Consider the following 57671-nt stretch of genomic DNA (forward strand, 5'->3'; position numbering starts at 1 on the left):
ATAATTTCAGAAGCTATAAAAGGGGTTTTTGATCCCTTAGCTTCCTATCTATATTAAAATCAGTATTTTAAATACTGTGTATCACGGTTCGGGATTGTAAATCCCGAACAGCTTGGTTGTCCAAAGTGGGTTTTCGGAAGGGGGATGTCGGAATTTCTTGCTTCTCGGAATTTGTAATTTCGTAAAGCGATACCGCAGATTTTTAATCCGCAAGGAAAGTGGAGAACAGGGGATTAAAAATTCCAAACAGCTACGTTTGATTTTTTACCACATAGATACATAGTTCACATAGTCTGCTTCGCGGAATTTAAGAGGCAAGGTGGATAATATTTGAACTTTTTCTATCGAAAGTTTGTGCCTATGTCACAATTTATCCTTGGTCAATCCCAAGGGGATAACCCTTCGGTAGAAAAATAAGCGTTTCAGATCAATCCAACAATACCATAGAGATTGCCAATTTGTCTTCCCTGTTCCATGAAAATTATAATTTCAGAAGCTATAAAGGGGTTTTTAATCCCTTAGCTTCCTATCTATATTAAAATCAGTATTTTAAATACTGTGTATCACGGTTCGGGATTATAAATTCCCAACGGCATGGAATCTATAGCCATTGCAAAATTTTACTCCATTTCACATACCTGCCTTTTGGAAACTGACAGTCAGCAAGCAGGTATTTGCTTCCTCTTCGTGTACCCGATTTCATGGAACCCCAAGCTGTTCCAGTATCAAAATAGTAGGCTGAACCATCCTTACCGTCCTGTCCTAACTCCATGGTCTTAGTAAGTAAATCCAAAATAAATACTTCACTGCCTTTTTGGGTATCTATCAGTTTTATTTCTACTGTAGAACTTGAGGTTACCGGCACCCGAGGCACAGGGTATAGGCCTTGATTCTCGTCGGGTGTCAACAGGTCTATTCCTTCAGAATTGTTAAACCCCTTTAATCCAACCTGAAGAATATAGTCTATGCCAAGGATCTCTTTTAATTTTACAGTTTCGTGGAGCCTTATTTGATTGGCTGTAATTTCATAATCCCAATCCTCCAGAAGTCCAAATGAGATATCATCCCTTTTTGCAAATTGTTTTCTAATGATTTGATAAAGCCTTTGTTCTTCATTATAGGTTAATCCCGGAATCCTAAAGTCCAAAAGTACCTGGTCAGCATCTTGAAGACAGACACTGCAGCGCTGCTTCGGGTAAAATTTCGTGTTTTTACAAGAAAACAGTAACGGAATAAAAATTAGGATCAAATATTTTTTCATTAAAAAAAAACAGGCGGTGGATCAATCCCACCTCCATTATTTAATTGAGGTTAATTCCAAGGTTTAGTTCTAGGTTTAATGGAAAAATATTTCCATTACCCTTAGTATCAAAGTAATATATCGGGCCTGCGCTAAACAGCAGGTTAAATCGGTTTCCATAGGTTCGCTGTAAACCCCAAGTAGGACCGACGGCAAAAGAGTTGTTGTCAAACCGGTCAAATGAAGATATCTGAGAAATACCAGGTCCGGTGTAAAGCATTCGTGCCGCTATAAAGTTCCCATTATTGCGGTCGGTGCGTTTTCCATTTCCTTCTCTTTTGGACAAATTGTAATAATATCTACCTTGAACATCAACAAACATAGCGAAAAGGTATTGTACTCCGCTTATTGAAGCAGATGTCAGGTCAGGATAGGAATAATTGTATCCAAACCCCAAACACGTATCAAGTGTTGTGTTTTTCCCTGTGGCCATTTCGTAAGAAACAGCGGGATTAAGGAAGTTTACCCGAAGTACATTTTGGGTTTGAGCATCACTCAGATGGGCACTGCAAAATACTAATGCAATGATTAATAATATTCTTTTCAAAAGTAAAATGGTTATGGAATAAACTAAAATATTACTGTTTTAAACTATATTATTACGCAAAGAAGAAAATAAAACTAACTGATCAAAGTTTTAAACTAAAAAACTAATTAAGATAATTGTATCAATTTGATTATCAGTCATAAATGTTTTAGTACTTAAAAAATCGTGGGTCAATTGATACCACAACTATTGGCTAACTAAAGTATCCAAATAGTTCCTATTGGAAAAAATATTAAATATCCATCTGGCCAACCTCATTTTGGATAGTATGATTTTATTTGGTACGATATTCTGCCCGGTTTGAAGGGAGTAGTTGGTAAAAATCTTTTTTCTTGTGAGATTGTATTCTTTATAACACATCCTTGGGCCTGTATAATTCGTTGATTTTATTCTATTTGTAGCTTAAGGAGTACTTGGCAGCGGTTATTTTTGCTGTCCGATGGGATCCAGACCTGGTTTGAACGTTTGGGGAAATGATTTAAAAATTCAAAAAAAAATGTTCATGGCTTTGTATACTTTAACCAAGAAAATTAAATAAAGCAATTCCAGAAAATAAATGACACTAAATCAAAATTATAATTTTGTTGCGTGCATGATACCGAAGGGTTAGCTAATAATTTTGTAGGAAAAAATCCCCTCCAAGAATCCTAATCTCTTGGAGGGAATTAAAATCAATCTGCTGTGCCGGATTTGATAATCTGTCCAAAGAATACCGCATTAAGGAACAATTTGTTGGTTCCGTGCCAGGCTGCCCTGAAATTTGGATTGTCCACCAAAGCAACTACCCTACCGCTGCCCAATCTTTTGACCTGAACCACTGCTGTGTTTTTGATCTTTTCCAGGTTTTCGGGATGGACATAGCCACTTGCTAGGGGCTTGTCTGTGTACACCATGGGATTGGCGTACGGATTTTTGGCCGGCAGTAGGAATTGATTGGAATTCCTAAAAGTGTAAATGGCCCCTTTGTCATATCCATATCCCAAAGGATGGGTAATGTCCAGGTTGGCATGAAAAATAGTACCACTGGTCATTCTTGCTCCAGTGTTTTTGGTAAAGTCCGCATAAGGCTGCGCTGGCTTTTTCTCTTCTGCTTCCTTATCTTCTTTGAACTCGAGTTTGACCAATTCCTGTTTGTTGAGCCAAGTAAGGGCATTGCCTCTTGCGATCAAGGTGCCTCCAGAAGCTGTCCAGGATTTGATTTTTTCCGCTTCTTCTTTCCCAAAGGTGTTATATGTGCCATTGGGCATGACTATGACATTGTATCGGCTAAGATCTGTCTGGGCCAGGCGTTCTGTTGGTAAGAGGGTAATGGGTACATCCATACGCTGATCCATCAGGTGCCAGATTTCTCCAGCTTCCAAACTTACCACGCCTGTGCCTACTAAAAGAGCCATTTCCGGCTTTTTCAGTACATCAATCTCCGGGGAGCCCAGGTTAATCCCTCCAGTATATCCTGATTGGATGGAATGGAAGGTCAGCCCTGTTGCCTTAGCGATTTTTTCCAGTTCATTATCAAGGTCTTTTGGGTTTTTTTCTTTTGGATCTCTTGGCATGCTGACCAAAATGCTGCCACGCTGAAGTACAGTTTTATCTGCCAGGTTAATGGGTTCATGACTTACCCTTACCAAATAACCTTTTTGCATCAGTTCATAAGCCGCTTTTGGGGTATAGTACCCCTCCCATCCAAAACCATAAGCATAGGCTTCTTTTTCTCCTTTTACAATACCGGCCGGCAAGGAGAAGTTTTTATCCAATGGACTCACATTGGCCAGGTTCAAGATTCGACTGCTGAGTGCCATGTAATCCAGGTTGAATGCCATCGGCATGGTCCAGGCAGACACATCATAGAAAAGACTGTCCCGGAACGAATTCCGGGTTTCAAAAATTGCCTTTATCAACCTGTATTGGGGCTGATTAAGAGGAACAATGTAGGAATGCCCCTTGGCAAAAGGGACACCATTGACAATAATGTCTTCATTAAGTGAAAAAATATCAATTGCATGATGCTTGATCATTTCAGCCAAATGGTAACTTCTGGCCACGTCTGTTGTGGACCCAAAAATGTATGCCTGATCCGTATCTGACCTTGCTTCCTGAATTGCGGATTTGAAGAAATTATGCATAGACTGGTTAATTTCCTTACGCATTTCTTTTGCAGCTTCAAATGAGCTGATACTCACCCTAAACTGGTTCCTGATAGTAAATGCAAAGGTCAAAGGTCCATAGTTGCTTTCCTGTAAATGTCCGCGGGAGGAAGCTTGTTCAAAGAGAATCCCAATGGAACCCTGAATGTCTGGGTAGGTAGATCCATAACCAAAATAATATTCATCAAAACTTTCTTTAGCATAATAGAGTGAGCCGATTTCCTCCATGGCTTTAACATGGTACTGTGCTATTTTTTCAGTCAGCTCTACTGTCTTCTTTGGAATCAATGGATGGTCTCTGCTAGGAATACCTGGTTGGAAAAAGAAGGTAGCATTACTGCCCATTTCATGATAGTCCAAATAAATATTGGGCAACCATTCCTGAAATTTCTTTACCCTATTTTGTGATTCGGGATGCTGGACCAATAACCAATCCCGATTAAGATCAAACCAATAATGATTTCCTCTTCCCCCTGGCCAGGCCTCTGAAAGTTCACGGGTATTTGGGTCCCCGTTTAGGTTATAAGAACGATGGGAATTGACCCAAGTAGAATAGCGGCTATAACCGTCAGGATTAAGTGATGGATCAATAAGAATGATAATGTTTTTCAGGTCTTCGGCAATTTCATTAGCAGCTGCGAAATGGTAAGCAGCCAAAAGAGAAGAATTGATGCCGCTTGCTTCATTCCCATGAACCGAATACCCCGCCTGTAATACCAAAGGCATATTATCGAAATTCAAACTTGCATTGGGGTCTTTTAATTTTTGTCTTTCTGCTTTGATTTCATCGATCTTTTGAAGGTTGTCAGGATGGGTAATGGTCAACAATACCTGAGGTCTTTTTTCATAAGAATAACCAAAAACTTCAAAACTTATCCTTGGAGAATTTGCCGCCAGTTTTTCAAAATACCGGATCAATTGCTCATAATCCACATTCCATTCTCCTACTTCAAAACCCAAGACCTGTTTTGGCGTGGGGATTTTTTCATCATAGGTGAAATTGGAAGGAAGGTAATAATCCAGGGAAATATCAGCTGTTTCTTTCGGACTTTTTTGTGCAAAGCTGATAAAAGCCGCCAAAAAAAACAGCAGCAACAATACAGAATGTTTTTTCATGGTCATGTTGAGATTATAAATTTTTGCATTTACAGAAAAGATTATGACATCGAGTGTGCCGTCATACTGAGACGGAGCCTGCGGAGTCGAAAGCCTGCCCCGATCCTTTAGGGTATCTTCCATTTAAGAGGGGACTCTTCGCTTCACTCAGAGCGACGTAAACATCTGTCAATGGTAATTAGATGGATTGAACTTACCAAATTTCTTCCAAATTGGCCAATAGGAAACACCTTAACAATACCCTTTGTGTAAAAAAACGAACAGGGATCAAAAAGAAAGGCCATACAATTCTGCATGGCCTTCATGATGTTGTCTTAAAATACTTTGTTTTATTCCACTGTCACAGATTTGGCCAGGTTTCTTGGCTGATCCACATTACAGCCTCTCATGACAGCAATGTGATAAGAAAGCTGTTGCAATGGAACCACTGAAATCAAGGGAACAAATGCTTCCTCTGTTTCAGGAATCTCAATCACATAATCTGCCATATGCTTAACTGAAGTGTCGCCCTCAGTCACCACTGCAATGATTTTTCCCTTTCTGGCTTTTACCTCTTGGATATTGCTCACCACTTTTTCATAGGAACTGTCTTTGGTGGCAATGAATACCACTGGCATTTCTTCATCGATTAAAGCAATTGGGCCATGCTTCATCTCTGCTGCTGGATACCCTTCTGCATGGATGTAGGAAATCTCTTTCAATTTTAAAGCACCTTCCAATGCTACCGGAAAATTGTATCCCCTTCCCAGATACAGGAAGTTCCTGGAGTCTTTGAATTCAGCGGCAATTTCCTTGATCTTATCATTCAGTTGAAGGGCTCTTTCTACCTTGGAAGGAATGGTTTCCAGTTCGCTCAACAATTGCATGTACCTGTTTTCAGAAAGGGTTCCCCTTTGATATCCAAGTTTAAGTGCCATCATGGTAAGCACTGAAATCTGAGCTGTGAATGCCTTCGTAGATGCAACACCTATCTCAGGTCCCGCGTGGGTATATGAACCTGCATGTGTTGCTCTTGCAATGGAAGAACCTACCACATTGCATACTCCAAAAATAGTTGCTCCTTTGGATTTGGCCAGTTCTATAGCGGCCAAAGTATCTGCAGTCTCTCCGGATTGAGAAATGGCAATCACAAAATCCTTTTCATTGATGACAGGGTTTCTGTACCTGAATTCTGAGGCATATTCCACCTCCACAGGAATTCTGGCAAATTCTTCGAAAAGGTATTCTGCTACCAATCCAGCATGCCAAGATGTACCACAGGCGGTAATGATGATCCTGTCTGCATTCTGGAATTTATTCATGTAATCCCTTAAGCCTCCAAGAACCAATCTGCCATTATTGGCGTCCAGTCTTCCACGCATACAGTCTGCTATGGATCTTGGCTGTTCATTGATTTCTTTTAGCATGAAATGCTCATAACCACCCTTTTCAATGGCTTCCAATTCCATTTCAAGTTGGTTGATATATGGATTGGTTTCTACATTTTCGATGGTTTTGATCTGAAGTTTGTTCTCCCGGATTACGGCAATTTCATAATCATCTAAATACACCACTTGCTTGGTGTATTCTATGATTGGTGTAGCGTCTGATGCAAGAAAATATTCATTGTCACCCACCCCAATCACCAAGGGAGAACCTTTTCTGGCTGCAATCAGGGTATCAGGTTCTTCCATGTTAATGATCACGATGGCATAAGCACCTACCACTTTATGAAGTGCCAATCTTACAGCTTCTTCCAAAGTGCAGTGGTTATTGACATAAATGTCTTCAATAAACTTGATGAAAACCTCAGAATCCGTTTCAGACTGGAATTTATATCCTTTGTTGATCAGGTCCTTTTTCAGAACGTCATAGTTTTCAATGATGCCATTATGGATCATGGCAAACTTTTCACTGGAAGAGTAATGTGGGTGAGCATTCACATCATTGGGTTCTCCATGTGTAGCCCAGCGTGTATGACCTATGCCTATTTTAGAAGTGAGGTTGCTGAAACCATTGAGATGATTTTCCAATTCAGAGACTTTCCCTTTCTTTTTGTAAATGCTGAGTCCATCTGAATTTAACAAAGCTACTCCTGCACTGTCGTAGCCTCGGTATTCCAATCTTTTAAGTCCTTTGATGATGATGGGCAATGCTTCCTGCTGCCCTACATAAGCGACAATTCCACACATTTGTAAAAATTTTTAAAAATTGATTATTTATAGAAAAGCAAACTTAACAAAAAGTCAGCCAAATAGCCAACTTTGTTAAAATACGAATATATTAAAATTGACTTATTTAAAAAAACGAGGACTTTCTAGCTAGAAAGCCCTCGTTTTAGAGTAATATATTTTAAGGACTGGACTTCTAGAGTCCAGGACAAATTCTCTTAGGGATTGTCTGTATTCATCAGATCTTCCTACCAATGGGTACAAAATAAAATCTCTCCTTTCTATAGAGCCTCTGTAGATAGCATTTACATGAGATGTAAGAAACTGTCTGTAGATATTTTTTTCCCTATCATGTGCCAATAAGGCAGGGGAGTCTGTATAAAGAGGTTCTTTGGTTACTGGGTCTACCTGCGGTCTTCCATCTGGTTGAACAGCCATTACCCTTCCATCTTCCCTTAATAAGACTCGGTTGGTCTCGTTAGTGAAAAACATCTGAAGGAATTGTGGAGGGCGATTGGTAGCTATATTTCTTTTAAGAGGGCCTAATTCTAAAATGACCTGGTTGAAGGTAACATTCCTCAAAGTATCCAAAAAAGCATCCAAAGGGCTTGTGTCCAATTTAACCAAAAATCCTGTATTATTTTTTGACCCTGCACGGCTTCCCAAATCATAGGTGACAAATTTTTCTGTTATTGCCTCAACCGGTGTCCCAGTTGGATCATTGATGATTTGATTGAAATGTCTGGCAGAATTGGAATTTACACCTGTTGCAATTGGATAGGCTCGGGAAACGGTGTCCCCTTCATTTCTGAAAAAGAACACAAAACCAGAATTGTTTCCCGGTAAAAGGGAAAATGAAACTTTCTCATCTTTTGCACCTTTGAAAACAATGCCGGGAAGGAATTCTCTGAAGGTAAAGACATCTGTGAATGCAGAACCATTTTTTAAAGCTTCAAATAAATCCAAAGCAAACGGATTTTCATTCAGTTTGGCGAAAACTAAAGTATCTTGCTTTTCAGAGAAATTAAATGAAGCAGTAAAAATCGGATCTTCCTCAAAGTCCAAGCTGCTGAAACTGTAGTAGCTAATATCTCTGATTTGCTCGTTCAGCCGGTGTACTTGTAAGGTTTTGGGGCTGGTCAAGTCATCAGCATTGACAAATGCCAAATTGAAATTGAACCTGACTGAATCCAATACCGCATTCGGTTGCGGCCTGGAAAGATCCCTGTTGAATAATAATCTGGAATAAGCAATGGCATCGGTTTTTCCAAAGAAATCTCCTTCGTCACTACCAAAAACCAGGATGTCGGTATTGGTGGTGATGAGGGAGTCTTGTTGGATAACAAAAGCAGATAAAGGTATTTCCTGATAAAATACCCCTATCTGATTGTTATTGGGATCCAGCTCCAAGCCAATGTTGGAAGGGTCCTCACATGAACTTAATATCGGAAAGATAATCAACAGACCAAAAGCCAGTTTAGCCGGCAAGGTCAGTATATATGTTGTAATAACTTTCAAAAAGTTGGTCTTCTTCTTCGCTGTTGATCTCACACTTCTTGTCTTTTGAGCACTCTTCAATGAGTTGGCTTAGGTTTTCAGATATTTCTTCACTTTTAATGACCACGTCCGCATATTCCATTCCAATTTTAAGGAAGCCTTCGTAGTCTTTCGATTTGAGAGGTGCCAAAATAGAATCATCAATATCTACCATTTTGACTTTCTCCAACAAATCGTCGCCAAATTTATGGTTAAATCCGGTATTGTAAATAGTGAATACGGATTTTGTGTCCTTAAATAATGGCTCGTTTTTATAAGTCGTTTTAAGATACATAGGTATCAGACTGGTCATCCAATCATTACAGTGAACTACATCTGGCGCCCAGCCCAATTTTTTGACAGTTTCGATTACTCCTTTGCAGAAGAAAATCGCCCTTTCATCATTGTCTTCGTAGAACCTTTCCTGCTTGTCGAAGAATACACTCTTTCTTTGGAAGTAATCTTCGTTGTCAATAAAATATACCTGAAGCTTTGCATTTGGAATAGAAGCTACCTTGATAATCAAGGGTTTTTCTTCATCTCCTACGGCAATATTGATTCCAGAAAGCCTAACCACCTCATGCAACCTGTTCTTTCTTTCATTGATTAATCCAAATCTGGGAACAAGAATACGGATTTCCATTCCTTTTTCCTGCATGGCCTGTGGAAGGGCCCTCACGAAATTGGCTACCTCAGAGGTTTGAAGAAATGGGTTGATTTCACTTGCAACGTAGAGGATACGAAGTTTTGACATACCTTGTTGTTTTTGTTGAGGGATAATTAACGCACAAAGTTACAAAAAAAATACGGTAAAGCCATTGTTTTTCTGGATTATAACATAGTTTTGCCTCTATTTTACATTTATAAAATACAATTCTGTGAAGATCCTACCTACCAAGGATGCAGTCAAAAAATTTCTACTCAGTCTGCCAAATAGCCAAACAACAGTTGGTTTGGTACCTACAATGGGAGCGCTTCATGAAGGGCATTTGGATTTGGTAAGAAAAGCCAAAGAAAATTCTGATATTGTCATCGTCTCTATATTTGTCAATCCTACGCAATTCAATAATCCTGATGATTTTGCCAAATACCCCAAAACATTGGACAAAGACTTGGATTTATTGAAAAATATCGGGGTAGATGCTGTGTTTGTTCCTGATAATCAAGAGGTTTATCCTGAGTCTCCTTTAATTAAAATTGATTTTGGAGATTTGGAAAGGGTCCTTGAAGGATCTTTTAGACCAGGTCATTTTAATGGGGTTGGGATTGTGGTTTCTAAGCTGTTAAATATTGTTAAACCTCATAAAGCCTACTTCGGGCAGAAGGATTTGCAGCAAGTGGCCGTTATCAAAAGACTCGTAAAGGACCTTTCTTTTGATGTGGAAATTATCGTTGTCCCTACAGTAAGGGAGGCCTCTGGGCTTGCCCTTTCCTCCAGGAATCTGAGGTTAAGTCCTGTTCAAAGAGAGAATGCTTTGGTGCTTTACAAATCCCTTTCCTTTGCTAAAACTGAACTTTTGAAGGGGGAGAGCTGGTTTACAATCAAATCCGAAGTTGAAAATCAGTTTCAACAGACCCCAGAAGTAGAGCTCGAGTATTTTGAATTGGTAGATTCTGATAAAATGACAGTTCTTGAAAGCTTACAGGAAGGCATTTCCCTGTCTATATGTACAGCTGCATATGTGGGTGATGTGAGATTAATAGATAATATTTCGGTAAATCATTAGTTTTGCGCAAAATTTCAAGCAATGCAAATCCAACTATTAAAATCTAAAATCCACAGGGTTAAAATTACGCAGGCAGAGTTACATTACGTGGGAAGCATCACGGTAGATGAAGACCTAATGGACGCCGCCAATATCATTGAAAATGAAAAGGTTCAGGTCGTCAATGTCAATAATGGGGAACGACTGGAGACTTATGTCATCAAAGGTGAAAGAGGTAGTGGCATGATCTGCCTCAATGGCCCTGCCGCCAGAAAAGCACAAGTAGGAGATGTTGTAATCATTATCTCTTATTGTTCCATGGAGTTTGAGGAAGCTAAAAAGTACAAGCCAATCGTCATATTTCCAGATGATCATAATAAACTGATTTAAAGTGAGACTCAATTTCAAACAATGGATCCAGGTAGTACTCTCATTGGTGGTGGCTGTCTGGATCTTTTGGTTTTTATATAAAGATTTAAGCCTGAATAGCCTGAAAGCAGCGCTACGGGAAACTTCATTTTTGTGGATTGGTCTTTCAGTAATCGTCTCCTTACTTGGTTATTGGATCCGTGCCTGGAGATGGGGGCTTTTGATTGAAGCAGGAGAGAGGGTTAAAATCTCCGCTTGGAGGGCATTTGTGGCGCTTATGATTGGTTATTTGGCCAATCTTTTGGTGCCTCGGGCAGGTGAAGTGGCACGTTGTGGTATTTTGGCCAAAACGGAAGGGCAGCAAATGGGTAAATTACTGGGTACGGTCATCCTTGAAAGAACTATAGACCTGCTGTTTATGATGATTACTGTATTAATGGCATTTGGGCTGGAAAATAAAATGTTTCTAACTTTGATAGGCGATTTGGTTTCATTGGAAGATTTGTTGACAAGAATTGGCCAGTCCCTTCCTTTGGTTTTTGGGGGCGGTATTGTTGCAGTTCTCTTTTTTTACTATGTCTTCCAAAAATACAGAGACAGCAGCCTCTTGAGAAAGGTCAGACATTTTTTAAGGGATTTGGTTCAGGGATTCATTAGCTTGAGAAAAGTTAAAAACCAAATGGGCTTTTGGACAAGTTCAATTGTAATATGGTTGATTTATTACCTGATGATGCTTTTTGTAGTCTGGGCTATACCTACGACTGCCAGTCTGTCATTGAGTGCGGTGTTAATTGTGATGGTAATGGGAAGTATTGGCATGGTTGCCCCTGTTCAGGGCGGTATTGGTACCTTCCATGCATTAGTGGCCTTTATTTTGATGGCATATGGATTAAGCGATGAACAAGGAAAAATTTTCGCGGTAATCATCCATAGCAGTCAAGTATTGACAATTATAATAGTGGGACTGGTTACATTGGGATTTTTCTTTAAAATTACTGCGCAAAAGGCATCCAAAACTTATTAAATTCGTAATTACAAAAGCAAAAATTTAAATAGCTATGATTATACTCATTGTCGTTGTATTTGCCATTCTTGGATTTGTAGTCAGCAACAGGCTAAAAAGTAAATTCAGAAAGTATTCACAGACTTCTCTTCATGCCAATCTTTCGGGAAAAGAGATTGCTGAGCTGATGCTTGCCGATCATAATGTAAGGGATGTGCAGGTGATTTCTGTAGAAGGACAGTTGACCGACCATTATAACCCCATGAACAAAACGGTCAATCTCAGCCCGGATGTGTATTATGGTAGAAATGCTGCCGCTGCTGCTGTTGCTGCTCACGAATGTGGACATGCTATTCAGCATGCTACAGCTTATTCTTGGCTGAAAATGAGATCCGCCATGGTTCCTATGCAGAATATCAGTGGAAAAATTCTCAATGTGGTTTTGATTGCCTCACTTTTTGGTGGTTTTGCCCTTGGGTTCCCGGTTGAGCTGATCGGTGCCATCGTAGTGGGAGCTTATGGCGTCATGACTTTATTTACCCTTGTGACCTTGCCTGTGGAATTTGATGCTTCTGCAAGGGCTTTGGCTTGGGTGAGGGACAGGAATATTGTTACAAGAGAAGAATATGGCATGTCCAAAGACGCTTTAAAGTGGGCTGCCATGACCTATGTAGTTGCAGCACTTGCTTCTTTGGCGACATTGGCCTATTACATTTGGGTATTTTTTGGAAACAGAGAATAAGAAGAAACTATTTTAACCCATTTGAGTTTACATTTAAGGGACAAGTAATTGTCCCTTATTTTTTTTGTAACTAACTTCCAAGCGGAAAAAAGTAAAACCCAAATATCGATACATTATGCATTTTGAACTTACAGAAGAGCACATTGCTGTCAGGGATGCTGCCAGGGATTTTGCCCAGGCAGAATTGCTGCCAGGGGTAATTGAAAGAGATACAGAAGCCAAGTTTCCATTTGAACAGATCAAAAAAATGGGAGAATTGGGCTTTATGGGAATGATGGTGGATCCCAAATACAACGGTGGAGGAATGGATACCATTTCTTATGTACTGGCCATGGAAGAGATCTCCAAAATAGATGCCTCGGCCTCTGTTTCCATGTCGGTTAACAATTCCTTGGTCTGCTGGGGATTGGAAAAATATGGTACCGAAAGCCAAAAAGAAAAATACCTAAAAAGATTAGCTGCTGGAGAAATCATTGGAGCATTTTGTTTATCGGAGCCAGAAGCAGGTTCGGATGCTACTTCCCAAAAAACAACAGCCGAGCTCAGGGGAGATCATTATATACTTAATGGTACCAAAAACTGGATCACCAATGGGTCTTCGGCTTCTGTTTATTTGGTTATTGCCCAGACAGACATTTCAAAAGGGCACAAAGGCATTTCTGCATTTATCGTTGAAAAGGGCTGGGATGGATTCCTCATCGGTAAGAAAGAAGATAAATTAGGAATCCGAGGATCTGATACACACTCATTGATGTTTACAGATGTAAAGGTACCTGTGGAAAACCGCATCGGGGAGGAGGGGTTTGGATTTACATTTGCCATGGAGACACTTAATGGTGGGAGGATAGGTATTGCTGCTCAGGCTCTGGGTATTGCTTCTGGGGCATACGAATTGGCCGTTGCTTATTCAAAAGAAAGAAAAGCTTTTGGAAAACCTATTTCCCAGCATCAGGCCATACAATTTAAGTTGGCTGATATGGCAACTCAGATTGAAGCAGCAAGACTCTTGGTGCTTAAATCTGCCTGGCTAAAAGACCAGGGTCAGGATTATGCTTATGCCAGTGCAATGGCCAAATTATATGCGTCTGAAGTTGCAATGAATGTTACCATTGAGGCGGTTCAGGTTCATGGAGGTTATGGGTATGTAAAGGAGTACCATGTGGAAAGGTTAATGAGAGATGCAAAAATTACCCAGATTTATGAAGGTACCAGCGAAATTCAAAAAATAGTTATATCGAGGAGCCTTTTAAGATAATCCCCGTATAATTTCAAAAAAAGGCATAAAATATAATTTTTATGCCTTTTTTCTTTCATATTCAAATTTTTTATCTAATTTTTCCCTACGATTGTTGAAATTTATCCTACTTTTACACTCAAACTTAAACCTAGAGGCAACATGGAATATTACAATAAAGTCATAGAATCGGTTGGAGTCCGCTTCTTAAAAGGCAATAATTACAAAATTGAAAAATCAGTGTCTGTTTTGGACTACCAAGACACAGATAATACTTTGATTTTGTTACATCAAGGGGTTTTGAAGTTTGGTGATGAACAGGAGCTTATCAATGAAGGTGAAATGCTTTTTATCCCATCTGGAAGAAAGACCTCAATATCTTTCGGGTCTGTAGGAAAGAAGGGTGAAATTACCAATGAGAGTTTTGTTGATAATAAAAGAAAATACCTTCAAACTATCAGTTTCAAAGAAATAAAAAGCCTTGATGAAGATTGTGTTTCAGTGGTAAACATTGAAGCAAAGGTATTTGATGTGGTAAATTTTTTCAACTCCCTTGGGATACCTCCATTTGCGATAAGGTTCAATGATAGGCTTGCCACCATTGTGGAGGATCTTGTCAAAGAAAGTGAGCAGAATATACCGGGAAAAGAAAGGGTGTTGAAAATCCATGCAGAATTATTGGTGATAGAGATAGTCCGACACATTCTGAAGAACAGATTATTCATGGAGGAGCTGTCCACTAACAGTACATATTTTAAAGACCCTAGGTTGATTGACCTGTTCAATTATATCAAGAAAAATATAGGAGGTGACCTTTCCAATAAGGTTTTGGCAAAAGTTGCCAACGTTTCAGAAGATTATGTGGGGCAGTACTTCAAAATGTTGACAGGCATCAATCCACAGGATTACATAGAATATCAGAGAATGGAAGCTGCTGTAGAGCTTCTTAGAACTTCAAAGAAAAGCATCAGGGATATTGGTAAAGAGGTAGGATATAAGGATACGGCCTATTTCTGTAGAAGGTTTAAAATGATGTATGGCTTGCCTGCAGGCAAAATGAGGAGAAGAGAATCTCTTATAAATGTTTAGCAGTATAAATCATAAAAAAAGCCGCCTTTTAAGAATCAAATCAGGCGGCTTTTTTTATTTATCCTTTAGTGCCTCGCACCGGTCGTAGGCTGGATCAATATCAATAAAAACATCTTCTTTTGCAGTAAGGAACCAGCGGCTTAAGATGCCTTCCTCCTTTTTCCTTCTTGCTGCTGCCTTTAGCTTTTCGTAATCATCATCCATGTTGGCTCTATGAGCGGGGAATCTTTGCTTATAGTATAGAATCCTCACTTTTGTACCTTCCCTTTCGTCTTCAAATCGCATGGGAGCGGTAATTGAACCAACTTTCATGGTATCAATAGTGAAATAGAGTACAGGGTCTTCCAGGGTCCTCAAAGTAAGTCTATTGGAACCGTTTTGAGGGTCAACAAAGAACCCACCATTGTCGGATGTTGATCTGTCATCTGAATATTCCTTAGCAGCTTTTGAAAAGTCAATTTTTTTCTCAAGAATTTGTGTTCTTAGGCTATCTACATATCTTTCTGCTTTCCTGATGTCTTCCTCTGAAGGCATGGGTCTGAGCAGGATATGACGTGTGTTATAAGTATTCCCCCTTCTTTCAAGCAATTGGATCATGTGAAAGCCGAACATTGTCTCAACAGGGTCACTGATTTCTCCTGGTTTCAATCCCAAAGAAGTGGCTTCATATTCAGGCGCCAATTCACCTCTTCTGAAAAAACCCAGTTCACCGCCCATCATGGCTGAGCCTGGATCTTCGGAATATTGCCTGGCAAGGGTTTGGAAATCTGCCGATCCGTCCAGAATACTTTGCTTGTAACCTTTTAAACGGTTTTCAATTTCTTTTTTTACTGTTGGGTTGACCTCTGGTTTTTTTACAATCTGTCCAACAACCACTTCTGCTGAAAAGAATGGTAGAGAATCTCTTGGGATAGAATTGAAAAACTTTCTTACTTCTGCAGGGGAAACTGCCAAACCTTCAGTGATCTTTGCCTGCATCTTATTTATGATAAGCTGCTCCCGGATAGGCTCTTCTATTTCGGCCTTAAGCTGATCAGCTGTTTTACCATATACTTCTGCAATAATACTTTCATCCCCACCAAACTGGGCCATAATCATATTAAACCTCTGATCGGCTTGAAGCATCACTTCTGCATCTGATACCATCACAGAGTCCAATTCTGCTTTGGCGACCATTAGTTTATTGATGAGTAAGGATTCAAACACATCACATCTGGTAGGGACTTCAAAGCCTTGTTGTGATTGTGCGATTGCCTCTAAATAAGCCTTCTGAACATCTGATTCAAGCAGAATATAATTGTTGACCTTGGCAACAATTTTATCTAATACCTGCCCGGTGGTCGGATTATTATTTTGAACATTTTCCTGTGCTTTGACTGACGTTATCTGTAAGACAAGTAAAATGATCAGGAGGTACTTCCATTTATTCATATATTCTAAACTCATTGTTTTCAAGTGCACGGTTATATATTTCTTTTTGTAATTCCTCGACGAGTTGGATTTTCTTTTTGTTGAGGAGAATTTGGTAAATTTCATCTCTGACAAATTCTAAAGGAGGAATTTGATCGGCCAACTTATATTCCAAAATCCTAAAATAGTATTTAAATCTCTCGTCTTCAACGAGTATCAATTTGTTATTTCTTAGCAGGCCTACCAAATTGGGGCTACTTGCCAAAGGCGTATTGACGATGATTTCATCTATTTTTACCCAGGTAGCGTCCTCAATGAAATAATTGGCAGCATGATCTAGGACAATTTTGTTTAAGGCCTCCCTCTGATCTCTTTCTTCAAGCCTCAATAACCTTTCCAAATTCCGGTTTTGAGGATGGTTTCTTTCAATTTTTACAAAATTTACCCTTATAATGATCTCCTTGAGGTTAAAATTTTCTTTGTTGCTATCATAATATTTTTCAATTTCCCTTTCTGGAATTTTAGTGTCCAGGTTTCTGTCCAAATATGCTTTTTCAAATTCATACACCATTAAAGCATACTTATAATCCAAGAGTTTTCTATTGATTTCAGCTTCATCAAAGGTCATGGAACGCGATGCCTCTTTGATCATTAGGTGCTTTCTTATCCAAGACTGTATATATCGGTTTATGATGCTGCTGCTGTCAGTTGGGGATAATTCCTTTGTATTAACAGAAGCAAGATCCGATTTTCTCAGTACTTGTTGATCAATAGATGCAACGATGGGATCTGCATCTTCTTCTCCATCAGATTTGAACCGAAAAAGATCACAAGAGGCAGTAATGGCAAATAATAAAGCCAAGCTTAATTTAGTTGCCCACGACAAGGTTATAAATTTTATTTTTCTCATCCTCATTGATACGGATGATATAGTTGTTTTTTAAAGCAGCAACAAGTTCTTTTTCAAGATATTGTTGATAATCCTGAATGACTTTTCCTCTAGTTTCGCTGAACTTTTTGATTTCAGATGGTATTTTTTCTCCCAGTATGATAAAAATGGTTTTTCCATCCCATTTGATTTCCTGGAATTCTTTACTTGGATCAATTCTGGAAAGAATAGGATGTCTCTCCCATTCAAATAAACCTTCGTCCATGTTGAAGGCCAAAGGATTGTTCAAAAGAAAGGTATTCTCCAATCTGTCAGAAAGGTCATTTCTATATTTCTTGTCAGAAAGAAAACGGCGGACTGAGTTGCTGTATTCTTCTTTGCCCATGGTGACTATCAAGGCCCTTACTCTTTCATTCCAAGTGTAATTTCCTTTGTTGTCTTCATAGAATTTGATTTGGCCAATGCTGTCCATAAGTGCTTTTTGCCATACTCTTTCATTCATTAGGGAAAATAACAGGATACCGTCCCTGTATTCCTGTAACAAAAGCTTGTATTCCTTGTTGTTGGCCATCAGGTCCAGCTCCTCTGTTCGGTTCAGACTTGTTTCAATAAACCTCTCCAAGGAATTACCAAATGAATTTTTAGAACCAATTCTTACATTTCCTTTCTCTTCTTCCAAGAATTTCAAATAATCTCCAACAGTCTTTTTCTCATTTTCAATACTGAATAAAGTGCTGTCTGTGAGGTTTTTGCTTTTGAGTGTTTCTTCTATGCTATTTAAAGATTGTTGATTGATTATGGACTGAATTTCGTTAAGAACTGATCCGTTTTCCTCAAAGGAATATCTTGATTTTTGTATCGCTGTGACCTGCGATTGGATGAGTCCTGACCTGCTGTCCCTTAAGATTCGGGACTTGATTGTTTGTTCCATTTCTTCGAAAGAAGCAATCGGCCTTCTTTCTTCCAATCTGATGATATGGTAACCGTAAGGGGTTTTGACAGGTGGAGAAATCTCACCCTCTTCATTTAAGGCAAAAGCCACTCGTTCAAAATCAGGAATTACGGTTCCCAAGCTGATCCAAGGTAAGGTTCCACCTGAATTTTTGCTGGCAAGATCCTCGGAATACATTTTGCATACTTCCTCCCAAATACTTTCCGCCTTCTGTAATTCCGAGTAGATTTCACCTACTTTTCGTAATGCCCTCTCTTCGGAGACAGGATCCCCTGTTTGAGTCCTAACCAAAATATGTGAAACCTTGATTTCTCCTGGGTTGGGCTTCTTGTCTTCCACTTTAATAATATGGTAACCGAAATTGGTCAGGATGGGATCTGAAATTTCACCTATGCCCAAAGCATAAGCAGCATCTTCAAACTGGTGGACCATTTGTAAGGCAGTAAAGTAACCTAAATTGCCTTTATTTTCTTTTGCTGAAGGGTCATCAGAATATTCCAGTGCAAGTTCATTGAAATCCGCACCAGACTCTGCTTCCGCTTTCAGTTTTTGTGCCATTCTATAAACAGCAATAGTATCCTCTCTGCTCGGATTATTTGGGAATTGTAACAGAATGTGGCTGGCTTTGACTACCTCTTTCATTCTGTTATAAGCCTTCATTAACTCCCCTTGCTGAAGTGAGTTTTTGATTAAGAAAGGTTGAATCAGGTCATCTTTGAAAACTTCGAATTCTCTTCTGAACTCCTCCAATGTATCCAAACCTAGATTTTCAGCTTCTTTGACTTTCAATTTATAGTTGATAAAAAGCTCCAGATTTTCTTCAAATTCCTGACGGCTTATTTTCTCCTCTTTTTCCTGAAACTGTCGGTTTTTTGATAACAAGTATAAAAATTCATCGGATAGGATCTCTTCATTTCCGATGATCATAAGAGGAATAGGTGCTTGTTCCTGGGATTCTTCCACAACTATTGCCTTTGGGCTACAGGAAAAGCCGATTGCAAGGATGGAAAACCAAATGTATTTTCTAATCATAGGGTAATACATGCCAAAATTATACTGCAATGTTACGAATTAAAAAAGAATAATTCTTGGAACTTTTGGCACTAAGCTACAAGTTTAACATTTATTTGGATTTGAGGATCTTGATCAGCCTACAGGTATTTTTCTGTCCATTGGTTTCAAATTCAATCCTATCCATAATTTTTTTCACCAGCATAATGCCTAACCCTCCTTTTCTTTTTGTTTTTACTACTTCCGCCAATTCTGGTTCCTGGTATTCCAAAATATTGAAACCTTGGCCCATGTCCACAATTTCAAATACCACTTCTTCCTCATGCAAGACCGCTCTCACACTGATAAAACTATTGGGATTGCACAAATGTGAATGGATCATCAGGTTGGCACATACCTCTTCCACTGCCAATATTACCTGGTGTTTTTCAATATCTCCCATTCCGGTATCCTGTAGGGTCTTCGTCAAAAAATCCCGGAGTATAGCCAATTGGTTTGTATTGCAATATAATTTCAACCTATCAATCATGCCATTGCCTCCAGGGCTTCTTCTTGGGTATTTTTAATCGAAATTAATTTATCAAGCCCCAATATGATGAATACTTGGTGCACTTTCTCCAAAAGTCCAAAAATGATGATCTGAATTTCTTTTTCCTGAAATTCCTCTAGATAGGACATAAATACACCCAATCCAGCAGAGGAAATATATTCCAGCTGCGTACCATCAACCAATATTTTTTTTGCTCCTTGCTCAAGAATTTCCTGTATAGCTGCATCCAAGTCCACTGAATTGCTCGCATCTATTTCGCCTGATAGAGACAAAATGAAATGGTCATTGACTTTTGTAAATTCAATTTTAAGCATGTGTCTATATACGCTAATATAATTTTTATGGTTTTCACTTGAATTTGATGACCATTAAAGAATAATCATCATCAGCGATCCTGTTCTTACCTACGAATTTGAATACTTCTTGTATAATATTTTGCTGAATTTCTTCAGGATTTTTTAAAGCATTTTTTGTTAAGGTGTTTTTCAACCTTTCATACCCAAATTCAAAACCTTGACTGTTCTTTGCCTCCACTATACCGTCTGTGTACAGAACTAGGATGTCTTCAGAATTGAAATCAAAGCTTTTTTCCTCAATATACTTTTCAAAAAGTTGATTTCTTAAAATCCCTAGCCCCATCCCCTCTATGCTCAAAAAGGAAGATTTCTTTTCTAAACTATTGTAATATAATGTTGGACAATGTCCGGCTCTACTGTAGGTAATGGTCTTTTTTTCGGTATGTACTATGAAATATGAAGTGGTGATAAAATGGTTTTTTTCCAGGCATTGACTCAATGCATTATTGGCCATAATTAAAAACTCCTTTGGCTTTGGATGGGTCTGTACCAAACTATGGAACACACCTTTCATCTGTGACATATTGAAAGCCGCAGAGGTTCCTTTTCCAGAAACATCCCCGATGATGAGAGCAAACTCATTATTTCCAAAATCCCAAGTCTCATAGTAATCACCTCCAACTTCGTCGGCAGCTGCTGAAAAGGCTGCGATTTCAAAGGCATCATTGTGATAAAGTTTTTCTGGAAGCAAACTTCTTTGAACCCTCTGGGCAATTTTAAGCTCTTCTTTATATCTCTCTGTTTTTATAGCCTCATTTAAAAGCCGGTAATTCTCCACAGAAATACATGCCTGCCCCACAAAAGTAGATATGATATTGATCATTTCTTTATTAAAACCATCTCGCACTTCTTTCAATAGAAATAATCTCCCAATGGTCTTTTGGTTGACCACTAGCGGTGCCATAAAGGCTGATTTAAAAACAGGATGCGTGATTTTTCCATGGAAAACCTTTAATTCATTTTCCGTACTGTTCCAATCAAAATGCTCAAATGGTTTACTTTTGTCTAGTATTTCAGTGATTTTTAAAATGGATTTTTTATCTGTAAACCGCTCCTGTATGAGCTGGGTTTTAGCTGATTCATCTCTTAATTCCAGCCATCCTGCATCTGCATAAGAAGCACTCATACAGGAGTCCATTAAAATATCCAGTACTTGGCTTTCGCTTTGCCCAGGTTTAATAGATTGGCTTAAACGTTGAAAATTGATGGCCTCTACTAGTTTTTGCTCAAAGACTGAAGATGTAGGCAGGTTAAATAATGTTACCAAAAAGCTGAAAAGAGAGTAGATAAAAACAAATGCAAACAATCCTATTAAGAATAAATTGTCTGTTAAGTTTACCGGTATCTGTTTGGCATCACTATAAGAAAGTAGCTGGATAAAAAGGTAAGAGGAAGAAACAATTATAATAAAAAGGAAAAGAATGGATTTCCACTTTTCCTTGAAGGTAAGGTAGGGGATCCATTTTAAGTTAATAGACAGGGAAATAGAAAAGATGACCAGGAATACCAAACCGAAAAGGAAGCTATAATCCAGGGTGTTTTTATTGAAGAAAATAAAAAACATGCTTATAAGCAGCAGGATTTCAAAGGCCTGCCATTGTTGTACTACCTTTTTGGTCTTTTGGTACAATATGAGCCTCTTCCACAATAGGGTACAGGAAATAAGAAACAAAGTAGTCAGTGCAAAATTGATATGATAGAAAAAATTCCTTAACAATGGATCCTCCGAAAGTCTGGAATCACCTAATGTAAGATAAAAGCCTCTGATCAATATAGAAATTCCAAAAGCTAAAATGCCGGTTGATGCCCCTCGCCAGATCAGGTTCAGAAATTCATTTCTTTCATTTCTTGCAATGGAGTAGTTGTAAAAAAGAAATACGGTGATAAAAAATGAAATTTCCAAAATGTAGGAAACTTCTGGTGCGACCCCGGATTCAATCTGATTGAGTTCACCAAAAATTCTGGTAATATCAACAAAGAGTAATGCTAGCCAAGAAAGAATAGCTACCAAAACGCTGATTTTTCCGATATTTGGTTTTTGGAATTTGAACATGGTCTGAATGCACCACAATATTACCAAAACAAACTTAAAATTTCTTTAGCCGTTGGATGCTATTGGAATAAATAATGTTAAATTTTATAAAATCATGACCCGTATACATTTTGTTTATCCGATTTTATTAATGTTAGTTTTTGCATCCTGTACTACTGCTGACATCAACAAAGTTTTACAGGGTGTTGGTGGGCAAGGGCCCCTGACCCAACAAGAAGTTGCTCAAGGATTGAAAGAAGCCTTGATACAGGGAATTAGTAAAGGGGCAGACCAAGCATCCAAGCAGGATGGGTTTTTTGGAAATGAATTGATCAGGATCTTATTGCCGGAGGATGCCAGAAGGGTTGAAAATACACTCCGTCAAATTGGACTTGGTTCAGAAGTGGACAGAGCTTTATTGGCCATCAACAGGGGAGCAGAGCGGGCAGCCCAGGAAGCAAAGCCGATTTTCATCAATGCCATCCGGCAGATGACCATTCAGGATGCGTTCAATATTCTAAAAGGAGAGCAGGATGCCGCTACACAGTTTCTGAGAAGAACAACTGAAAGGCAATTGATAGAACTGTTTCAGCCAAGAATTCAGGAATCCCTCAATGAAGTTGGTGCCACTCGATTTTATGGTGATATTGCCAATACTTATAATAACCTGCCATTGACCAATAGAAAAATAGATCCAGATCTGAATGCTTATGTGACAGAAAGAGCTATTGATGGTCTATTCAAATTAGTAGCATCAGAAGAACAAAACATCAGACAAAACCCATTGGAAAGAACCACTGCTTTAATGAGAAGGGTTTTTGCTGCTCAGGACTAAAGGAAAATTACTTCCAGGATAACTTCTTCTCCAAATCTGCTACCAATCAGTTCTAAAACTTTGGACCTGTTCATGGAAAGTTCTTTCTTGACAGGTCCGGAGCTGATTTTGACAAATAGTTTTTTGTCCCTTACATAGATGGATTCAGTTCTTTTTGCTACTGTATTGCCCATTATTTCCGGCCAAGCTTGGATTACCTGTCTTTCGTCAAATTTGTCTTTGAGCCTATAGGCTTTTAATAACTCCTCAAAAGCTTCCTGCATAGGTGCCACTTCTTTTTTCCTGCCCGTATGGTCTTTATACCTGTCCATGAATCAAAGATACGCCATATTAGCTTACAAAAAGTGAAGCAGCTATACTATCTGCTAGTAACTTGCCCTTATTGGTCAAAAAAATATGATGTGCATGGATGCTGATCATATTATCAGCAGCTAAATGCTGGATAATTCCTTTTTTTAGATTTAAAAGATCCTTTCCATAATTGGATTGGAGGTGCCCAAGGCTGAGCCCCCAAATTGTCCTAAGCGATGTAAGTATATATTCATTGGCCATATCTTCATCCGACAGCTGTTCTGAATTATAGGGTAGAAGTCCTTCCTTAAGCTTTTTTATATAGTTTACATTATTGGCAATGTTGAACCCCCTTTCTTTCCCATCAAATGAATGGGCACTGGGGCCTATACCCAAATAGGGAAGTGCTCTCCAGTAATTGGTATTGTGGACGGCAAAGTGTCCTTCCTTTCCGAAATTTGAAATTTCATATTGGATATAATTGGCTTTTTCCATGGCCTCCATCAACATCTCGAATTGCTCAGCCTGAAAATCTTCCGAAGCCTCTTGAAGTTTGCCTTTTTTCAACCAGTTCCCAAATGCAGTCCTTGGTTCAATGGTAAGGGCATAGCTGCTGATATGACCCGGGTCCAAAAGAAGAGCTTGTTCAAGGTCTTTCTTCCAAATGGAATGGTCTTCAAAGGGGAATCCATAAATCAGATCTATGGACAACTTTTCAAAGCCAGCTGATTTTGCCAGGTCAATGGCTTGAAGTGCTTCCTGTTCATTGTGGGCACGGTTATAAAATTTTAGAACCCTTGCATCAAAACTCTGAATTCCTATGCTTAACCTGTCAAGTCCCAAGCTTTTTAATTCAGTTAGCTTTTCCCTGTCCAGATCATCGGGATTAGCCTCTAATGTAAATTCTTCTAGGTCTAAAGCGTAATGCTTATATATGGTGTTGATTATCGCTTCAATATGCCTTATTTCCAATAGAGAAGGAGTGCCTCCTCCAAAATAGATGGTTTTGACCGGAGCATTTTTGGGCAAAAAGTCTTTTCTTATTTCCAGTTCAATCCCAATCATTTCAATCAACTGTCCAACAAGCTGTTGATTGGTACTGAAATGAAAATCACAATAATGACAGGCCTGCTTACAGAAGGGGATATGAATGTAGATGCCGGACAAATTGATTACATTTAAGCCCAAAGATAGTTCTAAACCTCATAGCATCCATTGAAAATTAAGTTCATCTTCTTTTTTTGCTTTCATTTTTACTTTTTGCAGCAGCTGCCTGCCCAACAGGCTAAATGGCTCTGGTATGAAATTTCAGGGGAAATACAAAAAATTGAAACAATTTCAATAAGGGATTCCCTTCACTTGGATCAAGTCAAAAATCAGATTTTATCAGAGTTATATCAAAATGGATTTTTGGTCCCTCAATCACAAATCCGGATAAAAGGGGATACGCTTGTTTGGAATTTAAGCACAGGTGAAAAATTTGAATGGCTTAAACTCAGGCTTGGAAATATTGATCCTCAGTTGTTGGTAAAAGCAGGCATAGATCTCTGGCAGTATCAAAACAGACCGGTAAACATTAATAACCTTAAGGTTCTTTTTGAAAACTTGCTGACAGCTTCCGAGAACCAAGGATTCCCTTTTGCTTCAGTCAAGATAGATTCTTTGGAAAGGCAAGGGCAGAAGTTATCTGGGGCTTTGGATTTAAATTTAGGTCCTCTTATTACATTTGATACGCTTAAGATTACAGGAGATTCCAGGACAAAGCGCCTATTTCTTGCAAGGTTTACTCAGATTAATCCCGGGGAACCGTTTTCCCAAAAGAGGGTGAATAATGGAATAAGGCAAATCAAGAATTTGCCTTATTTAAAGTGGAGTTCAGAACCTGAACTGAGTTTTCAGAATGAGGAAGCTACTTTATACCTTCCACTTAGTGACAGGAGGATCAATTCTATAGATGGTATAATTGGGTTGCTGCCAAATGAATTGGAAGGAGGGAGAATGTTGGTGACAGGTCAATTTGATCTGGCCCTGTATAATGTTGCCGGAAGGGGTAGAAATTATGAGTTGAATTGGCAGAGGTTCAACCAGTTTTCACAAAGTCTTCAACTTTCTGCACTTGAGCCTTTAGTTTTAGGGTCTGCGATTGATATTAAAGCTGATTTTTCCTTATTGAAAGAGGATACCACTTTTCTTAATAGAGACTTTCGATTGTCATTTGGATATAGGGTAGGCTCAGGCACATACGTAAAAGTTTTTTCTGGAAGACAGGCTGGAGATTTATTGGCAGTAGCCAATTTATCTTTTGCAACTTCGTTACCACAGGTAGGGGATTTTAGGTTTAATAATTATGGACTTGGGATTGAAAAGTCTTGGCTTGAAGATAGGTTTTTCCCTCGGAGAGGCGCATTGCTCGATTTCGAGCTCTCTATTGGGAATAAGACCATCCTGGTCAATACCGCCATTCCTGCCAATCTCTATGAGGGGATGGATCTTAAGACTTTGCAATATACTATGAGAGGAAGTTTGGAGAAGTATTTTTATTGGAATGCCAGGTGGGGCCTTTTTTCCAGATTTTCCGCAGGGATTATGGATAATCCCAATTTATTTGTCAATGATTTATTTAGGATGGGGGGCTTAAGGAGCATTAGAGGATTCAATGAAAATTACTTTTTTGCAGATAATTATGCATTTATCAATTTCGAGCCCAGATATTATTTTGATACCTACTCTTATTTTATGATTTTTGCCGATGTGGGGAGGTTGAACAACCGTCTTCAGCAGCTACCGTTAGATTATCCCATTTCGGCTGGTTTGGGCTTCAGTTTGGAGACAGCTAGTGGTATATTTAACTTCATCTATGCTTTAGGTGGTTCTAATACTCAGGAATTTGCGCTCAATTTCTCAAAAGTACATTTTGGATATACAGGAAGGTTTTAAATACATGCAAAGGGTAATATTTTTATTTTTACTGTTTTCGATGAATCATGTGCTTTATGCCCAGGTTTTAGAGAATTACCAAAACAATATCCTGATTTCTAAAAACAGAAGTATTTTTAAGAAATATCATTCTGCCAAATTTGAGATTGATCTTCAGAATTTTCCTGAAAGCAATATGTATTTTGAAATCCCCGGAGGTTCCAGTGTGTTTATGGATGGAAAACTTTGGGTATTTGCCGAGCGCGATACTACAATCATAAAGTCATTGATGGAGCTAAAGCAGGAAATTGACGCCTTAATTCCTTCCTCAGTAAGGGTAGATGTGATCAATGATGTAGCTGTTCTGGATGGTTTACAGGTTATGAAAGGTTTTTTTGGTCAAAAACGTTTGGAAAATTATGATCCACCAAAGAATGTTATCGAATGGGAACTTAGGGAAGTGGATGATTTTGACGATTTTTTTATTTTGGCAACTGTTCTCCTGCTTTTTTTAGCGGCTATCTACAAGGGGGTATTTCCAAATGTCCTTGATTTGATCATTAGACCTCAGACCGTGATTTCTGCGGATGATTTCTCTGAAACTGGAAGCATACAGAAATTCTTTACATTAGATGTTCTGTTCTATTTATTGTTGATGAACTTAGGTATTTCACTTTTAGTTATGCTTTATGTTCATGTGACTGGAATTTCAATTTTTGTTGATTTGGGAAACAGTGATATCAACAGTTTATTTTTTATCTGGTTTTTACTTTCGATAGGACTTGCCTTGTTAGCTGTTTTCAAGTTCTTGTTTTTGAAAGCAGTGGTTTACCTTTTCGATCTTAGTAAATTTGATTTTGCGCATTTCTTTTATTTGCTCAGAATTATTTCAATTTCCATGATGGTAATGCTTAGTTTCAGTTTGTTTTTCTTTTTCAATAATTATTCTGTCTTGGTCAATTTCTTTGAAATTGGAGTTAGGAGTTTTTTTTGGGTTTATTTATTTGGTGTATTTTTCATGTTTCTTATCATGGTGAACAGGGTACCCTTTAAAAATTACCATTTAATTGCTTACATTTGCACGGCAGAATTGATTCCTTTTTTGATAATTGCCAAATTAATAATGGGATGATTTCTGAATAAACTTGAAAGGATAAGATCAAGAATATGAGTAAAACTGCAAAAGACAGGCTTAATCCAGTAAGAAGCATCTTAGTTTCTCAACCTCGACCCGCCGATGAAAAGTCTCCGTATTTTCAACTCGCTGAAAAGTATAATTTGAAAATTGATTTCAGGCCTTTTATTCAGGTTGAACCCGTTCCTGTAAAGGATTTCAGAAAGCAAAAAATTGATATTCTTAAGCATACTGCGATTATATTTACAAGTAGGAATGCCATTGATCATTTTTTCACCATTTGTAAAGAGCTTAAGGTAGAAATGCCTGCAGAGATGAAGTATTTTTGCATTTCTGAACAAACAGCACATTACTTGCAGAAGTATGTTGTAATCAGAAAAAGAAAGTTGTTTGTAGGTCAGAAAACTGCCTCTGACTTATTTGATTATTTCAAGAAGCACAAGTCTGAAAAGTACTTATTTCCTTGTAGCGATATCAGAAAAGATGATATTCCTGAATATTTGGATAAGATGGGGATTTCTTATACTGAAGCAATTATATACCATACAGTTGCTGCAAACCTATCCGACCTTAAGGATATCAAGTATGATGTTCTCGCTTTTTTCAGTCCATCTGGAATTAAATCATTGAAGCAGAACTTTCCTGACTTTGAGCAAAACAATACAAGAATAGCGGCTTTTGGGCCGACAACAGCCAAAGAAGTATTGAATCAGGGACTGATACTGGACATTGAAGCACCCATGCCAAATGCCCCAAGTATGACAGGTGCACTCGAGCTTTATATAAAAAAGGCAAATAATTTGTGATCTTTTCAATCTTTTGTGGAGAAATTCAGTTTAATTGTGTAGAATAGAGTTTCTAACCTTATTTCTTATCCTCGATGAAAGAGCTGAAATTTCTCCACATTAAGGTTTCTACTGTTTTTGTTTTTACCACCTTGCTTTATTTTTCAGCCAGGTCCCAGCAGGATGCCCAGTTTACACAGTACATGCATAACGGCTTATTTTATAATCCTGCATTTGCTGGTAAAGAATCAGGTTATCAATTTTCTGCTTTGCACAGAACTCAGTGGTTGAATTATACAGGGACCAATGGTCCGGCACCTATCACTCAATTATTGACGGCTTCTGGAAGACTTGACCAATACAATGTGGGTTTTGGACTTACCTTTGTCAATGATAATATTGGTCCAAGCAATAATCAGGAAATCAATTTGGCTGCCGCCTACCACAAGAAATTCAGGCGAGGGGTGTTAAGTATAGGGCTTTCTGGTGGAATATTTTCAAGTACATTGAAATATGATGAATTGGTCGTTATCAATCCTGATCCGAGAGTGCCTTCTTCAGGAAGGGAAACCCAGATGAATATGAATTTTGGAGCTGGTGCGATATATGATAGAGGGAAATATTACATAGGGATAGGAAGTAAGCATTTGAATGAGCCGGGATTTGATTTTGGAGATGGTTCCTTTGATAACCAGTTAAAGAACCATTCTTACTTGTTGGCAGGTTATAGGATAAAAACTTTTGCACTTTGGACTTTTGAGCCTAGTTTCTTATTAAAAACAGTTTCATTGAATAATTTTTCTTATGATTTGAGCGTTATAGCCACACACAGGCAAAGAATCAGTGGAGGCCTTGCCTTCAGAGGAGAAGAATCCGTTTCACTTCTATTTGGTTATGGAATTCTAAGGGATAATTCTCTAAGGATAGGATATGCTTTTGACCTGGTTTTCGGAGGACTTGAAGCCAAGGCTCCGACCAGTCATGAGTTCATGCTAACTTATAACCTACAGCCGGTGACCAGAGAATTTCAAAAAGTAATTCAAAGGACGCCAAGATTTAGGTTTTAAAAATTTCTCGAAATTTCTTGTCAAATTTGCTATTTTCTGAGATTTTACATTAAATTTCGAGATTATAAACTAGTGATTATCAGCGAAATTTTACATCACTTAATTCATGTAAAACATGTATAGAATAATGAATTTCAGAATTTTGTCCGTTTTTATTATCTTTTTTGTGTCCATTATGCTTCAGGGTTGTGGACTTTTTGGCAAGAGAGGAACTGCCAGTGAAAAAGAGAACAGAAGAGGGGAAGTCACAGGCGTCCCTAAGAGACAGATCTGGCAGCAACCCCTGCCAGTTGACATGGTGGCCATCAAGGCTGGTACTTTTTGGATGGGACAAGCAGATGAAGACATTGGCTTCACTCAGTCCGCTTTCAATAAGCAGATAACAATTTCAGAATTTTTCATGGACAAGTACGAAGTGTCCAACAACAAGTACAGACAGTTTGTGGAAGCTGTTCGATTAGGTGAGTATACCTATAGTACTCCGACCACATTGAAAGAGCCTCCTGTCTTCAACTTGAATGAGGTACTTCCAGACACTACTGTATGGTCTACAAGTTTCACCTACCATTATGGAGATCCTTTAATGGAATTCTATTTTGATCACCCCGCATTTGATAATTATCCGGTGGTAGGTGTAAGCTGGGAACAAGCCAGGATGTACACAGATTGGAGAACTTACCATATGACAGCCAATGACAAGTCTGACTATGATTATCCAAGATTTAGACTTCCTACAGAAGCCGAATGGGAATATGCAGCCAAAGGTGGAAAAGAAGTGGCTAAGTACCCATGGGGAGGACCTTACCTCAAAAATAGAAGAGGTTGCCTAATGGCCAACTTCAAACCAGGTAGAGGTAATTATATTGATGATGGCTTTGCTTATACGGCCCCTGTTGATGTTTTTGCACCAAACGGTTTTGGTTTGTACAATATGGCCGGTAATGTATCAGAATGGGTACAGGATGCTTATAGCCCTGTTTCCAGTTCTCTTACCTGGGATCTTGATCCAAAATTTGATGATCCCAACGAAAGAAGAAAAGTAGTAAGAGGAGGTTCTTGGAAAGATATCGCCCATTTCCTTGAAACAAGTACCAGAACCTATGAATTTCAAGATGTAAAAACCGCGCACATAGGTTTCAGAACAGTAGTTACTTTTATGGGTAGATCTGGTTCTTTGGATGTAAACAACAGTAGAAGAAGAAGAAGATAATCGCCCTAATCAATACAAATAACAATTTCAACTTAATCATCTATTTAAAATGGCAAAGAAAAAATCTTTTAAGGACAAATTTTATGGCAATGTCATGCCAAAAATCTACGGTATCGGTGCAGCTGTGGTAATTTTAGGAGCTATGTTCAAAATTCTAGACTGGCCTTTTGCCAGCTTGATGATTGGATTAGGACTCTCCACTGAAGCGGCCATATTTTTCCTATCGGCATTTGAACCTAAGCAAGAAGAAGTCGACTGGTCTAAAGTATATCCTGAATTGGCTAGTGATGAGCCAGCCCAAGGAAAAGATAAAGGGCCTGCTAAAGGAGCAGGATTGACCCAGAAATTTGATGAAATGATGGAAAGTGCTAAAATTGGTCCTGAACTTTTTGAAAGCTTGAGCAAAGGCATGCAAAATCTTGCCACTTCTGCTGAGAAAATGGGAAAATTGTCAGATGCTGCTGTGGCGACCAATGAGTACGCAGAAAATGTGAAAGTAGCTTCCAAAACTTTGGTTGATATCAACCAATCTTATGGAAAAACAGCAACCGCTTTGGTAGAGCTTTCTTCTGCATCAAATGATGCCAAACAGTATCATGCGCAGGTAGTGGAAGTAACTAAAAACCTCTCCGCCCTGAATAATGTTTATGAGATGGAGCTTATTGACGCACAAAACCACATGAAAACTTTGAATAAGTTTTACTCCAATGTGGCAGCTGCAATGGAAGGTATCACTGAGGCCGGTAAGGAAACAGAAACCTTCAAAAGTGAACTGGCTAAATTGAACAATAATGTAAGCTCACTCAATAAAATATATGGCGGTATGCTCACAGCCATGAAAGGTTAAGCCTTAATGTATCCAATGTTTAATCTTTTATTGAATTAATATGGCTGGCGGAAAAGAGACACCTAGACAGCGGATGATCGGAATGATGTACTTGGTATTGACAGCTTTGCTGGCATTGCAGGTAAGTAATCAGATCCTCCAAAAGTTTGTATTGCTGAATGATGGACTGGAAAGAACCTCCAAAAATTTTATCGGCAAAAATGAATTCACTGTTACATCTATAGCAAATACAGTTGAGCAGCAGGGCAATAACGAAAGAGATGTGCCCAAGGTAGCAGCAGCGCAGGAAGTACGTAAAACAACTGCAGAAGTTTATGCTTATCTCGAAAGTCTTAAACAGGAATTGATTACTGTTTCGGATGCGAAAAATGAGCAGGGACAGTTCAAAAACTCAGCTTTGAAAAATGTAGATATCCCTGGAAATATTTTCAACAATAACAAAAAGGGATTCGAAATGCAGGAGAAATTGAATGCTTATCCTAAGCAGGTTTCAACTATCCTGAAAAGCGTTGGGATTGACATGGAGTTTGAAGATATCGCTAAGGATGCCAAAGATATCGAGATATTCAGAAATGATCCAGATGTGAGAAATAAGAACTTCGTGTTCCTCAATTTTGTGAAGTCACCGGTAGGAGCTGTTATGGCCTTGATTTCTCAATACCAGAATGAGGTATTGAATATTGAATCTGAAGCACTATCAGCAGTTACAAGTTCTATTGGTACCTTCTATTTCAAGTCTGATGTATTCAAAGCAAGTGTAGCTGCTAATTCCAATGTTGTTGCGGCAGGTACAAAATTTGAAGGTAACCTCTTCATCGCTTCTTCCTCTTCTTCTGCTGCTCCAAAAATGTCCGTGGATGGAAGGGAAGTTCGTGTAGTGGATGGCTTCGGTGAAATAAGCTTCACCGTTCCTCCTGCAGGACAGTACGATGACAGGGGCCTTGCCAAAAGAATCCTCAAAGGAGAAATCACTGTAAATATTGCAGGAAAAGACTCTACTTTAACTGTGGACTATGAGTACTTCGTGGCTCAGCCGGTGATCAGGGTTACTTCGGAAGTGGTGAACCAGTTGTATGCGGATTGTGCCAATGACCTGATGATTGACGTTCCTGCATTGGGCAATTCTTATGCTCCTGATTTTACGATCTCCAATGGTACTTCCATTAAAGGACAGAAACCGGGACAGCTTACTGTTATCCCGGGAAGTTCCGGAAAAGTTGTCATCGGTGTATCCAGTGGAGGCAATAAAATCGGAGATGTTTCGTATGATATTAAACCGGTACCTGCTCCTACCATCCGTTTGTTTGATGGAAGGGGTCCAATTGACCTGAGTCAGGCTTATCCAGCTCCGGGACCATCTTCCTTGATTGTTGAAGCACTCCCAGAGGTAAACTTTGGAAGAACAATGGCTAGAGATGCCAATTTCGAAGTATCTGGTGGTGAGGTTATTCTTCTTAGAAGTGAGGTTCCTAGAGAAAGAGTAGCAATATCTGGAAAAAATGTGGCTATTAGAAACTTATTGGCTGCTGCCAGAGCAGGTGATGGAATTGTGGTAAGGGTAACAGAAGTGACCAGGACCAACTTCCGTGGAAATAAAATAAGAACTACCCTTACAACGCCTGAAATCATCAGGTTACAGATCAAGTAATAACATGGGATCTTCCCGATTTAAATGAGAATGTTATGAAACTTAAAAATTATTTTACCTTAGCCCTGGCAGCTCTGGGACTCGTTTTAGTCACAGATGTTTTTGGCCAAGTTGCCACAAGTGTTAGCCCAAGTAATATGGGCGACAGGCGCTTCAAAGTTGATACGGTATTCTCTGTTTTACCGATCAGGGAAGATGACATCATGTTCCAGATCAGTGTTTGGAGAAGAATTGACCTTAGGGAAAAGTATAACCATCCGCTATATGGCTCAGGTGATACCAAAAACAACGGTATCATGAACAATATTTACAAGGCTATTGTGGAGGAAAATGCACTTGAGGTTTTTGCTGATGAACAATTCAAAGAGCCATTATCTATTGCAGAGTTCCAAAATAATTTCTGGATAGCAGCAAATGGAGATAGTATCTTTGTAAAACAGCTTTACTTTCTTGATTTTAAAGAGGATTTCCTCTTTGATAAGCACCATTCCCAAATTAAGTTTGATGTTAAGTATATTGAGTTAGTGATGCCTTCCCAAACTAATGCCAATGCCGGTCAAAAAACTATAGGATTTATCAGGTACAAAGATTTTTACAATCATTTTAAAAATCATCCTGAGGCCAAATGGTTGAACTTTCAAAACGATTCTAAAAGTTTGACTTATGACCAGGCTTTTGACATGAGGCTGTTTAGGTCGGTTGTGAGAAAATATACCAATTCCGATAATGCTTTGATTGCGGATATGGTCAATCCAGATCACCCTAATCCTGATCTAGTGGCATTTCTCAATGCACTCGAATTTGAATACAAGCTTCTTGACCTTGAAAATTCCCTTTGGGAATGGTAATATAAAAGGCGGGTTTACCCGCCTTTTTCATTTTTAAGCCAAGCTATTAAGTTTTTAGCTTTGGCCTGCCCAATAATTGAAGCGATTTCACTTTCGCTTGCCTCGTGAATTTTTTTAACCGATTTGAAATGTTTTAATAATCTTTCCGCTGTCTGTTTTCCAATACCTTCTACTTCTGTAAGCTGAGAACCAAATGCTTTTTTGCTTCTAACGTTTCTATGGAAGGTTATTGCAAAACGGTGTGCTTCATCCCTGATTCTTTGTAACAACCTTAAGGACTCTGATTTTTTATCTATGTGGATTGGGTATTGGTCTCCAGGAAAATAGATCTCTTCCAATCTTTTGGCAATTCCAATTATGGGTACTTTACCATAAATTTCCAAACTTTTGAGCGCTTCTACTGCTGATGAAAGTTGTCCTTTTCCCCCATCAATTACTATCAGCTTGGGTAAAGGTTTTGCTTCCTCCAGTAATCTTTTGTACCGCCTTCCCACCACTTCTGTCATGCTAGCAAAGTCATTTGGGCCTTCTACAGTCTTAATGTGGTAATGCCTGTATTCTTTGATAGCAGGCTTTCCATTTAAGAAACATACCATACTGGCTACCGGATTGGTTCCCTGCATATTGGAATTGTCAAAACATTCAATGTGGTCTGGCAAGTCTTGAAGAGCAAGGTCTGATTGGAGTTGTTTTAATACCCTGAATTTTTTGTCTTTTACCTCTCCTGACGCCAGTAATTTTTCTTGTTTATAATATTTAGCGTTTTTAAGGGAAAGCTCAATGAGGTTCTTTTTGTCGCCTATTTTAGGTACATGAATATTGAGCCCTTCATAATTTTCGTCAAAAGGTATATTTACAATGATTTCATCTGCATCACTGTTGAACTGATCCCTCAATCTCACAATTGCAGTAAGTAAAAGTTCAGTATCAGTTTCATCTAGCCTTTTCTTAAGTTCAACGGTCTTTGTGATGATAATTGCACCGTTTTTCACTTTAAGGTAATTGACATATGCATTTTTTTCGTCCGTCACCATGGCAAAGGCATCTAAGTCTTTGATTGCGGGATTGACTACCATAGATTTGGACTGGTATTTTTCAAGAAGCTCCAATTTGTCTTTGAAATATTGGGCTCGCTCAAAAGCCAGGCTTTCTGCAGCTTTTTGCATTTGATCCCTAAAGAATGATTTTGCAATTCCAAGGTTACCTTTAAGAATATGTTTGGCCTGCTCTATATCCTGCAGATACTCAATTTCTTTTTGTTTACCTTCACATGGTCCCAGGCAATTGCCAATGTGGTATTCCAAACAAACTTTGTATTTCCCTTCAAATATTTTTTCAGGACTTAAATCCAGCTTGCAGGTTCGGATGGTAAAAATGGACCTTATCAATTCCAGCACATTATTCATCGCTTTAACTGAAGCAAAAGGGCCAAAATAAATACCTCTATGGGGGATTAATTTTCTTGTTGGATAGATTTGTGGAAAATGCTCCTTAGTTAAGACCAGATAGGGGTAGGTTTTATCGTCTTTTAGTAAAATGTTGTACCTGGGCTGGGTTTTTTTGATCAGGTTGTTTTCCAGCAATAGTGCATCAAATTCTGAATTTACCAAGGTTATTTCAATCCTTTCGATTTCCCGGACCATCCTTCTGGTCTTATGGTTGATGCCTTGTCCTTTTACAAAATAGGAGGCTACCCTTTTTTTCAGGCTTTTTGCCTTTCCTACATAGATGAGATCACTTTCTGAATTGAAAAATTTATATACCCCAGGCTGATCTGGGAGTAAAGAATATTCGTCTACCTTATATGAGGGTACTTGCATGGTACAAATTTAACGAACTATGTTATTACAGTGTTTGTTGTCGATTCCCAATTCAGGTTAAAAAGAAAAAAGCCCCATATAGAGGCTTGTTTCTTTTCTGACTTACGCATATTAAAAATCATTTTTCTTTGGGTCGAAATCAAAATCGTTGAATCTATTGCTGTTGAGCTCATATTTATCACAATCAATTTCTATGCTAAGTGGTCTTTCAGGTCTTGGGAATGGACCCTTGGTGTAGCCTAAGGTTGGATCGGCATATACCTTAGCCATATACCTTACCCAGATCGGCCTGGCCGTTTGTCCGCCTTGTCCACTGGCCCAATTTCTAAAATGGATTGCTCTATCGTCACCACCTACCCATGCTCCAGAGACTAAGTCTTTACTCATTCCCATATACCATCCATCTGAAGCATTTTGGGTAGTACCGGTCTTACCACCAAGTTCATTGCCCTGGTCCCTAAGCGTCCACGGCACTCCTTGGCTGGTCCCTCTGGATTCCTCAAAACCACCCCGCATCATGTAAAGCATGAGATAGGCATGTTCTTCGCTCATAGCTGGGCGTTTTTTAGGAGTAAATTGCTGTAGAACATTGCCGTTTTTATCTTCAATCCTATCAATGTAGAAAGGAACAATATGTTCTCCTTTGTTTACAAAAGTGCCCATTGCACCTACCATTTCATATACAGAAACGTCTGCTGTTCCCAATGCAAGCGCTGGAACTTCATCCAAGTCACTTGTTATTCCTATCCTATGAGCAGTTTCTACCACAACCTTCGGCCCTAGCTTTTTCATCATGAAGGCTGTAACTGAGTTGACAGATTGTGCCATAGCCCTCCTGATGGTCATTTTTTCATAAGAGAATTTACCGTCTGCATTTTTTGGCGTCCAAGCTGGCTGACCTGGAATATTAACTTCCACCGGTTGGTCAATAACACTGTAGCAAGGGCTGTATCCATTTTCAATGGCAGCTGCATATACGAAGGGTTTAAATGTAGATCCGGGCTGCCTTTTGGCCTGCTTCACATGGTCGAATTTGAAATGTTTATGGTTGATTCCTCCCACCCATGCTTTTACATGTCCTGTATGTGGGTCCATGGACATGAATCCTGCCTGAAGATGTTTTTTATAATGTCTTAAAGAATCCATGGTGCTCATCATGGTATCTAACTCACCTTTCGTCCAAGAGAAGATGCGCATTCTCTTTTTCTCATTCAATTTGATATTTATGGAATCTGATTCTGCACCATATCTTCTGACCAGGTTTCTATAAGCTTCTGTCCTCTTCACTTGCGTTTCAAGGAAATTAGGTATAACCCTACCATTTTCATCAATCCAGGGATCCCTGCTTCCCATCTCATTCTCAAATTTTTTCTGTAGCTCCCTCATATGTTCATCCATCGCCTCCTCTGCATAGCGCTGCATCCTGCTGTCAATGGTGGTGTATATTTTTAAACCGTCCCCAAATAGGTCGTAAGGAGTACCATCAGGTTTGAGGTATTCTTTAGTCCATTTGAGCAGTTCTGCTTTCAACACCTCTCTAAAATAGGTGGCTAAACCTTGATTTTGGTTTTCAACCCGGTAGTCCAATTCAATGGGCATAGCCATGAGAGAATCCCGTTCTGACCTGTTCAGGTAACCATATTTCTCCATTTGTGCCAAAACTGTATTTCTCCTCCGCAGGGAGTTGTCAGGATTAAAGACAGGACTGTAATAAGTGGGTGCTTTGAATAATCCTACTAAGACTGCTGATTCCTGAACATTGAGTTCGTTCGGGTTTTTGTTGAAAAAAGTTTTGGCAGCGGTCTTTATACCATAAGCATTACTTCCAAATTCCGAAGTATTGAGGTATAAAGTCAATATTTCATCCTTAGTATAAGATTTTTCAAGCTTAGTCGCTACTATCCACTCTTTGGTTTTAATGATTAACATTCTTAGTCCGGGCACCCTGCTTAATACACCTTGAGATTCAAGATTTCTTGTCTTAAAGAGGTTTTTGGCAGTCTGCTGACTTAGTGTACTGCCTCCGCCTGCACCTTGCCTCAAAATGAGGGATTTAAAGAAAACCCTTCCCATGCTTTGAAGGTCTATGCCTGAATGCTTTTCAAATCTTACATCCTCAGTGGCGATAAGGGCATTAACCAGATTTGGGGAAAGTTCGTTGTATGTAACAGGGCTTCTGTTTTCTCTGAAATAACTTCCCAATAAGACCCCATCTGCTGAATATAGTTCTGATGCTACTTCAGTACGGGGGTTTTCTAATGCCTTGAAATCAGGTAATTCCCCAAAAAGGCCAAGAAAATTGACACTCACTGTCCAAACAAATAGGATAAAGCCTACAATACCGGCAGCGAAAACCAACCAAATAATTTTAATGATTTTATTGGTCATTATGATTTTAACGTAATTATGTACTTTTATTTATAAACCCTTCTGTAGAATTGGCGATACTCATTGAGATTTTTACGTCTGTTGAGCTCCTGAAAGTTTTCAATGGAAATCAGGAAACTGTTTTCCTTATCACTTTTTTCAATAGAACCAGAATTGAAATCATCCATGAACTTATTTCTATAGGCGATTGCCCGCTCAGCATTGTTGAATGGGCTAACAATAAAAATCACTTCTTGGCGATTTAGGTTCATATTTCCTGTCCGGAGTCTTGAATTGGCAAAATTTTGCGCATGGAATGTCTCAAGATCTGCCAATAGGTTTTTGGACTCCCTTGCTTTTTCAGGGTCCAAAGCAATGACAAATATATGGGTTTGGTTAGGATTTTCACGGTATGGGGAATCTTCTTCATTTTCGGCTTCTTCTTCTGTTTCGGAAGTTTGCTCCTCATTGTTCTGTGATTCCATAGCAACCTCTTCTCTTTCTGACCTTATTTCTACTTGTTCACCAGTTAATGCTAACAGCATATTTCTTGCCAATTTTACCAATTGGCTGTCCTCAGTGGTTTGAATGTAATTCTCTAACCTGTATTTATATCTTTCCGCATCATCCACCTTTCCGGATACCATAATATCCAATAAAATTAATCTACTGGTGTTTTTGGTGAGCGGATAATTTTCTAGTGTTGATCGGATTATGCTCCTTGCAGCAGCGTAATTTCCTGCATAGTATTGTTCATATGCTTCTTTATAAAGCTTTGAAGATTCCAAAAAAGCCTGATTGCCTTTGATGGCATCTGGATTATTCACGGAATAGGTAAAGGGAGAATCCGGAAATTCTCTGTTTAATCTTTGGACATAAAGGGTAGGATTGCCATTGATTTCCTGATTGGCAAGGTAAAGGATATAATAAGCTTCTGCTTTTTTATTTGAATTTGGATAGGTGGTGATTAGACTTTCCAAGTATTCAATGCTCATTAGGGATTCTTTAAAATCAAAATACAGGAGTTTACCCAACTCAAAATATGACTCTTCTAATTTTTCCCGAAGAAGGTTAACATCTTCTTCTGTTTTTGGGATCTGAGCCAAAAGGCTTTTTTTATCCGGCAACTGGCCTATGATGCTACTTTGTTCTTCTGCACGGTCCTCTTCTCTAGTATCTGACATTGGACCCAATGCTCCATTTCCTCTGGTACTGGATTGGAATCCCTGAATATTTCTTCTCCAATTGTCATCAAGGGGCCTAGTCCCCCAATTTCTATAAAATTCAATGGAGCCACGTTGCATTGCGAGGTTATTGTCGAAATAAAAAGATTCTCCTGAACCTCTACCTCCAAATGCCAAAAGGTTATCGAAAATCCCGGAAGAACGTTGTTGGGATTTTTGCTCTGCCTCCCTGAGTAACCTCTCCTCCTCTTGTTTGATAAACAGTTCTGCAACCATCTCCTGCTCTTCAGCACTCATTTGTGAAAGGCGAATAAGACTATCGTTCTTATTTATAATTTCATAATGCGTTACATAGTTGTCAAATATTCCCTTTTTCTGATTGATTTCAGCGTAAATTTTATCAGTAGGCCTGATTTGTGCTAAAGCAGAATCCAAGTAATATTTTGTGGTTTTAAAATCCTTTTTGATTTCAAAATTGATTTCAGCTAATTTTTGGTAGATATAACTTTTCTGAAGGGGATTGTTACTCTCTTGTTTAGCTGCCAGTATCAGTAATTTTTCCGCTTCTTGAACATCATCTTGCTTTAGTTCAAACAATGCCTTTTCATATAGAATCACATCCCTCAGATCTTTGTTTTTGCTGTCCTTAAATAGTTCATCGTAATAACTCCTTACCCTCTTCACGTCCTTACTCTTGTTGAGTTCGGCCACCTGTTGCGCAAAGAGCTGGGCAAAAAATGCCAGTTCATAAGGAGGATTACCCTTCACCGCTTCATTGTAATAACTATAAGCCAAAGCATCCAGACCTTCTCTTTGGTAAAGCTGTGCGAGAATGAAATTTATCCTTGATTTTTCTTTTTTGTCTTTGGTCAAACTTATTGCCCGGTCTAAAGCACCGATTTTTCCGTTCACATCTTGCCTTTGGTCATAGTAATAGGCAAGGGTTTTGTAGAGCAAAAACTTATTTTCTGTATTGATACCTGATTCTTTGGATAGGTATTCTATGACATATGCGGCATCTTCAAAATTTCCAATGTCCGTAAATTGTCTCATCAATTGGATAAGACTCCTGTGCCTGACTCTTTTTTTCTTACTGTTTACATTAAGGTATCTGAAAGTGTTGGATGATTCATCGAACTTGCCATCGTAATAATCAGCCAGCCCAAGTAAGAAATAAGAATCGTCCACCCACTTAGAAATTCTGTGCCAGTCAATGGCTTTGGAGGCAAAGTCCCTAACATCCACCAGAAGTTCTTCATTTTGGTCAATCAAAGCGCTATCTATTGGAAAAAAAATAGGTAATACCTGAGTGAAATCTTCTCTGTGGCTTTTTTCAATTGTTTTTTCAATTTCACCGATATTGGCTTTTGCATAAAAAACCGCATTATATCGTGAGGTGGTGTTGTGGAACCACCTATTGGTAAAAGTATTTTTTTCTGAGGAACACGCTGATAATAAAATCATAGCGATAATCCCTAAAATTGTAAGATACCTGCGCATCATTGATCGTTTGACAAAGGCACAAATTACTTGATTTGTATCAAATTATTAAACGCTTCCGTTTATTATTATATTTTTGAATTCCGTAAACCAAATCACAATTGTATTGAAAACACCCAACAGGTTTATTGAGGCGATTAAGGCCAAATTCCTTATTGTCATCAGAAAAGAACAGGATTTTTCTGTTATTACCTCCTTCAATATTTCCACAGGAAGGATGCTTTCTATATTGGCGCTGATTTTTATCCTCATTTTTGGATTTTCATTGATCATGTCCAAAACCTTATTGAAAGCTTGGTTTGATCCTACTTACCAAGACACTGAAAATACTGCCCAACTTATAAAAATGTCAGCTACAGTAGATTCTTTGAGGGCTGAGGTAATCCGGAAAGATAATTATGTAAAAAATATTCAACGGATCATATCTGGTGAGACAGAACTGATTGAGGATCAAAATGCCCTGGATACCCTTCCAGTTTCCAAAAGGATCAATCCTGAATTTAATTTTGAGCCAAGTGAAGCGACATTGAGTATTCTGCAGGAAATGAGGGGTCTCCCCATGGAGGAACCAAAAGTGCAAATTATAGAAGGTGGATTTATTGGCGAAACATATTTCTTTCCACCCCTTAAGGGAGTGGTTACTTCAATTTTTGATCCAACTAAAGATCATTTTGGAATAGATATTGTAGCAAGACAAAATGAGCCCGTTAAAGCTATTGCAGATGGGACAGTTATCTTCAGTTCATGGACTTTAGGTACCGGGTATGTCGTGGCAGTTCAGCATAACAATGAATTGATTTCCATTTATAAACATAATTCGGTAATATTGAAGAACATTGGAGATCTTGTAAAAGGTGGTGAAATTGTTTCTATCATTGGAAATACTGGAGAACTAACCACCGGCCTACATTTACATTTCGAAATGTGGTATAAGGGTTCTCCGCTTAATCCCCAAGATTTCATTTCTTTTAATTAATTATGTTTAACAAAGCCGAAGAAAAAAAATCCGTTGTAGAAATGGTTAATTCCAGCAACGTAATCGCCAAAGAAACCAAGATTAAAGGAGATATTGATGCCCAGGGCAATATCCGCATTGAAGGAGAAGTAGAAGGTTTGGTAAAGTCAAAAAGCAAAATTGTTATCGGAGAATCTGCTTTGATCAAAGGAAATCTCTATTCGGCCGAAGCCGAAGTATCCGGCAAAGTTGAGGGAAAGGTTACATGCACCGAAATTCTTTACCTCAAAAAGTCCGCTCTGGTATCCGGTGATATCATTACCAAAAAGCTAGTAGTCGAAAATGGTGCAGCCTTCAATGGAAAATGTCAAATGGGAAATCCTGAAATTACCAATACCCCAAAAGCTGAGAAGGTGAATGTGCCCGAAAAAGAATTTGAAACCAAGTAAGCAGTATCTTGTATTCAAATATCTAGGACTATCATTTCAGATGTTTGCTATTATAGGACTTGGTACTGCACTGGGTTGGTATATCGACCAAAAAAGCCAAACTAATTTCCCTGTTTGGCTTTTACTTTTTTGTTTCCTCTCTATAGTCTTGGCATTCTATCAATTGTATGTCTCCATGAAAAATGATGAGAAGGAGGAATAAGAATCTAAAAAGCAGTAGCTTTGCATCCTTATTTCCAAGAGATGAAACAAATTCTACACCTTACCGTAAAGATCATATTGCTTACCCTGTTTATAGCGGGATTAGTATATCTGATTGATGATGTTTTCCAATTGAATTGGGTCCATGAGAGCATTTGGAAAATCATTTCTTTCTTTTTGATTCTTACTTGGTTGACAGGAGTTTTCTCACATTATTTACTTTCAATAAGCAAAGAAAATTCTGCCAACATTTTGTTAGGCACTATAGGAATAAGATTTTTGGCCAGCATCGCTTTTATTGTAATCATGTTGGTCCTAGGACAGGAGAATATAATTCTGTTTGTAATTAATTTTTTTGTTATTTATTTGTTTTACTTATTATTTGATATGTACGGGTTAATAGCTAATTTGCGCCCGATTTCAAAATAGGACCTAAATACTCAATTAGATGCTCCGTAAGTTCCTTTACTTAAGTGTTTTATTTTCAGCGTTTTTTCTAACGTTGTCCACCCCTGTGTCCGCAGCTGGAGATGATGAAGACAGAACTGGCTTTATCATGCACCACATTAAGGATTCATATGAATGGCATTTTGCTACCTTCGGCCACAAACACTTGACGCTTCCATTGCCAGTTATTATCTATTCTGCGGATAGAGGTCTTGAATTTTTTATGTCTTCTGATTTCCAAAATCCGGAAACCCATAAATTTGGAGAAGCTTATGCCCACAATGGTTATTACATTGATGAGCATGAGCATCTATATAGTGTAGAAGGAAGATCTTTCACTGACCTATCAATTACCAAAAACGTCGCCATGCTATTTTTGGTGATCTTAGTAATGGGAAGCTTGGTGCTTTCTGCCGCTAAACATTACAAGAAAAACGGTATCAGCGCACCCAAAGGAGCAGCTGCGATCATAGAACCTGTTGTAATTTTTGTAAGAGATGAGATTGCCCATAAAGCTATAGGTCCGAAGTACAGGAAGTTTGTTCCATATTTGTTGACGTTATTCTTCTTTATCTGGATAGGCAACCTCATGGGATTGATGCCTGGAGCAGCTAATCTTACAGGAAATATTGCCGTTACTGCAACCTTAGCTGTTTTGACCTTTATTGTAGTCAATGTCAATGGCAATAAAGAATATTGGAAACACGTGTTTATGACTCCTGGTGTTCCAGTTCCTTTATTGCTTGTAATTGTACCGGTGGAAATTATCGGTTTATTTACCAAGCCATTTGCCCTGATGGTCCGTTTGTTTGTAGCGATTACAGCTGGTCACATCGTAATCTTGGCCTTTATTGCCTTGGTGTTCATCTTTGAATCTTATGCAATTGGTGTGGTGAGTACCTTGATGGTAACCTTCCTAAATATTATTGAATTATTGGTAGCCACTATTCAAGCGTATGTATTCACCCTGTTCTCTGCGATGTATATCGGAGCTGCAGTGGCAGAACATGACCATCATTAATCAGAAATTTCTTTGTTCAATTTATAAATAATAAACACGTATGTTAACTTCAATCTTGTTGTCTGCTGGATTAGCACTTATGGGTGCAGGTATCGGTGCTGGAATTGTAGCGATTGGCGCAGGTCTTGGTATCGGTAGAATTGGTGGTCAAGCTATGGAATCTATTGCCCGTCAGCCTGAAGCTGCTGGTAAAGTTCAGACTGCCATGTTGATCATTGCAGCTCTTATTGAGGTGGTATCCCTGTTTGCAGTAGTAGTTTGTCTACTTATTGCATTGAATGCAGGTGGTCTTACCTTCTAAGAACAAAAGAAAAAGGGATCAGCGCTTGGCTGATCCCTTAATTTAATTTGAACAAATCCGAAATTATAAATCTAACCATACATGGATCTTATATTACCTAGCTCCGGGCTGATTATCTGGCAACTGATTGGATTCCTGGCCCTCTTGTTTTTGTTAATGAAGTTTGCCTGGAAGCCAATTCTTGAGGCATTGGATGAGCGGGAGAAAAGTATTGAGGATGCGCTCAAGTCTGCAGAGATTGCCAGAAACGAAATGGCCAATCTTAAAGCAGAAAATGAAAGAATTCTTCAAGAAGCTAAAATTGAAAGAGATCAAATGCTTTTGAAAGCTACTGAGACTGCGAAACAATTGGTGGAAGAAGCCAAAGAAAAAGCGCAGATCGAAGGCGCTAAAATGATCGAAAATGCCAAAGCGGCTATTGAAACAGAAAAGAAGGCTGCTCTGGAAGAAGTTAAGGTCCAGGTAAGTAAACTTTCTTTGGAGATAGCAGAAAAACTATTGAAGAAAAACTTCAGCGAGGATGCAGCTCAAAAAGCATTGGTTGAAGAAATGGTCAAAGATCTTAAGCTTAACTAATTATGTCGGATATCAAAGTTGCATCCCGCTATGCTAAAGCGCTTTTAGAGCTGGCAGTTGAGAAAAATCAATTGGAAGAAGTAAATAGGGATGTGAATCAGTTATTGGAAATTGCGGCTGAAAACAGAAACATTGTACTTCTGCTCAACAGCCCGATCATTAATACTGATAAAAAGCATAACGTGTTGAAAGCATTGTTCGAAAAAACCGGTAATCCTATTACCCTGAGTTTTTTTGATATTATCACCAGAAAGAACAGGGCCAATAACTTGGTAGAAACAGCCAAGGAGTTCAAGAAGCAATACAATCAGCATATGGGAATTCAGGTAGCAGAAGTTACCACAACTTTTGTTCTGACAGATGATTTGAGAGAGCAATTCAAATCTATTGTGAAGGAAATCTCAGGGCTTGACAAGATTGAACTTGTTGAGAAAATCAATAAAGAGCTTATTGGAGGATTTGTTCTAAAAGTGAATGACAAACTTCTGGATGATTCCATTAGCGGTAAGCTCCGCTTGTTAAAGCTCGAGTTTGCTCAGAGATATTTCGTCAAGATGTATTAATTATTTATCGCAAAACATTTAATAAAAAAATATAATGGCACAAGTTAGACCTGATGAAGTTTCAGCAATATTGAGAGAGCAACTCTCCAATGTCAAAACTGAGGCTGAACTTGAAGAAGTGGGTACCGTCCTCCAGGTAGGTGATGGTGTTGCCCGTATATATGGACTTTCCAAAGCACAGGCCGGTGAATTGTTGGAGTTTGACAATGGGCTTAGAGCAATGGTGCTTAACCTTGAAGAAGACAATGTGGGTGCCGTATTGTTCGGTGACTCAAAGTTGGTCAAAGAAGGTGACAATGTAAGAAGAACCAAAAAGATTGCTTCCATCAAAGTAGGTGAAGGTATGTTGGGTAGGGTAGTAGATACCCTAGGTAATCCAATTGATGGAAAAGGTCCTATTCAGGGTGATCTATACGAAATGCCATTGGAGCGTAAAGCTCCTGGGGTAATTTACCGTCAGCCGGTAACAGAACCCCTTCAGACTGGTATCAAGGCGATCGACTCTATGATTCCTATTGGTAGGGGGCAGAGGGAATTGATCATCGGTGACCGTCAGACAGGTAAGACTGCTGTGGCTATCGACACCATCTTGAACCAAAAAGAATTCTACGAAAAAGGTGAACCTGTATTCTGTATTTATGTAGCAGTTGGCCAAAAGGCTTCCACTGTAGCAGGTATCGTCTCAGCTTTGGAAAAAGGAGGAGCACTTCCTTATTCTGTGGTTGTTTCTGCTGCTGCCTCTGATCCAGCTCCAATGCAGTTCTTCGCCCCATTTACAGGTGCTTGTATTGGTGAATTTTTCCGTGACACCGGACGCCCTGCTTTGGTTATATATGATGATCTTTCTAAGCAGGCAGTAGCTTACCGTGAAGTTTCTCTTCTTTTGAGAAGACCTCCAGGACGTGAAGCTTATCCTGGTGATGTTTTCTACCTGCACTCAAGATTGTTGGAAAGAGCAGCTAAAATCAATGCCTCTGATGAAATCGCTAAGCAAATGAATGACCTACCAGAATCCATCAAACCGATGGTAAAAGGTGGTGGTTCTTTGACAGCACTTCCAATTATCGAAACACAGGCTGGTGACGTTTCTGCTTATATTCCTACTAACGTAATTTCAATTACTGATGGTCAGATTTTCCTTGAGACTAACCTGTTTAACTCTGGTATACGTCCTGCCATCAACGTGGGTATTTCAGTATCAAGAGTAGGTGGTAATGCCCAGATCAAATCCATGAAAAAGGTTGCTGGAACCCTTAAACTGGATCAGGCACAGTTCCGTGAATTGGAAGCCTTCGCTAAATTCGGATCTGATTTGGATGCTTCTACCAAGAGGACTATTGAAAGAGGTAGGAGAAACCAGGAAATTCTTAAACAAGCTCAGTATTCACCTGTTGCTGTAGAACTTCAAGTAGCTATTATCTATGCCTCTACCAAGGGGTATATGGATAAAGTACCTGTAGAAAAAGCGAGACAGTTTGAAGCTGAATACTACAACTTGTTGAAGAGTCAGTATCCTGAAGCTTTAGAGCTGATTTTGAAAAACAAAATCGACGATGCAGGAAAAATTCTTGAGCAAGCTGCTAAAGATTTGTCTGCTAAGTACGCTAAATAATAACCTAATAGCCCGGCAGGATGACTCCCTTTCTTCCTGCCGGCATTGAATATATTGCTTTTCTTAAAAGAATATTATGGCAAACCTTAAGGAAGTAAAACAAAGGATTACCTCTGTCTCTTCTACGCAACAAATCACCAAAGCAATGAAAATGGTGGCCGCTGCTAAGTTGAGAAAAGCGCAGGATAAAATCCTTAGAATGCGCCCCTATTCCCAAAAGCTTACCTCCATATTGAATGATGTAGTGGCTGCAATGGGAGGAGAACTTCAAATTGCTTATGCTGAGCAAAGACCAGTTGAAAATGTACTATTGATCCCCATGACTTCTGACAAAGGGCTTTGTGGTGCTTTCAATTCCAATGCCATGAAGGCTACCAACAATTTGTTGGAAAGTGAATTCAAAGGGAAAAATGTAACCATACTTCCTTTAGGTAAAAAATCTTTTGAATTTTATTCCAAAAGAGGCTATGCTGTCATTGGTGATTATTATACTGTTTTCAATGATGTTAATTTTGAAAATGTCAGGGAAATAGCACTATTCGCGATGAACAGCTTCACTTCTGGAAAATTTGATAAAGTGGTACTTATCTTTAACCATTTCAAAAATGTGGCTACTCAAGAAATCACCGTTGAGCAATTTCTACCAATGGGAGCTCCAGATAGCAGTGAAAAGGAGAATTTCAATAGCTTAGACTATATCCTTGAGCCTTCTAAAGAATATATTGTTGAAGATTTGGTACCTAGTGCGCTCAAAACACAATTCTATAAAGCTGTACTTGAAAGTAATGCTTCTGAACATGGCGCTCGGATGACTTCCATGGACAAAGCAACAGAAAATGCCAATGAATTGCTCAAAGAATTGAAGTTGATGTATAACAGAACCCGTCAGGCAGCTATCACCAACGAAATTCTCGAAATCGTAGCCGGCGCAAATGCTCTTGAAGGGAAATAAGAAAATACTAACAATACAACCCAATAAAAAACCGCCTTTTTAGGCGGTTTTTTATTTGATGGCCTTTGCGACTTCTCTTGCCATAATGCCAAGCCCTTCTTTGTTGGGATGGACTCCGTCTGGAAGCAAATCAGCCCTATCTTTCAAAGGCGTGTATAAATCTATGATGGAGGCACCTGATTCATTTGCAATTTCAAGCAGTAAAGGTTGTGTTTCATAGACCATAACTTGCTCCCGGATACCAAAATTATCCTTGGTTACAGGTACAGGAATACAGATATATACCTTTCCATCTGAAGGCATATGCGATTTTATACTTGCAATAAGTTCCAGGTAGTCTTTTTTGAAGTCTTCTTTATATTGCCAATTTTGTGGCTTGGAATCATTTGTGCCCAATTTAATGATAAGAATGTCTGGTTGGAATTCTATAACCTCTTGGTATTGAGGTTCATTCCAATAAGGAAAATCGCCCTTTTTGAGCAATGTTCTTCCACTAACTCCGAAGTTTTTTACTTCATAATCCTTTCCCAGTATGGCTTGCATTTGTAAAGGATAACTGTCATCATGGTCTCTTCCCGGACCTTGGGTGATACTATTGCCCACACAGGCTACTTTGATAGGCTTTTGTGCTTGTGCGCTGACAAAAAGGCCACAGCAAAGTGCGATCGTAATAAAAGTTTTTTTCATAGGTTAATGGATTATCATTGCTAAAGTTAAAAAAATTAAATTCTGTTTTGTCCCATGATAGAATTAATAAAATTTGTCTAATATCGTTCCATGAATTTTCTGACATCAATTTGGCGGTATCTTAATTTACTTTCCCTAGACGTGGTTTTTGGGGCAATGGCAGGGATGCTTTTTTTTGCTGATTTGCTGGACGTCTCTCTACCTTTTGTCCTTTATTTGGTATTGGGATTGGCGGTATGGGGAATTTATACTTTAGATCATTTGATTGATGCCAAGAAGATTGCCCATTTGGCAAGTTCAGAAAGGCATAGATTTCACCAAAAGCATTTTTTATTGCTCAGTATTATTTTCCTCATTGTAGTGGTGACAGGAATGGCTATGGTGATTTGCCTTGAACACCTACGTTTTATTTTTTTACCAGGGTTGATTTTTGCAGCTTTCATGTTGATTTGGATGGGCTCAATCCAATTTTTATATAAAAGAGGTGTTTGGTTAAAAGAAGTTTCTACCGCTGTTTTCTATGTGCTAGGAATTTCAATGGCACCATTTTTTTCCATTTTTCCAAATGAAATACCAAATGAGTTTTTTTTACTATTGACAGCTTATTTTCTTCTGGCTTCAATTAATCTCTTTATTCTGTCCTATATCGACGAGAAAAATGACGCGCAGGATAAGTTAGGTTCTGCATTACAATTGATGAGCAGTAATTTTTTAAGGAGATTTATTTTCTCTCTTTCTTCAGGAACAGTTATTTTTCTAATTGTTGTATTTTTTTGGGTTCCTTCATTTTACAAAATACATACCTGCATATTGTTGATTTTGGTGCTTTTCCATGCCCTGGAATTTTCTAAGAAAAATGATTCCTATCATATTCGGGAAAAATTAGAAGCCTCTTTTTTATTGCCTTTACTATTATTGCTTCTATGAAAATTGAAGGCCTTTCTTTCATGCTTTGAACTAATTTCTGGAAGCTTTTTCGATTATTTTCATAATTATTTCATCAAAATAGGCACCATTGTAAGGGCCGTACCAATTCATGTCTCTTACTTCATATAACTTTTCATCATAATATTGGTCTGGAGTGATATAACCTATATAGCCACCATTAAAGCAGGATACAAGAAGGTGGAGTCCATTATCACGGGCATATTTTTCCCACTTTTCCATAAAAACTCCAGAAATTTCCCCGCTGGAACTTATCAATAAAGTATTTCCGATAAGGACCATGTCAAAATGAGCATTTGAATCCCCGACCAATAATTTGAACAGCCAAGGCCTTATTCTGATATTTTTTCCAATGCGGAAATGTGCTTTTCTTAAATGTAAGGGCATTGTATAATATGAAATGGAACCCTTATTTTCTAATGTGTCTGAATCAATTAAATTCTTGTTGATGGATGCAAATACTTCCTCACTGTAATGAATAACATCTTCTATCTCTTTGCCCTTAATGACTGGTTTGTGACTGCCTACTGTTCCTGCCATAAACATCGCCAAATCATATTCTTCCTCTAGTTTCTGGCAAAGGTAATGAGGATAGTCTCCAGATAGGCCCATAAATTTCCTGTTCAGAATTGTGGAATGGGCAGAATAGCTCAATAAAGTAGCTTTCTGGCCTTTGGTATTGATAAATGTGAGTTGCCTAACAAATGGATCTATAGGATCATTTTCAATCAGGCGGTTGGCCACTAGATCCTTGGTGTAAGCTTTTTGGAAGACAATCTTGGCTGTATCCAGATTAGAATATGCTGTTTTCAGCACCTGAATTGACTTTTTTTCAAGTAAGGACATAAGTTCCTCATCATATCCCCCAAAGGCAAATTTTCCTATAAGTCCGGGCATATAACCTCCCATACCACTGTGTGTATGGGTAGCTGTAAAATAAAGCATATCTATTTTCAGCCCTTCATCATGGATTCTCTTCTGGATTCTTTTTTCCAAATAGGGATGAATGATCATTAGTTCAAAGTTTACAAAAGCCACATTGATGTCCCCATTACTGAGAAGGATGGCTCTGAGGAAACTGCTGTCCTGAACAAATTCATATTTGCCTCTTGGATTATATCCCGCAAGGTTGACCGGGTCTTTTGGTGTAGCATTTACTTTTGCCCAGCCAGCCTTCCAATACGTACTTTGTCCATGCTTCCAGTTCATGCTGTCCAAATGTGACATGGTACTTTGATAATAGTCCATTTGTTGATAGGGTCTCCTGTCAACTCTTGTAAAGATTACCATGAGGAAAAAAAATACAATACCCATCGTCCAGGCCAGTACTTTAAAAATACGCTGAAGGATGGATTTAGACATGGCTATCAGGGCATCTATTGGGTCAGTTTCAAAATATAAGGAATAAAACTCAAAAAATCACTCAGGCCACACCAGTGAAAATATATTCATTTTCAAAATGTGATTGGGAGTAATTTGACCTGTATGATATAGGTACTGGATTTTTAATATTCGAATATTCCGTGTGCGCCTTGTACAGTAACTTTTTTGCCTTGAAAAGGTGCCACTCTTCCAATGATTTTGGCTTCCACTCCAAGGGTTTCGGCAATATCGATGACCTCTTCTGCATATCTTTCTTCCAGGTAGATCTCCATGCGATGGCCCATGTTAAATACTTTGTACATTTCCTTCCAGTCTGTACCGCTTTCTTCCTGTATAATCTTGAACAAAGGAGGAGTATCGAACAAATTGTCTTTAATGACGTGAACATTGTCCACAAAATGGAGCACCTTGGTCTGTGCTCCCCCGCTACAATGTACGATCCCATGGATTTGTGGCCTTAGGTATTTTAGCACATCTACCATAATAGGAGCATAGGTCCTGGTAGGAGAAAGCACAAGTTTGCCCATATCCACAGGGAGTCCAGGAGCTGGATCGGTCAGTTTATATTTTCCGGTGTACACCAGATCATTGGGGACTGCCGGGTCAAAACTTTCCGGGTAGGTGCTTTGGAGAATTTTGTTGAAAACATCATGGCGGGCAGATGTCAGTCCATTCGAACCCATCCCTCCATTGTAATTATCTTCGTAAGTGGCCTGTCCATAAGAAGCTAGGCCGACAATCACATCTCCAGGACGAATCTGATCATTGGAAATTACCTCATCCCTTCTCATGCGGCAAGTTACTGTCGAATCCACAATTACAGTACGCACAAGATCTCCTACGTCTGCAGTTTCCCCTCCTGTCAAGACTACATTGACCCCATGGTCTCTGAGCATTTGCAGGACTTCCTCAGTACCATTGATTATGGCAGAAATCACTTCCCCTGGCACTAGATTTTTATTTCGGCCAATTGTGGATGAAACAAGGATATTATTGATTGCACCTACGCAAAGGAGGTCATCTATATTCATGATGATGGCATCTTGTGCAATGCCTTTCCAAACGCTAAGGTCCCCTGTTTCTTTCCAGTACATATAGGCTAGGGAGGATTTGGTTCCAGCTCCATCAGCATGCATGATGTTACAATATTCAGGATCATTGCCTAAAGTGTCTTCAACAATTTTACAGAAAGCTTTGGGAAAAAGACCTTTATCCAATTTGGAAATGGCTTGATGTACATCTTCTTTGGAGGCTGAAACACCTCTTTGCATATACCTTTCGTTCATGGAAGAGCTGGGATTTGTCATTTCGGGATTTTAAAATATGAGCATATACAGTTTTGTAATAACATAACTAGAACCGCCACCCTGAGTGAAGCGAATAGTCTCCCATAATTTAGGAGATTCTTCGACTCCGCAGGCTCCGTCTCAGAATGATGTGTTATACAAGATTACATTTCATTTTCTGAGAATAACAAATATTAAAATCTAAGGGAGATGGTTTCCTGCCTTCTGTCTTTACCAGAGCAAAGTTAAAGAATAAATGTGGGAAACGAAGATTTAGAAATTGAAAGATTCAATTTCTGCCATTTTGTCTATGCGCTCCTCCTTTCGAGTTTTGGTTTTTTATTTCCCCTGTAAAGCGTATTTTTACGGACCGTTTGAGAAATAGCTAAACCTATTATTATATGCCTTATTTATTTACTTCAGAATCAGTATCTGAAGGACATCCAGATAAAATTGCCGACCAGATTTCAGATGCTTTGATTGATCATTTTTTAGCATTTGACCCAAACTCCAAGGTAGCCTGTGAAACATTGGTAACCACAGGACAGGTAATCCTTGCAGGAGAAGTTAAGTCAGAGACCTACCTGGATGTGCAACAAATTGCCCGTCAGGTTATCAACCGTATTGGATATACAAAAGGAGAGTATATGTTTGACGGAAACTCATGTGGAGTGTTGTCCGCCATTCATGAGCAGTCTCCTGATATCAATCAAGGAGTGGATAAAGGTAATCCAGAAGAGCAAGGTGCCGGTGACCAGGGAATGATGTTTGGCTATGCAACCAAGGAGACAGATAACTTTATGCCTTTGGCTTTGGATCTTTCTCATTTGATCCTCAAGGAATTGGCAGCATTGAGAAGAGAAAATAGAGAGATTACCTATCTGAGGCCGGATTCCAAAGCTCAGGTGACAATCGAGTATTCGGATGATAACATCCCTCAAAGGATTGATGCCATTGTGATTTCTACACAACACGATGAATTTGCCGATGAGCCCACCATGTTGGCGAAGATCAAAGAGGATATGATTTATATCCTGATCCCTAGGGTAAAAGCCCAACTGAAACCTGAAAACCAGGCCTTGTTTACCGATAAGATCACTTACCATATCAACCCAACCGGAAAATTTGTTATTGGTGGGCCTCATGGGGATACCGGTCTTACGGGAAGGAAGATCATTGTCGACACCTATGGTGGAAAAGGTGCCCACGGTGGTGGAGCATTTTCCGGAAAAGATCCATCAAAAGTAGACCGTTCTGCTGCCTATGCAACGCGCCATATCGCTAAAAACATGGTGGCGGCAGGTATAGCTGATGAAATGTTGGTTCAGGTGTCCTACGCCATCGGAGTTGCCAAGCCAATGGGTATTTATGTCAATACCTATGGAACTGCCAAAGTCAATATGACCGACGGACAAATAGCCAAAAAAGTAGAAGAGATCTTTGATATGAGGCCTTATGCCATTGAACAAAGGCTAAAATTGAGAAACCCAATTTATGAGGAGACAGCTGCATATGGACATATGGGAAGGAAAAATGAGGTTGTAACCAAGACTTTTAAAACACCCTATGGAAAATCCCTGAGTTTTGATGTAGAACTCTTTACATGGGAAAAACTGGATTATGTAGACACTATCAAAAAAGAATTTGGTCTTTAAATTAAAAAGCGGTCTTAGGGCCGCTTTTGCTTTTATTTTGGATAAACACAGAACATATTCATTGAGTTAGGTAAATTGCAAGCTCATCAAAGGAATCATAAGACCTGTTTGGGAGTTTTAATATTCAGCAAGTATTGAGGGGTTCTAAAATGTTCCAATTTATTTAATTGCATCAACATGAAAAAGATACAGTTCAAAACCAATGTCAAGTGTGGGGCCTGTGTGGCAACTATCACACCTGAAATGGATAAAGTTGCCGAAAACGCCTGGAAAGTGGACTTGACCCATCCTGATAGGATATTGACAGTAGAAGGAGAAATTGATGCTGAAGTCATCCAAAATGCATTGAAAAATGCGGGTTATAAAGGTGAAAGCATAGATGCTTAAGCTGATTTCTTTTTCCTAAGCCTTGGTTATGATCAATTATCAGAGATTTGTATTGGAAAATGGCCTTGAAGTATTGGTCCATGAGGACCACAGCACCAAGATGGCTGTACTCAATATCCTGTATAAAGTGGGGTCCAGGAATGAAATTCCAGGAAAAACAGGACTGGCACATTACTTTGAACACCTCATGTTCGGAAGTTCAAAGAATGTTCCAGTTTTTGATACCGCATTGGAAAGGGTAGGGGGTTCCTGCAATGCTTTTACCAATACCGACATCACCAATTACTACATTACACTTCCTGCAGTCAATATTGAGACCGCCTTTTGGCTGGAATCGGACAGGATGCTGCAGTTGAATTTGAGCGAGAAGACCATCGAAACACAAAGAAAAGTGGTCATTGAAGAGTTCAAGCAACGCTACCTGAATCAGCCCTACGGAGATGTTTTCCATCATATCCGCAAGCTGGCTTTCGATACGCATCCTTATCAGTGGCCTACGATCGGGAGGGACATTGAGGATATTGTCAATTATTCCAGGGAGGATGTAGAGGAGTTTTATTTGACCCATTATAGACCTGATAATGCCATCATGGTTGTGGCAGGAGATGTCTCGCTGGATCAGGTCAGGTTTATGGCGGACAAATGGTTCGGAGAAATACCAAGTGGTAAAATTCCCAAAAGGTCTATACCTGTGGAGTTGCCGCAGACAGGCAAAAAGACTTTAGTGGTTGATGCCGAGGTGCCAACCGATGCCCTTTATAAAGTTTATCACATGCCTGGTAAGTTGCAGGAAGGTTACTTGCAGGCAGATCTGATTACTGATATTTTGGGTTTTGGCAGGTCTTCTACCCTGGAGCAGAAACTGGTAAAAAATGGACATATTTTTGCCTCCGTCAGCGCTTATATTTTCGGTACTGTAGATCCCGGGCTAATGGTGTTTTCCGGGAAGATGGAAAAGGGGCAATCTGCTGAACTGGCAGAAAAAGCCTTGGATCTAGTGGTCCAAGAGTTTCTGGAATCTTCCATTCCAGAGGATACGCTTACTAAGGTGAAAAATCAGGCCGAGGCCATGAAGACCTACGAGTCTGTTCAGTTGTTGAACAGGGCGATGAGTTTGGCATATTACGCCCATTTGGGAAGCCCGGATCTGTACCAAACAGAATACGAGAAGAAAACGCAGATTCCTGCTGAAAGTATTTTGGATTGGGGCAAAGAAATTCTCAAAGAGGAGAACGCTTCAACAGTTTATTATAAGGCTGTTGCAAAATAGTTTTGAATAAAAAAGAAATAGGTTTGCAATAGATATTGGGATATTTATGGATATGGAGAAATTAAGTCTTATGTCTTACATCTTGTGTCTTTTGTCTTGTCTCTATATTCAAACCGTGTAGAACATTATTGAAGAGCTATGAATAACTTTAGAATTGGTTTTGGCTATGATGTGCACCAGTTGCATGTGGGTTTGGACTTTTGGTTGGGAGGAATAAAGCTGGAACATGAAAAAGGGGCCTTGGGCCATTCCGATGCAGATGTATTGATCCATGTGATCTGTGATGCCCTATTGGGTGCGGCCAACATGCGGGATATCGGTTATCATTTTTCGGATAAGGATCCCAAATACAAAGGTATTGACAGCAAAATTTTGTTGCGGGAGGTAATGGTCTTGATCCGGGAAGCCGGTTATGAAGTGGGCAATATCGACTCTACGGTATGTTTGCAGCTTCCAAAAGTCAATCCCCATATACCTGCGATGAAGGCTTGTTTATCCGAGGTAATGGGAGTAGAGGAGGGAGCCATTTCCATTAAAGCCACTACTACCGAGAAACTGGGTTTTGTGGGAAGGGAAGAAGGTGTTTCCGCCTATTGTGTTGCATTGATTTATAAAAAGTAAGATGGCAAGAGAGGTAAAAATCATCACAACGGAGGATGGTTCCCATTCCTTATTTGTACCAGAACTCAACGAGACTTATCATTCTTTTCATGGGGCCTACAGGGAGTCTGTACATGTATTTATGCTGTATGGACTGGAAGCTTGGTATGTACGCAACCCGGACAAGTTTCCCATCAGGATTTTTGAGGTGGGATTTGGTACAGGGCTGAATGCCTGGTTGAGCCTTGTATGGGCTGAGCAGTACAAAGTCCCCGTCCTTTACCATAGCATTGAACCTTTTCCTTTGGAAAAAGAGGTGTATTCACAGTTGAATTATACCGAAGTGGATACCTCAATTTATCATTATGCCCCTTATTTCAAGATACTGCATGAGGCACATTGGAACGAAGGAGGGATTATGTCCGAATATTTCAACATGAAAAAGGACAAGACCACTTTGGAAGAGGCGGTATTGTATCATGCCGATGTGGTATTTTTTGATGCTTTTGCCCCAAGTAAGCAGCCAGAGTTATGGACCAAAGACATGTTGGCCAAAGTGGTGGAGACCATGAATCCCGGAGCGGTTTTTGTGACCTATTGTGCCCAAGGGCAATTGAAGAGGAACCTTAAGGAATTGGGATTGGAAGTAGAAACGCTGCCCGGCCCTCCAGGGAAAAAGGAAATGACAAGGGCCTGGAGACTCTAATGATTATTTGGACTCCAGGCGCTTAAGTTCCTTTTTGCTCATTTCTTTGCTTATGAGGTTTTCAGGATGGGATGATATCAGTTCACTTACTGCTTGCTTGCTGGAAACTTCCTTTTCCCCATCAAAAAGTTTAACCGGAATTAGTTCCTGCCTGATTTCCCTATCCACTTTATTCAGCCTGCTCTGTACCATCCGCACATGTTTTCCGCTGCTGTATTTTTCACCGGAAGAGGAAGCAAGGGCCTGCCCTGGATAAACTATATCTCCAATTTTGACTTTTTCGGAACCTGATTCCAGTACGATCAATTTAGTAAAAGTGCCATCATCATGATAGATTTCAATAAAATTGTCCGAGGCATTAAAAGAAAGGTTAGTGCCCGTTTGTTGAGTGTCCATTTTCATATCACTCACAATTCCTTTTCTTGGTGCACAGATGGTAGTGGACTCTTCCAGATAAAAAGCAGTACCTACATAACTTGTATTTTCCGATTCTTTCTTATAGACATTTTCAACGTGGGTCATGGGCTGCATGCGGACTTTTTGTCCTTCCTGCACTGGGATCAGGTAAAAAGGTTCTTCTTTGCTTTTGTCTAAGTAACTCCCCTTGTAGAGTTTGGTGGAATAGTTATAAGAACTGCCCTGGTTGGCATTGGTTTTCTTTAATCGGGCGACTATGCTCCTGCCTGGGTTGACCACTGCAAAAACCGTTCTTCCTCCGGAAGAAGTCAGATTCATGAGCGTTGAAAAATCCACCACCAAGGTATAGGGAATCACTTCCGTGTTGTTGGCGTATATGGTGACATTACCGTCTTTGTCCTGTTCAGACTCTAATTTGACTTGAGCAAAAACAGTGGAATACCCCAAGAAAAAGAGGAATAAAAGAGAAAAGCGCATTTTTTAGTTTTTTAATGATCTCCAATCAAGTTGATTACAATTCCTAATGAATCAAATTCCACCTCTAATCCAGAGGATGAAGCAAAAGCTGGCTGGTAGAAATAAATAGAGTCTGATCCCACACTTCTACCCTTATATTTAGAATTAGGCATTCCCATAATCATAAATATTTCTTCTTTATCCATTCCAATT

At 39.1% G+C, this 57671-nt stretch carries 52 protein-coding genes (1 of these 52 running past the window's edge); 30 read left to right on the forward strand and 22 right to left on the reverse strand.

Translation table 11 applies throughout. The features are described 5' to 3' along the window. Positions 1-601: 601 nt before the first annotated feature. From CLV48_RS14225 to CLV48_RS14250, 6 genes are all read right to left on the reverse strand, one after another. A complete protein-coding gene (locus tag CLV48_RS14225) occupies positions 602-1261 on the reverse strand; it encodes a hypothetical protein (RefSeq protein WP_106567968.1) in 660 nt (219 codons plus the stop codon). Positions 1262-1301: 40 nt separating this feature from the next. Next, positions 1302-1847, reverse strand: coding sequence for a DUF3575 domain-containing protein (locus CLV48_RS14230; protein ID WP_170069032.1), 546 nt, complete (start codon positions 1845-1847; stop codon positions 1302-1304). A gap of 671 nt (positions 1848-2518) precedes the next feature. Then, positions 2519-5107 (reverse strand): M14 family metallopeptidase, encoded by a 2589-nt coding sequence (locus CLV48_RS14235; RefSeq protein ID WP_106568085.1) that lies wholly within the window; start codon positions 5105-5107, stop codon positions 2519-2521. A 329-nt stretch (positions 5108-5436) separates the two neighbouring features. After that, positions 5437-7278, reverse strand: a complete 1842-nt coding sequence (glmS, locus tag CLV48_RS14240) for a glutamine--fructose-6-phosphate transaminase (isomerizing) (RefSeq protein WP_106567970.1) — start codon at positions 7276-7278, stop codon at positions 5437-5439. A 129-nt stretch (positions 7279-7407) separates the two neighbouring features. Next, on the reverse strand, positions 7408-8775 hold the full coding sequence (locus tag CLV48_RS14245; protein WP_245889565.1) for a DUF4270 family protein: 1368 nt from the start codon (positions 8773-8775) through the stop codon (positions 7408-7410). Further along, positions 8735-9547: a glycogen/starch synthase gene (locus tag CLV48_RS14250; protein WP_106567972.1), complete on the reverse strand. Its 813-nt coding sequence runs from the start codon at positions 9545-9547 to the stop codon at positions 8735-8737. Before CLV48_RS14250 ends, CLV48_RS14245 begins: the two co-directional genes overlap by 41 nt. Before the next feature lie 124 nt (positions 9548-9671). On the opposite strand from CLV48_RS14250, the gene panC reads away from it, so the two are divergent. The 6 genes from panC (at position 9672) to CLV48_RS14280 (ending at position 14936) form a co-directional block, all read left to right on the forward strand. Further along, positions 9672-10520, forward strand: coding sequence for a pantoate--beta-alanine ligase (gene panC / locus CLV48_RS14255; protein ID WP_106567973.1), 849 nt, complete (start codon positions 9672-9674; stop codon positions 10518-10520). A gap of 21 nt (positions 10521-10541) precedes the next feature. After that, positions 10542-10889 carry an aspartate 1-decarboxylase gene (gene panD, locus CLV48_RS14260; protein ID WP_106567974.1) on the forward strand — a complete coding sequence of 116 codons (348 nt, stop codon included), beginning with the start codon at positions 10542-10544 and terminating at the stop codon, positions 10887-10889. 1 nt (position 10890) lies between these two features. Beyond that, positions 10891-11892 carry a lysylphosphatidylglycerol synthase transmembrane domain-containing protein gene (locus CLV48_RS14265; protein WP_106567975.1) on the forward strand — a complete coding sequence of 334 codons (1002 nt, stop codon included), beginning with the start codon at positions 10891-10893 and terminating at the stop codon, positions 11890-11892. 34 nt (positions 11893-11926) lie between these two features. After that, positions 11927-12613 (forward strand): zinc metallopeptidase, encoded by a 687-nt coding sequence (locus CLV48_RS14270; protein WP_106567976.1) that lies wholly within the window; start codon positions 11927-11929, stop codon positions 12611-12613. Positions 12614-12728: 115 nt separating this feature from the next. Then, positions 12729-13868 carry an acyl-CoA dehydrogenase gene (locus tag CLV48_RS14275; protein ID WP_106567977.1) on the forward strand — a complete coding sequence of 380 codons (1140 nt, stop codon included), beginning with the start codon at positions 12729-12731 and terminating at the stop codon, positions 13866-13868. A gap of 141 nt (positions 13869-14009) precedes the next feature. Then, positions 14010-14936, forward strand: coding sequence for a helix-turn-helix domain-containing protein (locus CLV48_RS14280; RefSeq protein WP_106567978.1), 927 nt, complete (start codon positions 14010-14012; stop codon positions 14934-14936). A 54-nt stretch (positions 14937-14990) separates the two neighbouring features. Here CLV48_RS14280 and CLV48_RS14285 read toward each other — a convergent pair whose 3' ends face one another. The 6 genes from CLV48_RS14285 to CLV48_RS14310 all read right to left on the reverse strand — a co-directional run bounded on the left by CLV48_RS14285 (position 14991) and on the right by CLV48_RS14310 (position 22157). Continuing rightward, the gene (locus CLV48_RS14285; RefSeq protein ID WP_245889566.1) at positions 14991-16382 is read right to left on the reverse strand and encodes a peptidylprolyl isomerase; all 1392 of its coding nucleotides are present in this window, start codon (positions 16380-16382) and stop codon (positions 14991-14993) included. Beyond that, positions 16360-17208, reverse strand: coding sequence for a peptidyl-prolyl cis-trans isomerase (locus CLV48_RS14290; RefSeq protein ID WP_245889567.1), 849 nt, complete (start codon positions 17206-17208; stop codon positions 16360-16362). Before CLV48_RS14290 ends, CLV48_RS14285 begins: the two co-directional genes overlap by 23 nt. A gap of 7 nt (positions 17209-17215) precedes the next feature. Further along, positions 17216-19219 (reverse strand): peptidylprolyl isomerase, encoded by a 2004-nt coding sequence (locus tag CLV48_RS14295; RefSeq protein ID WP_106568086.1) that lies wholly within the window; start codon positions 19217-19219, stop codon positions 17216-17218. Between the two features lie 91 nt (positions 19220-19310). Next, the gene (locus tag CLV48_RS14300; protein WP_170069034.1) at positions 19311-19727 is read right to left on the reverse strand and encodes an ATP-binding protein; all 417 of its coding nucleotides are present in this window, start codon (positions 19725-19727) and stop codon (positions 19311-19313) included. Further along, entirely contained in the window at positions 19724-20062 is a 339-nt protein-coding gene (locus CLV48_RS14305) for an STAS domain-containing protein (protein ID WP_106567980.1), read from the reverse strand. The genes CLV48_RS14300 and CLV48_RS14305 overlap by 4 nt, the downstream gene beginning before the upstream one ends. Before the next feature lie 34 nt (positions 20063-20096). Continuing rightward, positions 20097-22157 carry a GAF domain-containing SpoIIE family protein phosphatase gene (locus CLV48_RS14310; RefSeq protein WP_106567981.1) on the reverse strand — a complete coding sequence of 687 codons (2061 nt, stop codon included), beginning with the start codon at positions 22155-22157 and terminating at the stop codon, positions 20097-20099. 94 nt (positions 22158-22251) lie between these two features. On the opposite strand from CLV48_RS14310, the gene CLV48_RS14315 reads away from it, so the two are divergent. Then, positions 22252-22971 carry a DUF4197 domain-containing protein gene (locus tag CLV48_RS14315; protein WP_106567982.1) on the forward strand — a complete coding sequence of 240 codons (720 nt, stop codon included), beginning with the start codon at positions 22252-22254 and terminating at the stop codon, positions 22969-22971. Here CLV48_RS14315 and CLV48_RS14320 read toward each other — a convergent pair. Together CLV48_RS14320 and hemW are read right to left on the reverse strand one after the other, a co-directional pair. Continuing rightward, a complete protein-coding gene (locus CLV48_RS14320) occupies positions 22968-23282 on the reverse strand; it encodes a DciA family protein (RefSeq protein WP_106567983.1) in 315 nt (104 codons plus the stop codon). The genes CLV48_RS14315 and CLV48_RS14320 overlap by 4 nt on opposite strands. A gap of 19 nt (positions 23283-23301) precedes the next feature. Next, positions 23302-24429 carry a radical SAM family heme chaperone HemW gene (gene hemW, locus CLV48_RS14325; protein ID WP_106568089.1) on the reverse strand — a complete coding sequence of 376 codons (1128 nt, stop codon included), beginning with the start codon at positions 24427-24429 and terminating at the stop codon, positions 23302-23304. A 48-nt stretch (positions 24430-24477) separates the two neighbouring features. Between hemW and CLV48_RS14330 the strand changes: the two genes are divergently transcribed. From CLV48_RS14330 to porN, 8 genes are all read left to right on the forward strand, one after another. Then, the gene (locus CLV48_RS14330) at positions 24478-26199 is read left to right on the forward strand and encodes a BamA/TamA family outer membrane protein (RefSeq protein ID WP_106567984.1); all 1722 of its coding nucleotides are present in this window, start codon (positions 24478-24480) and stop codon (positions 26197-26199) included. A 4-nt stretch (positions 26200-26203) separates the two neighbouring features. Continuing rightward, a complete protein-coding gene (locus CLV48_RS14335; protein WP_106568090.1) occupies positions 26204-27310 on the forward strand; it encodes a DUF4271 domain-containing protein in 1107 nt (368 codons plus the stop codon). A gap of 35 nt (positions 27311-27345) precedes the next feature. Then, entirely contained in the window at positions 27346-28119 is a 774-nt protein-coding gene (locus tag CLV48_RS14340; protein ID WP_106567985.1) for a uroporphyrinogen-III synthase, read from the forward strand. Positions 28120-28193: 74 nt separating this feature from the next. Further along, positions 28194-29165 (forward strand): PorP/SprF family type IX secretion system membrane protein, encoded by a 972-nt coding sequence (locus CLV48_RS14345; protein ID WP_106567986.1) that lies wholly within the window; start codon positions 28194-28196, stop codon positions 29163-29165. Positions 29166-29280: 115 nt separating this feature from the next. After that, the gene (gene porK / locus CLV48_RS14350) at positions 29281-30375 is read left to right on the forward strand and encodes a T9SS ring complex lipoprotein PorK/GldK (protein WP_106567987.1); all 1095 of its coding nucleotides are present in this window, start codon (positions 29281-29283) and stop codon (positions 30373-30375) included. A gap of 49 nt (positions 30376-30424) precedes the next feature. Then, entirely contained in the window at positions 30425-31222 is a 798-nt protein-coding gene (porL, locus tag CLV48_RS14355) for a type IX secretion system motor protein PorL/GldL (protein ID WP_106567988.1), read from the forward strand. 40 nt (positions 31223-31262) lie between these two features. Next, positions 31263-32870 (forward strand): type IX secretion system motor protein PorM/GldM, encoded by a 1608-nt coding sequence (porM, locus tag CLV48_RS14360; protein WP_106567989.1) that lies wholly within the window; start codon positions 31263-31265, stop codon positions 32868-32870. A gap of 35 nt (positions 32871-32905) precedes the next feature. Further along, complete coding sequence (gene porN / locus CLV48_RS14365) at positions 32906-33718, forward strand: type IX secretion system ring subunit PorN/GldN (protein WP_106567990.1); 813 nt, start codon at positions 32906-32908, stop codon at positions 33716-33718. A gap of 14 nt (positions 33719-33732) precedes the next feature. Here porN and uvrC read toward each other — a convergent pair whose 3' ends face one another. From uvrC to porW, 3 genes are all read right to left on the reverse strand, one after another. Next, a complete protein-coding gene (gene uvrC, locus CLV48_RS14370; protein ID WP_106567991.1) occupies positions 33733-35538 on the reverse strand; it encodes an excinuclease ABC subunit UvrC in 1806 nt (601 codons plus the stop codon). 111 nt (positions 35539-35649) lie between these two features. Further along, complete coding sequence (locus CLV48_RS14375) at positions 35650-37926, reverse strand: penicillin-binding protein 1A (protein ID WP_106567992.1); 2277 nt, start codon at positions 37924-37926, stop codon at positions 35650-35652. A gap of 26 nt (positions 37927-37952) precedes the next feature. Beyond that, positions 37953-40589, reverse strand: coding sequence for a type IX secretion system periplasmic lipoprotein PorW/SprE (gene porW, locus CLV48_RS14380; protein ID WP_106567993.1), 2637 nt, complete (start codon positions 40587-40589; stop codon positions 37953-37955). A 106-nt stretch (positions 40590-40695) separates the two neighbouring features. Here porW and CLV48_RS14385 point away from each other — a divergent pair, with 106 nt between their 5' ends. From CLV48_RS14385 to atpG, 9 genes are all read left to right on the forward strand, one after another. Next, complete coding sequence (locus CLV48_RS14385; RefSeq protein ID WP_245889568.1) at positions 40696-41565, forward strand: M23 family metallopeptidase; 870 nt, start codon at positions 40696-40698, stop codon at positions 41563-41565. 2 nt (positions 41566-41567) lie between these two features. Beyond that, positions 41568-41993 carry a bactofilin family protein gene (locus CLV48_RS14390; RefSeq protein WP_106567994.1) on the forward strand — a complete coding sequence of 142 codons (426 nt, stop codon included), beginning with the start codon at positions 41568-41570 and terminating at the stop codon, positions 41991-41993. Beyond that, complete coding sequence (locus tag CLV48_RS14395; protein WP_106567995.1) at positions 41962-42195, forward strand: AtpZ/AtpI family protein; 234 nt, start codon at positions 41962-41964, stop codon at positions 42193-42195. The genes CLV48_RS14390 and CLV48_RS14395 overlap by 32 nt, the downstream gene beginning before the upstream one ends. A gap of 447 nt (positions 42196-42642) precedes the next feature. Continuing rightward, positions 42643-43662, forward strand: a complete 1020-nt coding sequence (gene atpB, locus CLV48_RS14405; protein WP_106567997.1) for a F0F1 ATP synthase subunit A — start codon at positions 42643-42645, stop codon at positions 43660-43662. A gap of 40 nt (positions 43663-43702) precedes the next feature. After that, positions 43703-43963 carry an ATP synthase F0 subunit C gene (gene atpE, locus CLV48_RS14410; protein ID WP_026955099.1) on the forward strand — a complete coding sequence of 87 codons (261 nt, stop codon included), beginning with the start codon at positions 43703-43705 and terminating at the stop codon, positions 43961-43963. 81 nt (positions 43964-44044) lie between these two features. Then, complete coding sequence (locus CLV48_RS14415; protein WP_106567998.1) at positions 44045-44539, forward strand: F0F1 ATP synthase subunit B; 495 nt, start codon at positions 44045-44047, stop codon at positions 44537-44539. 2 nt (positions 44540-44541) lie between these two features. Further along, positions 44542-45102 carry an ATP synthase F1 subunit delta gene (gene atpH / locus CLV48_RS14420; protein ID WP_106567999.1) on the forward strand — a complete coding sequence of 187 codons (561 nt, stop codon included), beginning with the start codon at positions 44542-44544 and terminating at the stop codon, positions 45100-45102. 34 nt (positions 45103-45136) lie between these two features. Further along, positions 45137-46714, forward strand: coding sequence for a F0F1 ATP synthase subunit alpha (gene atpA, locus CLV48_RS14425; RefSeq protein WP_106568000.1), 1578 nt, complete (start codon positions 45137-45139; stop codon positions 46712-46714). 76 nt (positions 46715-46790) lie between these two features. After that, positions 46791-47666 (forward strand): ATP synthase F1 subunit gamma, encoded by an 876-nt coding sequence (gene atpG, locus CLV48_RS14430; protein WP_106568001.1) that lies wholly within the window; start codon positions 46791-46793, stop codon positions 47664-47666. Between the two features lie 51 nt (positions 47667-47717). Here atpG and CLV48_RS14435 read toward each other — a convergent pair whose 3' ends face one another. Further along, positions 47718-48353: a GDSL-type esterase/lipase family protein gene (locus tag CLV48_RS14435; RefSeq protein WP_106568002.1), complete on the reverse strand. Its 636-nt coding sequence runs from the start codon at positions 48351-48353 to the stop codon at positions 47718-47720. A gap of 90 nt (positions 48354-48443) precedes the next feature. On the opposite strand from CLV48_RS14435, the gene CLV48_RS14440 reads away from it, so the two are divergent. Continuing rightward, positions 48444-49280: a hypothetical protein gene (locus tag CLV48_RS14440; protein WP_106568003.1), complete on the forward strand. Its 837-nt coding sequence runs from the start codon at positions 48444-48446 to the stop codon at positions 49278-49280. Between the two features lie 30 nt (positions 49281-49310). On the opposite strand, the gene CLV48_RS14445 is transcribed toward CLV48_RS14440, so the two are convergent. After that, positions 49311-50660: a neutral/alkaline non-lysosomal ceramidase N-terminal domain-containing protein gene (locus CLV48_RS14445; protein ID WP_106568004.1), complete on the reverse strand. Its 1350-nt coding sequence runs from the start codon at positions 50658-50660 to the stop codon at positions 49311-49313. Positions 50661-50803: 143 nt separating this feature from the next. Beyond that, positions 50804-51967 (reverse strand): AIR synthase related protein, encoded by a 1164-nt coding sequence (locus CLV48_RS14450; protein WP_106568092.1) that lies wholly within the window; start codon positions 51965-51967, stop codon positions 50804-50806. A gap of 401 nt (positions 51968-52368) precedes the next feature. On the opposite strand from CLV48_RS14450, the gene metK reads away from it, so the two are divergent. From metK to mnmC2, 5 genes are all read left to right on the forward strand, one after another. Then, positions 52369-53622 (forward strand): methionine adenosyltransferase, encoded by a 1254-nt coding sequence (gene metK / locus CLV48_RS14455; RefSeq protein WP_106568005.1) that lies wholly within the window; start codon positions 52369-52371, stop codon positions 53620-53622. Between the two features lie 177 nt (positions 53623-53799). After that, positions 53800-54009, forward strand: a complete 210-nt coding sequence (locus tag CLV48_RS14460; RefSeq protein ID WP_106568006.1) for a heavy-metal-associated domain-containing protein — start codon at positions 53800-53802, stop codon at positions 54007-54009. Between the two features lie 28 nt (positions 54010-54037). After that, positions 54038-55279: a M16 family metallopeptidase gene (locus tag CLV48_RS14465; RefSeq protein ID WP_106568007.1), complete on the forward strand. Its 1242-nt coding sequence runs from the start codon at positions 54038-54040 to the stop codon at positions 55277-55279. A gap of 138 nt (positions 55280-55417) precedes the next feature. After that, complete coding sequence (gene ispF, locus CLV48_RS14470) at positions 55418-55900, forward strand: 2-C-methyl-D-erythritol 2,4-cyclodiphosphate synthase (protein WP_106568008.1); 483 nt, start codon at positions 55418-55420, stop codon at positions 55898-55900. A gap of 1 nt (position 55901) precedes the next feature. Further along, positions 55902-56585, forward strand: coding sequence for a tRNA (5-methylaminomethyl-2-thiouridine)(34)-methyltransferase MnmC2 (gene mnmC2 / locus CLV48_RS14475; RefSeq protein WP_106568009.1), 684 nt, complete (start codon positions 55902-55904; stop codon positions 56583-56585). Between the two features lie 3 nt (positions 56586-56588). Here mnmC2 and CLV48_RS14480 read toward each other — a convergent pair whose 3' ends face one another. Together CLV48_RS14480 and CLV48_RS14485 are read right to left on the reverse strand one after the other, a co-directional pair. Then, a complete protein-coding gene (locus CLV48_RS14480) occupies positions 56589-57479 on the reverse strand; it encodes a peptidoglycan DD-metalloendopeptidase family protein (RefSeq protein WP_106568010.1) in 891 nt (296 codons plus the stop codon). An 11-nt stretch (positions 57480-57490) separates the two neighbouring features. Further along, positions 57491-57671, reverse strand: the 3' portion of a protein-coding gene (locus CLV48_RS14485; RefSeq protein WP_106568011.1) for a hypothetical protein. The gene runs 110 nt beyond the window's last position; the window shows 181 of its 291 coding nt (coding positions 111-291); its start codon lies beyond the right edge, outside the window — the gene reads right to left on this strand; the stop codon is at positions 57491-57493.

Source organism: Cecembia rubra (genome assembly GCF_003014575.1).
Taxonomy (GTDB): Bacteria; Bacteroidota; Bacteroidia; order Cytophagales; family Cyclobacteriaceae; genus Cecembia_A; species Cecembia_A rubra.

What these genes read in the sequence shown, in the direction of transcription:
- CLV48_RS14225 (WP_106567968.1), bottom strand. Translation starts at nt 1,261, where the DNA reads ATGAAAAAATATTTGATCCTAATTTTTATTCCGTTACTGTTTTCTTGT.
- CLV48_RS14235 (WP_106568085.1), bottom strand. Translation starts at nt 5,107, where the DNA reads ATGAAAAAACATTCTGTATTGTTGCTGCTGTTTTTTTTGGCGGCTTTT.
- glmS (WP_106567970.1), bottom strand. Translation starts at nt 7,278, where the DNA reads ATGTGTGGAATTGTCGCTTATGTAGGGCAGCAGGAAGCATTGCCCATC.
- CLV48_RS14250 (WP_106567972.1), bottom strand. Translation starts at nt 9,547, where the DNA reads ATGTCAAAACTTCGTATCCTCTACGTTGCAAGTGAAATCAACCCATTT.
- panD (WP_106567974.1), top strand. Translation starts at nt 10,542, where the DNA reads ATGCAAATCCAACTATTAAAATCTAAAATCCACAGGGTTAAAATTACG.
- CLV48_RS14270 (WP_106567976.1), top strand. Translation starts at nt 11,927, where the DNA reads ATGATTATACTCATTGTCGTTGTATTTGCCATTCTTGGATTTGTAGTC.
- CLV48_RS14275 (WP_106567977.1), top strand. Translation starts at nt 12,729, where the DNA reads ATGCATTTTGAACTTACAGAAGAGCACATTGCTGTCAGGGATGCTGCC.
- CLV48_RS14280 (WP_106567978.1), top strand. Translation starts at nt 14,010, where the DNA reads ATGGAATATTACAATAAAGTCATAGAATCGGTTGGAGTCCGCTTCTTA.
- CLV48_RS14285 (WP_245889566.1), bottom strand. Translation starts at nt 16,382, where the DNA reads ATGAGTTTAGAATATATGAATAAATGGAAGTACCTCCTGATCATTTTA.
- CLV48_RS14295 (WP_106568086.1), bottom strand. Translation starts at nt 19,219, where the DNA reads ATGATTAGAAAATACATTTGGTTTTCCATCCTTGCAATCGGCTTTTCC.
- CLV48_RS14300 (WP_170069034.1), bottom strand. Translation starts at nt 19,727, where the DNA reads ATGATTGATAGGTTGAAATTATATTGCAATACAAACCAATTGGCTATA.
- CLV48_RS14305 (WP_106567980.1), bottom strand. Translation starts at nt 20,062, where the DNA reads ATGCTTAAAATTGAATTTACAAAAGTCAATGACCATTTCATTTTGTCT.
- CLV48_RS14310 (WP_106567981.1), bottom strand. Translation starts at nt 22,157, where the DNA reads ATGTTCAAATTCCAAAAACCAAATATCGGAAAAATCAGCGTTTTGGTA.
- CLV48_RS14315 (WP_106567982.1), top strand. Translation starts at nt 22,252, where the DNA reads ATGACCCGTATACATTTTGTTTATCCGATTTTATTAATGTTAGTTTTT.
- CLV48_RS14320 (WP_106567983.1), bottom strand. Translation starts at nt 23,282, where the DNA reads ATGGACAGGTATAAAGACCATACGGGCAGGAAAAAAGAAGTGGCACCT.
- CLV48_RS14335 (WP_106568090.1), top strand. Translation starts at nt 26,204, where the DNA reads ATGCAAAGGGTAATATTTTTATTTTTACTGTTTTCGATGAATCATGTG.
- CLV48_RS14340 (WP_106567985.1), top strand. Translation starts at nt 27,346, where the DNA reads ATGAGTAAAACTGCAAAAGACAGGCTTAATCCAGTAAGAAGCATCTTA.
- CLV48_RS14345 (WP_106567986.1), top strand. Translation starts at nt 28,194, where the DNA reads ATGAAAGAGCTGAAATTTCTCCACATTAAGGTTTCTACTGTTTTTGTT.
- porK (WP_106567987.1), top strand. Translation starts at nt 29,281, where the DNA reads ATGTATAGAATAATGAATTTCAGAATTTTGTCCGTTTTTATTATCTTT.
- porL (WP_106567988.1), top strand. Translation starts at nt 30,425, where the DNA reads ATGGCAAAGAAAAAATCTTTTAAGGACAAATTTTATGGCAATGTCATG.
- porM (WP_106567989.1), top strand. Translation starts at nt 31,263, where the DNA reads ATGGCTGGCGGAAAAGAGACACCTAGACAGCGGATGATCGGAATGATG.
- porN (WP_106567990.1), top strand. Translation starts at nt 32,906, where the DNA reads ATGAAACTTAAAAATTATTTTACCTTAGCCCTGGCAGCTCTGGGACTC.
- uvrC (WP_106567991.1), bottom strand. Translation starts at nt 35,538, where the DNA reads ATGCAAGTACCCTCATATAAGGTAGACGAATATTCTTTACTCCCAGAT.
- CLV48_RS14375 (WP_106567992.1), bottom strand. Translation starts at nt 37,926, where the DNA reads ATGACCAATAAAATCATTAAAATTATTTGGTTGGTTTTCGCTGCCGGT.
- porW (WP_106567993.1), bottom strand. Translation starts at nt 40,589, where the DNA reads ATGCGCAGGTATCTTACAATTTTAGGGATTATCGCTATGATTTTATTA.
- CLV48_RS14390 (WP_106567994.1), top strand. Translation starts at nt 41,568, where the DNA reads ATGTTTAACAAAGCCGAAGAAAAAAAATCCGTTGTAGAAATGGTTAAT.
- CLV48_RS14395 (WP_106567995.1), top strand. Translation starts at nt 41,962, where the DNA reads ATGTGCCCGAAAAAGAATTTGAAACCAAGTAAGCAGTATCTTGTATTC.
- atpB (WP_106567997.1), top strand. Translation starts at nt 42,643, where the DNA reads ATGCTCCGTAAGTTCCTTTACTTAAGTGTTTTATTTTCAGCGTTTTTT.
- atpE (WP_026955099.1), top strand. Translation starts at nt 43,703, where the DNA reads ATGTTAACTTCAATCTTGTTGTCTGCTGGATTAGCACTTATGGGTGCA.
- CLV48_RS14415 (WP_106567998.1), top strand. Translation starts at nt 44,045, where the DNA reads ATGGATCTTATATTACCTAGCTCCGGGCTGATTATCTGGCAACTGATT.
- atpH (WP_106567999.1), top strand. Translation starts at nt 44,542, where the DNA reads ATGTCGGATATCAAAGTTGCATCCCGCTATGCTAAAGCGCTTTTAGAG.
- atpA (WP_106568000.1), top strand. Translation starts at nt 45,137, where the DNA reads ATGGCACAAGTTAGACCTGATGAAGTTTCAGCAATATTGAGAGAGCAA.
- atpG (WP_106568001.1), top strand. Translation starts at nt 46,791, where the DNA reads ATGGCAAACCTTAAGGAAGTAAAACAAAGGATTACCTCTGTCTCTTCT.
- CLV48_RS14435 (WP_106568002.1), bottom strand. Translation starts at nt 48,353, where the DNA reads ATGAAAAAAACTTTTATTACGATCGCACTTTGCTGTGGCCTTTTTGTC.
- CLV48_RS14440 (WP_106568003.1), top strand. Translation starts at nt 48,444, where the DNA reads ATGAATTTTCTGACATCAATTTGGCGGTATCTTAATTTACTTTCCCTA.
- CLV48_RS14445 (WP_106568004.1), bottom strand. Translation starts at nt 50,660, where the DNA reads ATGTCTAAATCCATCCTTCAGCGTATTTTTAAAGTACTGGCCTGGACG.
- CLV48_RS14450 (WP_106568092.1), bottom strand. Translation starts at nt 51,967, where the DNA reads ATGAACGAAAGGTATATGCAAAGAGGTGTTTCAGCCTCCAAAGAAGAT.
- metK (WP_106568005.1), top strand. Translation starts at nt 52,369, where the DNA reads ATGCCTTATTTATTTACTTCAGAATCAGTATCTGAAGGACATCCAGAT.
- CLV48_RS14460 (WP_106568006.1), top strand. Translation starts at nt 53,800, where the DNA reads ATGAAAAAGATACAGTTCAAAACCAATGTCAAGTGTGGGGCCTGTGTG.
- CLV48_RS14465 (WP_106568007.1), top strand. Translation starts at nt 54,038, where the DNA reads ATGATCAATTATCAGAGATTTGTATTGGAAAATGGCCTTGAAGTATTG.
- ispF (WP_106568008.1), top strand. Translation starts at nt 55,418, where the DNA reads ATGAATAACTTTAGAATTGGTTTTGGCTATGATGTGCACCAGTTGCAT.
- mnmC2 (WP_106568009.1), top strand. Translation starts at nt 55,902, where the DNA reads ATGGCAAGAGAGGTAAAAATCATCACAACGGAGGATGGTTCCCATTCC.
- CLV48_RS14480 (WP_106568010.1), bottom strand. Translation starts at nt 57,479, where the DNA reads ATGCGCTTTTCTCTTTTATTCCTCTTTTTCTTGGGGTATTCCACTGTT.